The 40,895-nt window shown below is 40.1% G+C and carries 33 protein-coding genes and 1 tRNA gene (1 of these 34 running past the window's edge); 16 read left to right on the forward strand and 18 right to left on the reverse strand.

Annotated features, from left to right (window positions below):
* A protein-coding gene (locus EZL74_RS04450) for an START-like domain-containing protein (protein ID WP_131475390.1) crosses the window boundary here: on the reverse strand, positions 1 to 152 show its start. It extends 241 nt beyond the left edge of the window; the window shows 152 of its 393 coding nt (coding positions 1–152); the start codon lies at positions 150 to 152; the stop codon falls past the left edge of the window.
* Positions 153 to 296: 144 nt separating this feature from the next.
* On the opposite strand from EZL74_RS04450, the gene EZL74_RS04455 reads away from it, so the two are divergent.
* The 3 genes from EZL74_RS04455 (at position 297) to EZL74_RS04465 (ending at position 10,195) form a co-directional block, all read left to right on the forward strand.
* Positions 297 to 370: transfer RNA gene (locus EZL74_RS04455), tRNA-Met, on the forward strand.
* 294 nt (positions 371 to 664) lie between these two features.
* Positions 665 to 4,261, forward strand: coding sequence for a LamG-like jellyroll fold domain-containing protein (locus EZL74_RS04460; RefSeq protein ID WP_131475391.1), 3,597 nt, complete (start codon positions 665 to 667; stop codon positions 4,259 to 4,261).
* A gap of 246 nt (positions 4,262 to 4,507) precedes the next feature.
* The gene (locus tag EZL74_RS04465) at positions 4,508 to 10,195 is read left to right on the forward strand and encodes a choice-of-anchor D domain-containing protein (RefSeq protein WP_131475392.1); all 5,688 of its coding nucleotides are present in this window, start codon (positions 4,508 to 4,510) and stop codon (positions 10,193 to 10,195) included.
* A 44-nt stretch (positions 10,196 to 10,239) separates the two neighbouring features.
* Here EZL74_RS04465 and EZL74_RS04470 read toward each other — a convergent pair whose 3' ends face one another.
* Together EZL74_RS04470 and hisS are read right to left on the reverse strand one after the other, a co-directional pair.
* Positions 10,240 to 10,578 (reverse strand): helix-turn-helix domain-containing protein, encoded by a 339-nt coding sequence (locus EZL74_RS04470; RefSeq protein ID WP_131475393.1) that lies wholly within the window; start codon positions 10,576 to 10,578, stop codon positions 10,240 to 10,242.
* Between the two features lie 264 nt (positions 10,579 to 10,842).
* A complete protein-coding gene (gene hisS, locus EZL74_RS04475; protein ID WP_131475394.1) occupies positions 10,843 to 12,201 on the reverse strand; it encodes a histidine--tRNA ligase in 1,359 nt (452 codons plus the stop codon).
* 142 nt (positions 12,202 to 12,343) lie between these two features.
* Here hisS and EZL74_RS04480 point away from each other — a divergent pair, with 142 nt between their 5' ends.
* A complete protein-coding gene (locus EZL74_RS04480; RefSeq protein ID WP_131475395.1) occupies positions 12,344 to 13,588 on the forward strand; it encodes an ABC transporter permease in 1,245 nt (414 codons plus the stop codon).
* On the opposite strand, the gene prmC is transcribed toward EZL74_RS04480, so the two are convergent.
* On the reverse strand, positions 13,579 to 14,451 hold the full coding sequence (gene prmC, locus EZL74_RS04485; RefSeq protein WP_131475396.1) for a peptide chain release factor N(5)-glutamine methyltransferase: 873 nt from the start codon (positions 14,449 to 14,451) through the stop codon (positions 13,579 to 13,581). The two genes, EZL74_RS04480 and prmC, sit on opposite strands and share 10 nt — an antisense overlap.
* Positions 14,452 to 14,461: 10 nt before the next feature.
* Positions 14,462 to 14,959, reverse strand: a complete 498-nt coding sequence (locus EZL74_RS04490; protein WP_131475397.1) for a GNAT family N-acetyltransferase — start codon at positions 14,957 to 14,959, stop codon at positions 14,462 to 14,464.
* Between the two features lie 98 nt (positions 14,960 to 15,057).
* Here EZL74_RS04490 and ribD point away from each other — a divergent pair, with 98 nt between their 5' ends.
* Genes ribD through EZL74_RS04505 form a run of 3 tightly spaced genes read left to right on the forward strand, consistent with a single transcriptional unit; the run spans position 15,058 to position 17,314 of the window.
* Positions 15,058 to 16,101 carry a bifunctional diaminohydroxyphosphoribosylaminopyrimidine deaminase/5-amino-6-(5-phosphoribosylamino)uracil reductase RibD gene (gene ribD, locus EZL74_RS04495; RefSeq protein ID WP_131475398.1) on the forward strand — a complete coding sequence of 348 codons (1,044 nt, stop codon included), beginning with the start codon at positions 15,058 to 15,060 and terminating at the stop codon, positions 16,099 to 16,101.
* Entirely contained in the window at positions 16,094 to 16,702 is a 609-nt protein-coding gene (locus EZL74_RS04500) for an HAD family hydrolase (RefSeq protein WP_131475399.1), read from the forward strand. Before ribD ends, EZL74_RS04500 begins: the two co-directional genes overlap by 8 nt.
* A 3-nt stretch (positions 16,703 to 16,705) precedes the next feature.
* Positions 16,706 to 17,314 (forward strand): IMPACT family protein, encoded by a 609-nt coding sequence (locus EZL74_RS04505; RefSeq protein WP_131475400.1) that lies wholly within the window; start codon positions 16,706 to 16,708, stop codon positions 17,312 to 17,314.
* Positions 17,315 to 17,322: 8 nt separating this feature from the next.
* Here the strand turns inward: EZL74_RS04505 and EZL74_RS04510 are convergent, their stop codons facing one another.
* Positions 17,323 to 17,721 (reverse strand): acyl-CoA thioesterase, encoded by a 399-nt coding sequence (locus tag EZL74_RS04510; RefSeq protein ID WP_131475401.1) that lies wholly within the window; start codon positions 17,719 to 17,721, stop codon positions 17,323 to 17,325.
* A gap of 188 nt (positions 17,722 to 17,909) precedes the next feature.
* On the opposite strand from EZL74_RS04510, the gene dnaA reads away from it, so the two are divergent.
* The 3 genes from dnaA to EZL74_RS04525 are packed head-to-tail and all read left to right on the forward strand — an operon-like array spanning position 17,910 to position 20,604.
* The gene (dnaA, locus tag EZL74_RS04515) at positions 17,910 to 19,337 is read left to right on the forward strand and encodes a chromosomal replication initiator protein DnaA (RefSeq protein ID WP_131475402.1); all 1,428 of its coding nucleotides are present in this window, start codon (positions 17,910 to 17,912) and stop codon (positions 19,335 to 19,337) included.
* Between the two features lie 40 nt (positions 19,338 to 19,377).
* Positions 19,378 to 19,845: a low molecular weight protein-tyrosine-phosphatase gene (locus EZL74_RS04520; protein ID WP_131475403.1), complete on the forward strand. Its 468-nt coding sequence runs from the start codon at positions 19,378 to 19,380 to the stop codon at positions 19,843 to 19,845.
* 36 nt (positions 19,846 to 19,881) lie between these two features.
* Complete coding sequence (locus EZL74_RS04525; protein ID WP_131475404.1) at positions 19,882 to 20,604, forward strand: SAM-dependent methyltransferase; 723 nt, start codon at positions 19,882 to 19,884, stop codon at positions 20,602 to 20,604.
* Here EZL74_RS04525 and EZL74_RS04530 read toward each other — a convergent pair whose 3' ends face one another.
* The 5 genes from EZL74_RS04530 to dapF form a co-directional block, all read right to left on the reverse strand.
* Positions 20,605 to 21,240 (reverse strand): peptidoglycan-binding protein LysM, encoded by a 636-nt coding sequence (locus EZL74_RS04530; RefSeq protein ID WP_131475405.1) that lies wholly within the window; start codon positions 21,238 to 21,240, stop codon positions 20,605 to 20,607.
* A gap of 97 nt (positions 21,241 to 21,337) precedes the next feature.
* A complete protein-coding gene (locus tag EZL74_RS04535; protein WP_240034552.1) occupies positions 21,338 to 22,252 on the reverse strand; it encodes a DUF2279 domain-containing protein in 915 nt (304 codons plus the stop codon).
* 3 nt (positions 22,253 to 22,255) lie between these two features.
* A complete protein-coding gene (mltG, locus tag EZL74_RS04540) occupies positions 22,256 to 23,290 on the reverse strand; it encodes an endolytic transglycosylase MltG (RefSeq protein WP_131475406.1) in 1,035 nt (344 codons plus the stop codon).
* An 18-nt stretch (positions 23,291 to 23,308) separates the two neighbouring features.
* Positions 23,309 to 23,836, reverse strand: coding sequence for a GNAT family N-acetyltransferase (locus tag EZL74_RS04545; protein WP_131475407.1), 528 nt, complete (start codon positions 23,834 to 23,836; stop codon positions 23,309 to 23,311).
* Positions 23,830 to 24,612 carry a diaminopimelate epimerase gene (gene dapF, locus EZL74_RS04550; RefSeq protein WP_131475408.1) on the reverse strand — a complete coding sequence of 261 codons (783 nt, stop codon included), beginning with the start codon at positions 24,610 to 24,612 and terminating at the stop codon, positions 23,830 to 23,832. The genes EZL74_RS04545 and dapF overlap by 7 nt, the downstream gene beginning before the upstream one ends.
* Positions 24,613 to 24,746: 134 nt before the next feature.
* Between dapF and EZL74_RS04555 the strand changes: the two genes are divergently transcribed.
* The 3 genes from EZL74_RS04555 to EZL74_RS04565 all read left to right on the forward strand — a co-directional run bounded on the left by EZL74_RS04555 (position 24,747) and on the right by EZL74_RS04565 (position 28,279).
* Positions 24,747 to 26,135: a Do family serine endopeptidase gene (locus EZL74_RS04555; protein WP_131475409.1), complete on the forward strand. Its 1,389-nt coding sequence runs from the start codon at positions 24,747 to 24,749 to the stop codon at positions 26,133 to 26,135.
* Positions 26,136 to 26,310: 175 nt separating this feature from the next.
* Complete coding sequence (locus EZL74_RS04560; protein WP_131475410.1) at positions 26,311 to 27,759, forward strand: glyceraldehyde-3-phosphate dehydrogenase; 1,449 nt, start codon at positions 26,311 to 26,313, stop codon at positions 27,757 to 27,759.
* A gap of 151 nt (positions 27,760 to 27,910) precedes the next feature.
* A complete protein-coding gene (locus tag EZL74_RS04565) occupies positions 27,911 to 28,279 on the forward strand; it encodes a hypothetical protein (protein WP_131475411.1) in 369 nt (122 codons plus the stop codon).
* Between the two features lie 63 nt (positions 28,280 to 28,342).
* Here EZL74_RS04565 and EZL74_RS04570 read toward each other — a convergent pair whose 3' ends face one another.
* Both EZL74_RS04570 and EZL74_RS04575 read right to left on the reverse strand, forming a co-directional pair.
* A complete protein-coding gene (locus EZL74_RS04570) occupies positions 28,343 to 30,607 on the reverse strand; it encodes an aconitate hydratase (protein WP_131475412.1) in 2,265 nt (754 codons plus the stop codon).
* Between the two features lie 165 nt (positions 30,608 to 30,772).
* Positions 30,773 to 31,888: an acyltransferase family protein gene (locus EZL74_RS04575; protein WP_131475413.1), complete on the reverse strand. Its 1,116-nt coding sequence runs from the start codon at positions 31,886 to 31,888 to the stop codon at positions 30,773 to 30,775.
* 21 nt (positions 31,889 to 31,909) lie between these two features.
* Between EZL74_RS04575 and EZL74_RS04580 the strand changes: the two genes are divergently transcribed.
* On the forward strand, positions 31,910 to 33,043 hold the full coding sequence (locus EZL74_RS04580; RefSeq protein WP_131475414.1) for a hypothetical protein: 1,134 nt from the start codon (positions 31,910 to 31,912) through the stop codon (positions 33,041 to 33,043).
* Here EZL74_RS04580 and EZL74_RS04585 read toward each other — a convergent pair.
* From EZL74_RS04585 to EZL74_RS04600, 4 genes are read right to left on the reverse strand one after another with little or no spacing between them, the layout of a single operon-like run.
* A complete protein-coding gene (locus EZL74_RS04585; protein WP_131475415.1) occupies positions 33,040 to 33,993 on the reverse strand; it encodes an AAA family ATPase in 954 nt (317 codons plus the stop codon). The genes EZL74_RS04580 and EZL74_RS04585 overlap by 4 nt on opposite strands.
* A 53-nt stretch (positions 33,994 to 34,046) precedes the next feature.
* On the reverse strand, positions 34,047 to 35,474 hold the full coding sequence (locus tag EZL74_RS04590; protein WP_131475429.1) for a peptidylprolyl isomerase: 1,428 nt from the start codon (positions 35,472 to 35,474) through the stop codon (positions 34,047 to 34,049).
* Positions 35,437 to 36,285 (reverse strand): hypothetical protein, encoded by an 849-nt coding sequence (locus EZL74_RS04595; protein ID WP_131475416.1) that lies wholly within the window; start codon positions 36,283 to 36,285, stop codon positions 35,437 to 35,439. Before EZL74_RS04595 ends, EZL74_RS04590 begins: the two co-directional genes overlap by 38 nt.
* A gap of 1 nt (position 36,286) precedes the next feature.
* On the reverse strand, positions 36,287 to 38,254 hold the full coding sequence (locus tag EZL74_RS04600) for a peptidylprolyl isomerase (protein WP_131475417.1): 1,968 nt from the start codon (positions 38,252 to 38,254) through the stop codon (positions 36,287 to 36,289).
* A gap of 242 nt (positions 38,255 to 38,496) precedes the next feature.
* On the opposite strand from EZL74_RS04600, the gene EZL74_RS04605 reads away from it, so the two are divergent.
* A complete protein-coding gene (locus EZL74_RS04605) occupies positions 38,497 to 40,086 on the forward strand; it encodes a peptide chain release factor 3 (protein ID WP_131475418.1) in 1,590 nt (529 codons plus the stop codon).
* Between the two features lie 78 nt (positions 40,087 to 40,164).
* A complete protein-coding gene (locus tag EZL74_RS04610) occupies positions 40,165 to 40,383 on the forward strand; it encodes a hypothetical protein (protein WP_131475419.1) in 219 nt (72 codons plus the stop codon).
* A 247-nt stretch (positions 40,384 to 40,630) separates the two neighbouring features.
* Here the strand turns inward: EZL74_RS04610 and EZL74_RS04615 are convergent.
* On the reverse strand, positions 40,631 to 40,895 hold a 265-nt coding region (locus EZL74_RS04615; protein WP_131475420.1), incomplete at its 5' end, for a T9SS type A sorting domain-containing protein.

Genomic DNA, 40,895 nt, shown 5'->3' on the forward strand with positions numbered 1-40,895 from the left:
TCATTCCAAATAAACGTAAAAAATTCACCTCTTGAATTCACATTATCAGCAAACCACTCCTGCAATCCGGAAGGCGTTGATATGTACTGATATAGCAATTGAGGGGATGAATTTAAAGGAAACTCAAGCTCATAACGAATTTTACTATCCATAGTCACAATAATTTTTTGGAAATATATAGAATATAAAATCAATATAAAAACGTTTTTTAAAAATAAAAAAAATAAGTGTTTTAAGTTTGCAACCCTAAATTTAAATTTTATATTTGCACCCGCATTCAGGGAATATTACTTATTGGCGAGGTAGCTCAGTCGGTTAGAGCGCAGGATTCATAACCCTGAGGTCGGGAGTTCAAATCTCCCTCTCGCTACAAATAGAAAGGTTTGGAGACTTCCAAACCTTTTTTCTTTTTCTGCAAACACACTTCTGCTTTTCTCTTTACATAAATTACTGATATTCAAACAACGACAAAAAACCATTAAGCAAAATAAATTTAATTTTTTTGTAAGATTTTTATATATTAAATTATTTATATAATGCATTTTGTCGATTATTTTATGCTTTTTATCGATTATTTGAAATGACTTTTTACTTTTGAAATGTCAAATAATCAAATGAAGCATTGTTTCTTCATTTAAATAATAAATCATAAACCCCCCGAGTTATGAAAAATTTATTACTTAATTTAAAGAAAAACTATGGGCTTGCTCTTATACTCCTACTAAGTGTAATAACAAATGGTCAAATCAGTTCACAAAACTGCACATCTACAGGAATCTTCACAAGATCTTTGTGGCACACCCAAATAAAAGAATCAAACACAACAGAAGCGGCTGCGGTTATTACTTCCATATCCAGCAACAGTGTTACTCACAACATCTATTTCAATCCGACAGTTAACTTTATCAACAACTATAACCTGTCTTGCCAGCCTTTTAATAACAATGCCCCTAATTGGGTATTCCGAAATGTAAACAACAGTAGATTTTGGATAGGAAGAAGTAAAAACTATAACTGCAACTCAAACGAAAAAGTTGTCAACAAAACTGATTTCAACAAAAGAAAAAGCGACGCAAAAGAAAGTTCTTTAGCTTTAAAGTACGGCGTTACTCTGGGTAAAAACGGCATCGCCCAAAATTATGTCGATTCAAACGGCACAGTCGTATGGAATGCAACTGTCAATTCGGGCTTCAATTATAATATTGCCGGAATCGGAAGAGATGATGTTTCAAATTTATATCAAAAACAATCCACCAGCTCCAATACAAATCCAGTAATAACTATCGGATTGGGAAGCATTGATTTGACAAACACTGCCAATACCAACACTTTTGGCAGTGACCGACAATACCTTGTTTGGGGAGATAATAACGGGACTATGAATGACTCGGGTAAGGATTTGATAATTACTTTTGGCGGTAGTTCAAATGTTACAACCACGACCGACTTGCCCAACAAAAAATGGAAAATTGTTGAAACCGGAGGTGATATCGGAACTGTTAAAATTGCTTTAGCTACTTCAGATTTAGCCCAACTTCCGGCTTTAGCAGGCAACGATGCTTATGTGATGATTGTTGCCGGCGATGAAGCTTTTACTACCAATGTAGGAACCGTTTTTTTAACCACAAACGGAACCAAACAGGAAGCAACTTATGACTTTGATGGGGTTCAATATTTCACTTTTGGTGTGGCTCACGAAACAGTTCTTTCCAGAAGCTTGGATTTTAACGGCACTGACAATGTAGTAAAAACAGATAACCACAACAATCTGTCCGCTTCATTTTCAATCATGTTCTGGATTAAACCGGAAGGAGCAAACAGTTTATCAAATGACAGAACCATTGCAGCCAAACACGACGGCACAACAGGTTTCAGAATGTACTTATCCTCAGACAATAAAATCAACGCATCATGGTCGGGCGGAACCGGCATTACCTCAAGTGTTGCTTTGCCCAATTCGGAATGGCACAACATAGCTGTTACTTATAATGGTTCAAACATCAAATTGTATATCGACGGGGTTTTAGACACTACCGTAACATCGGCAGCGCCAACAACCAATACAGCTAGTTTTTCTATAGGCGCTGAATACCGGAGTAAATCCGTTACCACCAACCACTTTAAGGGTGGCATCGATGAATTCAGACTTTGGAATAAAGCCTTATCACAAGCGCAAATCCGATTCATCATGAACCAGGAAATCCAACAAAACGGCACTAAAACAATCGGAAAAATACTACCGAACAACCTTACCAAAAACGATATCAGTACTTTAAATTGGACTTCATTGGACACTTACTATTCGATGAACTCCTTCATCGGTACTCATATAAATGATGATTCAAACAACAGTCATCGCGGCAATATTTTGAGTTTGGGAAATTTAACTGTAGAACCTCAAACCGCCCCTATGCCCTATCAAACTGCGGCAGATGGGCTTTGGTCAGACAATTCTACATGGGTAAATGGAAATTCTCAAGCCGTGCCATACAGTCTTTCTATTATTGACGGATCCACTCCTATAGATTGGAACATCGTCAGAACATCGCATAACATTACAACAACGGGAAATAAAGTTGTGATGGCATTGGATGTAGACAGCAATACTTTATCGGTTAACAATGACTCCAAAATCCAAGTATCTCATTACTTGAAAATAGACGGGAAAATCGACTTAACAGGCAAATCACAATTGATTCAAACCAACAACAGCGATTTAGACCCTGCAAGTTCCGGTTCATTAGAACGAGACCAGGAAGGGCAATCCAACAGATTCAATTACAATTACTGGTCTTCACCTGTGAGTTCAATCAACTCTTCTACCATTAATCATGGGTTTACTATAGCGGGAGTAATGAAAGACGGCACAAACCCTAACAACATTCAAAACATTAACTGGACTAGCGGAATCGATAGCGCTCCAACCAGTCCCATTACATTGAGCAGTTATTGGATATTTAAATTTCAAAACCAAAACAACAGCGCTGCCAACTGGATTCAAGTAGGACAAAACGGAACGTTGCTTCCGGGTCAGGGATTTACCTTAAAAGGGAGCAATACCGATGCAATACATCAAAATTACACCTTCATCGGAAAACCGAATAACGGAACCATTACCTCATACGTTGGTCCAAACAATCTGAATCTTTGCGGAAACCCATATCCCTCTGCCATTGATGCCAATGATTTTATTAACGACAACATTAACACCATCACGGGAACACTGTATTTTTGGGAACACTATGCTACAAACTCATCCCATCTTACCATCCAATATCAGGGAGGTTACGCAACACGTACATTAGTTGGAGGCACACCTCCGGTTTCACCATCGGGAGTGAGTGGTTTGGGTTCAAGTTCAAAAATGCCAAACCGATACATCCCTGTCGGACAAGGATTCTTTGTAACCGGTTCGGCTACCGGAGGAAACATTGTATTCAATAACAATCAAAGAACCTTTATAAAAGAAAACAGCAGCAATTCGTATTCTTTATTTAAAGTTTCTAACGCGACAACCACTGATACTTTCAGCCATGAATTTGACAATCGCAACGATAGTTTTACTGAAGAACCATTCATGAAATTAAGATTAGGATTCAATTCTCCGGACGACTATCACCGACAAATCTTAATCGGTTTCATGAATCAATACGCCACATCCGGATTGGATAAAGGTTACGATGCCATCAGTATGGACAACCCGTCTATGGATATGTATTTCATAAACAACAATAATAAATTAAATATCCAAGGCGAAGGATATTTTAATGAAAATAACATTTATCCGTTAGGCATAAAAACAGCAACTGCCGGAGTCGTAAAGTTTGTTATTGACGACAAAGAAAACATTGAACCCAATCAGGAAATTTACATCCACGACAATGTAACCGGTATATACAACAGCATACAAAACCAAGCTTTTGAAATCAATCTGCCGGCAGGTACCATAGAAAACCGATTCTCCCTTCGTTTCAAAAGAACCGATGCATTAGGAGTAAATCAAAGTGAAATATCAAACGGAATTGCTATAACACATTTACAAACGACAAAAACAATCAGCATTCAAAACACAACTACCGATACCACTATAAAATCAGTGCAGTTGTATAATTTGCTTGGACAAAATATACTGACATGGAAATTAGATGACCGTAATCAAACCAACATTTTGTTACCAACCACTAATCTCAGCACCGGAGCTTACATTGTAAAAGTGTTATCAGACAAAGGCGAGGTTTCTAAAAAGATTTTGGTAAAATAACATCCTTTACACAACATAAAAATCTTCTTTTATGAGGAGTTTTTCAGTTGTAAAATTGGCATTGTACCATCATCAAAAATATGTAATCTTTTTACCTGTATAAAATAAAATTAAATGTATTTTATCGATTATATAAATCTGTTTATCGACAATTAAGTTTAAATACTTTAGATTTGAAATATTAAAAATTTGAAGCCGAATTTAAACTTCATTTAAATAATAAATCACTAATTAAAGCCCCAAGCTATGAAGAATTTATTACTTAAATTACAAACCTACTATGTCTTATTCGGGATACTATTGACCGGATCAATCGGGTACAGTCAAAACAAATCACAAACCTTTTCAGGTTCCGGTACGTTTACCGTTCCTGCCGGCGTGACGCAACTCACAGTTGAAGCTTGGGGAGGAGGCGGAAAAGGAAGTACTCTTACGACCAACATAGGCGGTGGCGGTGGCGGTGGTGGTGCCTACATGAAAGGAATCATTAACGTAACTCCTTCCACCACTTACACAGTAACAGTCGGAACAGGAAGTTCAACCACCGCCGCAGGTGGGGATTCCTGGTTTAACAACAGTACAACCATCATTGCAAAAGGAGGCTCAAGTGCTGCAGACAACTCTTCTATAGGGGCTATAGGAGGTATTGCCACGGCTGCTTGCATCCCATGTACTTCATTTGTTTCTTATAATGGAGGAAATGGCGCTAATGGTTCGGGCACTACTTATGGCGGAGGTGGAGGCTCTTCAGCAGGTAATACTCAGGCAGGAAACTCGGCTACATCAGCAACGGGAGCAACCGCTCCAACCAATGGCGGAAATGGTGCCAACGGAAGAAGTACAACCCAAGGAAACGGAACTGCAGCCACCGGACTTGGAGGCGGAGGCGGAGGTGCATTGCGCACCTCATCCAATACCAGAAATGGAGGAAATGGTGCAAACGGTCAGGTAGTCATCAGCTGGGATGAAGCCGAAATCAATATCACCGGAAACGCTGTCTCCATAGCAGACGGAGATATAACTCCATCTACCACTGACGCGACTGATTTTGGTTCGGTAGCAGTAGCTTCAGGAACCATTACTAAAACATATACCATTCAAAATACCGGAACGGTAACCCTTACCTTGGGAACCATCACTCTTAGCGGTGCTAATGCTGCTGATTTCAGCATCACAACTTATCCGGGTACTTCAATCGCTCCCGGCGGAAGTACTACTTTTACACTTTCGTTTGACCCAAGTGCCGGTGGAACCCGAAGTGCAGTTGTTTCTATAGTAAACAGTGACAGCGACGAAAACCCATACGACTTTGCCATACAGGGAACAGGGTTGGAACAGGAAATAGACATCAGAGGCAATGGTGTTTCTATAGTAGATGGCGATACCACACCTTCTACAACAGACTGGACTGATTTTGGTTCAACCAACCCAACAAGAACCTACATTATTTACAACACAGGAACAACCGATTTGACCATAGGAACACTATCGTTAAGCGGAACAAATCCGGGTGATTTTGCCATAACCACAGCACCAAACAGCATTGTGGCACCGGGCACCAGCACCATGTTTACAGTAACCTTTACACCAAGTGCGGCTGGTGTACGTTCGGCCACCATATCTATCATAAACAATGACAGTAATGAAAATCCGTATGATTTTAAAATACAAGGTACCGGAGTAGCGCCTAACATGACCGTAAAAGGAAACAATGTTGCTATTAGCGACGGCGATACTACTCCAACCATTACCGATTGGACCGATTTCAATTCAACCAACATCTACTCTCCGATTACCAGAGTATATACCATTGAAAACAGTGGGAATTTGGCTTTAAATTTAACAGGAACTCCAATTGTCAGCATATCGGGGAGTACTGATTTTACCATCAGTATGCAGCCGGCTTCAACTGTACAGCAGAACAATGCGGTAAGTTTTACCGTTAGTTTTTCACCAACAGTTGTCGGCATAAAAACGGCGGATATAAGCATAGCCAATAACGACAGTGGAGCCGGGAAAAACCCATATACGTTTAGAGTAACCGGAACTGCTGTACAAACATTCATTGACAGCGATGGTGACGGAGTGTTTAACAACGTAGACAATGACGATGACAATGATGGTATTCCCGATTATATTGAACAAAGCTACGCCTCTGGTTCGGTGTTGAGCGCACAAGTGCAAATCACCTTACTGAATGAAACTTTTGGTGCCGGCACCGGAAGATCTCGAATCAACTCTTTTGTTCCAACAGCGTCTACCACTTATTGTTATGAAGACGGAACAACGGCTCAGGCTACCGATGAATGCGATACTGTTCTGGATTTGAACGACGGACAATATACCGTAAACAGCATTGCAGGAACCACAGCTGTGGCTTCGTGGGCACCAAGCTATTGGTACCAAGGGCCTGACCATACACCTTCAGACACTAACGGCCGTATGGCTTTGTTCAATGCAACGAACAATATTACTGATGAATTTTACAGAACCATCATTCAGGGGGTAATTCCGAATGCTCCTCTAACCTATAGTTTTTATGTACTGAATTTGGACCGAACCGATGCCCCCGGAATTGCCACAAGAAACCGTCCGAATCTGACGGTAGAATTTCGCGATTTGAGCAACAATTTAATCAGTACGCTCAACACCGGTAATATCCCTCCAACCTCAGCTGCTAATCCAACGGGGGATTGGTATCAATTCTCGTCTTCCTTTACCCCTACGACCACCGGCTTTTCTATTGTTTTTAAAAACAACCAACCCGGCGGATTAGGAAACGACTTAGCCCTTGACGACATTAAAATCATTCAAACTATCACCGATACAGACCAAGACGGTATAGGCGATGTATACGATTTAGACTCCGATAACGACGGGATTGGCGGAATCATTGAAGATGGCTGGGCCGCATTAAGCAACGGTAAAGACCGCATGGACTTATCCCCTTCTGTTTGGATTGATGCTGACGGCGATGGTTGGCACGATACCGTTCAGGCATGGTATGCCGCCCATGGACCCGCTAATTTTGATGGCGATGCCGTACCCAATTATATCGACTTAGATTCGGATAACGATTCGCTTTTTGATGTAGATGAAGCCGGAATTTACAATGGAGACGGCGATGTGAACGGTGATGGCGAAGGCGAAGGTGCTGACCCCGATGCGGATGGAATTGTAGGCATCTTTGATACGCTTTCAGGTTATGGGAATTCGGGTAAAGCATTGCCGGTGAATTCATACGGAGCTGCAAATCCGGATTATTTGAACGTCATGTCTAAACCGGGTGTTTATGACATTTCAACAACATTATATGCCAGTTTAGATGCTAATAATGACGGAATAATTGACGGCACAACCGATGCTGACCGTGACGGAATTCTGGATGCTTTTGATACCAGTATAACCGTTTATGGTTCGCCGAGAGATTTAAACCGAAAACTCCTGCTGGACTTTGACGGAAGAAATGATTATGCCGAAAAAACAGCTGTTTTGGGAGGCCTGGCCAACGCTTCCATCATGGCTTGGATTGATTTAAACCCGGCGTTCAATGCTGAAGGTGTAGTAGTGGGCCAGGATAAATTTCACCTGAAAATCAACAGCAATAAAAAACTTGCGGCTACCGTTAACGGAACTACACTAACCTATAACACGGCCTTAAACACTGCACAATGGTACCACGTTGCTGCCGTATACGGAGGCGGTTCGTTAAAACTCTACCTCAACGGGAATTTAGTTGCCACACAGTCTCTATCCGGAAGCATTGCGGCCGATGCCACCAAACTAACATTGGGCAGAAATCCGAACGGAACCGATAAATACTTCAAAGGAAAAATGGATGAAGTAAGAATCTTTAATGTGGCGTTGTCTGACGCACAATTGCAAAGAATGGTGTATCAGGAAATTCAAAACAACAGCTCACAGGTAAGAGGTGCCATCATCCCGAAAGACATTGGTGCACTCCCATTTGCCAACTTGCTGGGGTATTTCAGAATGGATACGTACAAAGACGATATTGTTGACGACTTGACCACTCCGGCTATAGATATCGGAACCGGTATGAAAATGTACAACCATAAAAATATTTATGTGCAACAGGCCCCAATGCCTTTTGTAACCGAACGAGCCGGAACATTTGCCACCGCTGTCAACAGTCCGACCAAAGACATTCGCGGATTGGACATCATGGATCAGGACTGGTCAATCGTTCAGGTAAAACACGACATCACCGAAACGGCCAACAATACCGATTTGGGTATGTTTGTTGATTCGGGCGTAACCATCAACATGAATAATGACACCAAAATTCAAAACGATTGGTACTTACTCCTCAATGGTAAAATTGACTTAAAAGGAAAATCACAGTTGGTTCAGACGGCTGAGAGCGATTTAGAACCAACCAGTTCAGGATACATTGAACGCGACCAACAAGGACAAACCAATAAATTCAATTACAATTATTGGTCATCGCCGGTGAGCAGCATCAACAACAGCAGCATCAACAATGGTTATACTGTAGCAGGCGTAATGAAAGACGGCACCGATGTTGACAACATTCAGGATTTACTTTGGACAAGCGACTTAAACAGTATTGCCACCACCCCAATTACCTTGAGCAGCTATTGGATTTTTAAATACCAAAACCTCAATAACAACTATTACAATTGGGAGGCGGTTGGGCCAAATGGTTCTTTGCTTCCGGGACAAGGCTATACCTTGAAAGGCAGCAACGCTTTAACCCCGACTCAAAACTATACATTCGTCGGCAAACCCAATAATGGAACCATAACCTCGACTGTTTCGGCTAATAATTTAATTCTTTGCGGAAATCCTTATGCCTCTGCTATCGATGCTAATGCTTTTATAACAGACAATAGTACTGCCACTACCGGAACCCTTTATTTTTGGGAACACTACAGCACCAACAGTTCGCACGTAACCGTACAATACCAAGGAGGGTATGCCACACGCAGCCTCGTAGGAGGAACTCCGCCTGTAGCCCCTGCGGGCATCAGCGGTTTGGGTTCGAGCAGTAAAACTCCGGGCAGGTTCATACCGGTGGGCTCAGGCTTCTTCGTATCGGGTTCTGCTACCGGAGGAACAATCACGTTCAACAACAGTCAAAGACTTTTTGTAAAAGAAGAAGACTCACAATCCAATACCTTATTCAGAACGGCCAATCCTACGGTCAGCAAAAAGAGCAAAACTTTTGACAACAGTGAAGATGTATATGTAGAAGATGATTTCATGAAACTCCGATTGGGCTTTACTTCGAGCGATAATATGCACCGTCAGATTTTGATAGGTTTTATGAACGAAAAGGCCACTTCAGGAATTGATGTAGGATATGATGCCGTGAGTCTCGAAAATTTATCCAATGATATGTACTTCATCAACGGAACAGCCAAATTGAATATTCAGGGCGAAGGCTATTTTAACCATGCCAACATTTATCCGTTGGGCGTTAAAAATGCAACTGCCGGAAACGTGACTTTTGCTATTGACGGCAAAGAGAACTTTCCGCAGAGCCAAAAAGTATTCATTTATGACAATGTGACCAAAAAATACAACAATATCAAATCGGAACCTTTCACTATTGCACTACCGGCGGGAACGATAGAAGATCGTTTTTCGTTGCGCTTTAAAAACGGAAACGGCAATGGAAACGGCAATCAAAACCGAATGGAACATGCCATAACCGTGAGCAACATCAGTGACACCAAAACCATTACCATTACCAACGGAATGCCGGAAATTGAGGTCAAATCGGTACTGTTGTACAACATGATTGGTCAGCAGGTAGCCGCCTGGGATGTAGAACAGCAGGATCAAACCAATATTGAACTTTCTACGAGCGGACTGACGACCGGTGCTTACATTGTAAAAGCCATTACCGATGATGGTGAAATCAACAAAAAAATTCTAGTTAATTAATATAAAAATGCCTTACCGAAAAACTCCCACTGGCTGGGAGTTTTTTATTTTTTGCCCATAATGAGCTCTTTCAGCAGGGCGTTTTCGAGGGTAAGTTTATTGATTTCGGCGGCCTGTTGTGCCAGTAAAGCATCCTTATCCGAAACCAGTTGGGGGTTATACGTATACTCTCGCGGCAGGGCATTGGCAATATCCATAAAAAAATTGTGCTTCGTGGCCTTACAAAGACGCATCAGGGTTTGGCAATGAATATACTGCCGCTTTTCGTAGGCATAAATGGCCGTGTTGGGAGTTCCCATTTGCTTGGCGACCTCGGTTCTTACCAGGCGATGCGCATCAATATACTGCTTGATTAGGTTTCCGATGTGTACTGAAGTTTCCATAACAACTGATTCTTTGGAGTTTATCAGACTAAATTACGAAAAAAAGTACACCCATTACGTTAATACAGAATAATTTCTATCGGATTATATCTTCATTACATCAACATATAAATATTTCTGCCAGATTATACCCCTATGATGTCAGCACATAAATACTTCTGCCGGATTATACTTTTCTTATAGTCAGCACAAAAACAGTTCATCCTGATTATATGTTTACAGGAAATTTGCATAATTTTTTCCGACAGCTTATACGAATCGTCGCTATTGCAGCTTTTGCAACAAATCGGCAAGGGACAGTTGCGCTTGTTCGCCTGAATTTAGGTCTTTCAGGGTAAACCAATCGCCGGAGATTTCTTTAACCACAAAAGGAATGTTTCGGCGTTCGGCGTGTTTGAACTGCTTATCAATCTTCGCAGCATCCGGATAAAGTTCGGTTTTGATGTTGTGGCTTCGCAACACAGCTATGGCTTTCATGGCTTCAAATGCTTGGCCTTCGCCAAAATTCAAAAACAACACTTTAGTGGATGTAGTCACCGTTTCGGGGAAGAGGTTTAATTCTTCGAGCACCAAATAAATGCGGTCTAAGCCAAAAGAAATCCCCACACCGCTCATGTTTTTCAGCCCGAAAATTCCGGTCAAATCATCGTAGCGTCCGCCACCGCCTATAGAACCCATAGCCACACCCGCGGGAGCAGCCACTTCAAAAATGGCTCCGGTGTAGTAATTGAGCCCGCGCGCCAGGGTCACATCTAAATCGAGATAGGCTTTTTGCAAACCTAGTTTTGTTACGTTGTCACAAATGAAACGCAGTTCCTCTATTCCTTTCTTTCCTTCTTCGGAAGCCGAAAGCAGGCCGGAAAGTTTTTCCAGTTTTTCATTTATCGTTCCGGTGAAGTTGAATAACGGCTGTACTTTTTGCAAAGCATCTTCTGAGATGCCTTTTTCGAGCATTTCTTTCTTTACGCCGTCCTCTCCTATTTTGTCGAGCTTGTCTAAAGCCACGGTAAAATCAATCAGTTTATCCGAAGCACCAATCACCTCAGCAATGCCCGACAGTATTTTGCGGTTGTTGATTTTGATGGTTACGCCGTTCAGTCCCAATTGGGCAAAAACAGCATCATAAAGCTGCACCAATTCTACTTCCTGCCATAAAGAGGTTGAACCTACCACATCGGCATCGCATTGGTAAAACTCTCTGAATCGCCCTTTTTGCGGACGGTCAGCACGCCAAACCGGTTGGATTTGGTACCGCTTAAACGGAAACTCAATTTCTCCCTGGTGCTGCACTACATAACGGGCAAACGGCACGGTAAGGTCATAGCGCAGGGCTTTTTCGGAAATCTTTCCGGTAAGTTTTTTGTAGTTTATAGTTTGCAGTTCCTCAGCAGGTACTTTATCTAAATAATCACCTGAATTCAATATCTTAAAAATCAAACGGTCTCCTTCTTCGCCGTATTTCCCCATCAGAGTATCGGAGTTTTCAAACGAGGGTGTTTCTATGGGCTGGTAACCAAATCGCTCAAAATGCGAACGCATCACAGCAATGATGTAGTTGCGCTTGGAAACCTCTGCGGGTGAAAAATCTCGGGTGCCTTTGGGAATACTGGGTTTTTGTGCCATTTTATTATTACGAATTTAGGAATGAGGATTTAAGAGTTGATTCATTTTACCATAAAAATCACCCTGCAAATATCTAGTTTTTTATGGATTTAAAATAACTATTCTTGTAACAAAAACCGTAAATTCGTGTCAAATTGCCATCATGATTGGATTATTCAGAGAAAACATAAAAATAGCCACCGGTTCAATCAGAACCCAATTGCTGCGCACTATACTTACGATTTTGATTATTGCATTGGGAATTTGGGCCTTGGTCGGAATTCTGACCGTCGTATCGGCCTTGCAGAATACGCTTTCGTCCAATTTTGCCTCGATGGGTTCCAATACATTCAACATCAATCAATACGAAAACACCAACCGACGACATGGCGGGGGTGAAATCGAAAAAATAAATCCTATTATTTCGTACCCCGAAGCAAAAGCCTTTAAGGCTATGTACGACTACCCGATGACGCATACTTCGTTATCATTTACGGCCACTACCACCGCCGAAGTTAAGTATGAAAATCAAAAAACCGATCCGGAAATCACGGTAATGGGCGTAGATGATTACTTCCTGACCAACTCGGGTTTGGAGGTTACACAAGGCCGCAGCTTCAACACCTTTGACATTCAAAACAACACCTATTCCTGTATAGTGGGTTCTGATTTTGCCACCAAAGGATTGCTGAAAGACGTGAACCCCATCGGAAAAACCATTTCCGTGAGAGGCGCTAAGTTTAAAGTCATTGGCGTTTTAAAAGAAAAAGGATCCACATTTGGCAACCGCCAGGATTTAAGAATGCTGATTCCCATTCAGGTGGCGCGTTCCATGTTTTCGAAGCCCAACATCAATTACACCATCAGCTCTATGGTAGACAAGACCGAGTTGTTGGATGAAGCCGTTGACCATGCCGTTACCACCATGCGAAAGGTGAGAAAACTGAATCCGGTAGCCGAAAACAATTTCGGAGTTTCAAGAAGCGACGATTTGATTAACAGAATTGCCGAGATTACAGGGGTCTTAAACATATCTGCCTGGATTATTGGCATCATTACCATTTTTGGTTCTTCGATTGCTTTGATGAACATCATGCTGGTATCGGTAACCGAAAGAACCCGTGAAATAGGAGTCAGAAAAGCGTTGGGTGCCAAAAGAAGCACTATTGCTTTTCAGTTTTTTGTAGAAACTTTAATCATAGGACAATTGGGTGGTTTAGTCGGAATCATACTCGGTATCATTACCGGATACCTCATTGCTGTGGCTATTGATTTCAGTTTTGTAATTCCGTGGTTGGCCATCATGGCAGCTGTGATTACCACTTTTATCGTGGCCGTCGTTTCGGGATCATACCCTGCTATAAAAGCATCACAACTCGATCCGATTGAGGCGCTTCGTTATGAATAGAAGGCAGAAGGCAGAAGGCAAAAAACCATCCTGTCATTCCCATAAATGTCTTTCAGCAATTTCACCTCCGAAAAGCCCAAACTTTGCAGGAATTCAACCGTTTCGTTTCCTAAATACTGATTGATTTCAAAATACAATTGCCCTCCGGGTTTCAAATTAATCCGGGCCAGTTCAGCAATTTTTCGATAGAATAGCAACGCGTCATCATCTTCAACAAACAAGGCTAGATGCGGCTCATAATCGAGTACATTAGGATTGATTTCGTTTTTTTCCAAATGACGAACATAGGGCGGATTAGAAACAATAATGTCAAACTGCTGTCCCAAATCTTGGGTATCCAAAATATTTTGCAACATGAAATTAACCTCAACCTTATTGAGCGCTGCATTTTTTTGGGCCGTTGCCAAAGCTTCTTTCGAAACGTCAATGGCAAAAACCGCTGCATTGGGCAAATTCTTTTTCAAACTAATGGGAATGCAACCACTCCCGGTACCAATGTCAAGAATTGTTAGCATATCCGGCGATACCGGATTGGAGTTATTAGTCAAAATTAATGCAACCAACTCCTCAGTTTCCGGTCGGGGAATCAACACCTGTTCATTAACCACAAATGGCAAACCATAGAACTCTGTATTTCCTAAAATATATTGAATAGGCTTGTACTTTTTCAAATCAGCCAAAACACTTTCCCATTGCGAAAGTTGCGAGGCATCCATTTCCATTTCAGGATTGAGCGCCAAATCGATTCTCTTTTTGTGGTGAAAATGTTCCAGGGTGAGGTAAAAGAAACTCTCAATTTCCTTTTCATCATAAAGCGAGGCCAGCTCCCGAAGAAAAATGGCTTTGTACTGTTTAAAAAGCATCTGTCAATTATTAGTTATCCGTTTTCAGTTCTTTCAGCATCCAAATAGGACAAGTGGTATGACCTGTAGCTCCCAAGGGCTCACAAAGGTATTCAAATCCGGCTTTTCGGTATAAATGTTGGGCCGCCAACATTTCGGGTAACGTCTCGAGATAGCATTTTTCGTAACCGAACTCACGGGCTTTGGCCAAACATTTTTGTATGAGTTGAGCTCCAATTCCCTTGCCACGAGCTTCTTTGAGAAAATACATTTTTTGCAGTTCACAGATATTCTCAGTCGAATTTTCTAACGGCCCTACTCCTGCTCCGCCAATGATGCTGTTGTTTTCTTCCACAACAAAATAAACCGACCGTGGCCTGTTGTAAGTCTCGAACATGAAATTGAGTTGAGGATCGGCAAAAGCTGTTCCGGTCTTAGGGTATCCGTCAGCAATAAAAACTTCCCGAATAACAGCAGCCAACTGCTCATTATCGCTCTTTTGAATTTCTCTGATTCGTATGCCTTCCATTCTAAAAGTAATCGCTTATTTTTGTGGGGTGAAGATACAGGAAACGCAAATGACAAACAACAATTAGAACAATAACCTTAAAGCGTTTCAGGAAATAAATGACAACAACCGACCAAACATATATACGACGCTGCATACAATTGGCTAAAAATGGCTTAGGCACAACCTATCCAAACCCGTTGGTAGGCAGTGTCATTGTTCACCAAGGCAAAATCATAGGGGAAGGTTGGCACCGTAAAGCCGGGGAACCTCACGCCGAAGTGAATGCTATAAACTCTGTGAAGGATAAATCACTCTTAAAACAGTCAACCCTTTACGTTTCTTTAGAACCCTGTAGTCATTTTGGCAAAACACCACCCTGTTGCGACTTAATCATCAAACACCAAATTCCGAATGTGATCATTGGCACCGTTGACCCCAACAGTAAAGTAGCCGGAACCGGAATTGCACGACTGGCAGCAAACAACATCAAGGTTACTGTTGGCGTTTTAGAGGCCGAATGCAACGAACTCAACAAACGTTTTTTTACTTTTCACAACAAGCAACGGCCATACATCATACTAAAATGGGCTGAAAGTTCAGATGGTTTCATTGCCCCTCTAACCAAAGACAAACAGGAACCGGTATGGATTTCTAATGTCTATTCCAGACAACTGGTTCATAAATGGCGGAGCGAAGAACAGGCTATACTGGTAGGAACTCAAACCGTTTTAGACGATAATCCGAAACTGGACGTACGCGATTGGAAAGGCAACAATCCGATTCGCATTGTATTAGACCGAAGCGGAAAAATATCAAACGACTATCAGGTTATGGATGGAAAAACCAAAACAATCCTGATAACCGAGCAAGAAAATTTAACATTTAGTGAAAATCGTATTCCCGAAAGTGTTACCTTTGATACTAAGCTGACCCAAAAAATAGCGGATATACTGTACAAACACGGCATACAGTCTGTAATTATTGAAGGAGGAAAACAAACCCTGCAAAGTTTTATAGAAGCTGATCTTTGGGACGAAGCCCGGGTTTTTATCGGAGTGGCTTCCTTTAATAAAGGTGTGAAAGCTCCCACGCTCAATGGAATTCCGAAAAAGACACAGGTAAAAGAAGATCAACTTAAAATTTTCATCAACCATGATTAACACTATCATTTTCGATTTTGGAGATGTCTTTATCAATCTTGAAAAGGAAGCCTCGATACAAGCATTCAAAAAATTAGGGTTAAGTGGTCCGAATGAAGATTTATTAAAAATTAACGACTTATTCGAAAAAGGTAAAATTTCGGAAATGCAGTTTATTGAAACCTTCTTTAAATACATTCCCAACGCTACCGTTCACGATATTCGACATGCCTGGAATGCTTCTATTGGTGAATTTCCATTACACCGATTAGAATTTTTACAAATGCTCTGCACCCGATATCGCTTATTTTTACTGACCAATACTGATTCGATACACATCAGTCGTTTTGAACACAAAGTCGGCATGAGTTTTTACAGCGACTTTTACCGCTGTTTCGAAAAAGTATACTATTCTTATGAAATGGGCATGCGCAAACCGGATCCCGAAATTTTCAATACTTTGATTCGCAAACACGACCTATCACCCAAGCGCACCTTATTTGTTGACGACAAAAAAAGCAATACCGATGTAGCCGAAAGCTTAGGCTTACATGTATGGAACTTACAGGTAGGTACTGACGATGTGGTAAACTTGTTTGAACAAAAACACCTGCCCTTTTAAGTTTTGAATGCAACCGATACCTACAAAACCTTAGCCAACCCATCACCCGAAATATTGTTCAAAGAAAAAAACAGCAAATTTTTCGGGTATGCCTTTCCGGTTACCACCGAAACAGAAATAAAACTGCACTTAGAACAATTGAGGAAACAACATTATGGAGCGGTTCATTTTTGTTACGCTTTTCAGTTGGGCACCGAGCAAGTATATTTTCGCGCTAATGATGACGGCGAGCCCAGTAATACTGCCGGCATGCCCATCTATGGCCAAATTCAGTCATTTGGTCTGACCAATACATTAGTGGTGGTGGTTCGCTTTTTTGGCGGAGTCAAACTCGGTGTCGGCGGATTGATTTCAGCTTACCGAACCGCTGCGCAAATGGCCCTCGAAGAAGCCGAAATCATCGAAAAAACTATCGATATTCATTTTCAGATTCTGTTTGAGTATAAAAACATGAATAAAGTAATGCGGGTTATCAAAGAAAAAAACATTGAAATCATAGATCAACAGATGAATGAGAGTTGCGCAATTGAGATTGCTACCCGAAAAAAAAATGCCGAAATGATATTCGACATTTTTACTAATATTTTTGAAATTGAGATAAAAAAACTATGATGTTTTTCTTAATTTTCCAAAACATCCAAAATGTATTGGGGCGGAGCCATTGGTTTACCCGAATTCATATCTACAAACACCAATAAAAAATGAGCCGTTGTTAATAACTCATTATTTTCATTCCGAATTTCACAATCAAATTCTATCTTCACCGAGCTCTGACTTTTGAACTTGGTTATGACTGTAAGTAAGTCGTCATAACGTGCTGGCTTTTTGTAATTTATCGTCATCGAAACTATGGGAAGCGCAATACCGCTCTCTTCGAGCGATTTATATGAAACCCCTTTATTTCTAAGCCATTCCACGCGTCCCATCTCAAAATAAGGCACATAATTTCCGTGGTAAACCACACTCATTTGGTCGGTTTCCGAGTATCGGACTCTAACCTGAATCTGATGTTCTTTCATCTGTTTTTTTTGCTTTTAATCTATAATCAATACGTCTCTTTACGACAATATTTTTAAAAAATCAATACCCTTAAAATTTTTTTTACTGAATTTTATTCACATATTTGTTATCCCGAAAAACAGGAATATTTTTGACACCTTTTCTGTTGGAAAACCTATAGATAATTACAATAATTTTAAAACAATATATGAGCAAAACTGCGCAATCGGTATGGGAAAACTGTCTTCTGTTTATAAAAGACAATATTCAAGAGCAAGCTTTCAAAACTTGGTTTGAACCGATTAAATCAGTCGAACTTACTGACAATGCTTTGTATATTCAGGTTCCGAGTAAATTCTTTTACGAATGGCTGGAAGAGCATTATGTTAAATTATTGAAAGTGGCGTTAACTAAAGAACTTGGTAAAAACGCAAAGTTACTCTATAAAATTAAAATGGAAAACACTTATGGCAACAAACAACCGTTTACGGAACAATTGCCAAGTGCACACCGCAGCCCTATAAAATCTCAAGATGTTGATGCTCCGTTCAAAAACCTGAATCCGGAACTTAAAAATCCGTTTGTAATTCCGGGCATCAGAAATCTGAAAATCGAATCACAACTCAACCCAAACTACAGTTTTGACAATTTCCTTGAAGGAGATTCTAACCGTTTGGCAAGATCTGCCGGTATGGCGGTTGCCAACAAACCGGGAGGAACATCTTTCAACCCTTTGCTGATTTTCGGTGGGGTTGGATTGGGAAAAACCCACTTGGCTCATGCTATCGGAGTTGAGATTAAAGACAAGTACCCTGAAAAAACCGTGTTGTACATTTCCGCAGAAGTGTTCACACAACAATATATAGACTCCGTTAAGAAAAACAACCGAAATGATTTTATTCATTTCTACCAATTAATAGATGTGCTGATTATTGACGACGTTCAATTCCTTTCCGGAAAATCAGGAACACAGGACGTTTTCTTCCACATCTTTAACTACTTACACCAAAACGGAAAACAGGTTATCCTTACTTCAGACAAGGCTCCGGTTGATATGCAGGACATCGAACAACGTTTGCTGTCGCGTTTCAAATGGGGATTATCTGCCGAATTGCACCAACCGGATTACGAAACCCGCATTTCGATTCTGAAAAACATTTTGTACCGTGACGGTGTGGAAATGCCTGAAGAAATTGTAGAATATGTAGCCCGCAACATCAAATCGAATGTACGCGAATTAGAAGGAGCTATCATCTCTTTGATTGCGCAATCTTCTTTTAACAAAAAAGAGGTAACATTAGATTTGGCCAAAAGCGTAGTCGAAAAATTCGTGAAAAACGTAAAACGCGAAATTTCCATCGATTATATTCAAAAGGTAGTTTCCGACTACTTCCAGTTGGATGTTGACACACTGCAGTCTAAAACCCGTAAGCGCCATGTGGTACAAGCAAGACAATTGGCTATGTTTTTCGCAAAAAAATTCACCAAGTCGTCTTTAGCCAACATTGGTTCACAAATTGGCGACAGAGACCACGCGACGGTTTTACACGCTTGCAAAACAGTGGACAACCTGGTTTCAACCGATAAACAATTCAAAAAGTTTGTAGAAGATATTCATAAAAAACTATCGCTCTAATTTGCTTTTTAACTAAGTTTGTGGTTTATAAAATCACCATATGCCCGTTAAAATTTTAATGGTTTGTTTAGGAAACATCTGCCGGTCACCATTGGCGGAAGGCTTGTTAGCGTCTAAACTTCCGAAAGACAAATTCATGGTCGACTCAGCCGGAACCGGTGCGTATCATACAGGAAAACAACCCGACCAACGTTCTGTGCTTGTGGCAAAAAAACACGGACTCGACATCACCTATCAAAGAGCCCGACAATTTACCTCAAAAGATTTTGATGCTTTCGATTACATCTATGTCATGGACAGTTCCAATTATGACAATGTAATTGATTTGGCCAAAAATGAAGAGCACAAAGCTAAAGTGGATTTGATTTTAAATCACCTCTTTCCCGGCGAAAATGTTGACGTACCGGATCCCTACTACGGTCTGCAAAACGGCTTTGACATGGTCTATGAAATGCTGGATGAAACCTGCACTATATTGGCCAAAAAATTAATCGAAAAGCATCCGTAACCTTTTAATTATCTTATCCCTTTAAAAAACCAATCGATGAAACCAGTTGCACTCAAAGGAAAATTATACCTGATCCCAACCACTTTGGGTGAAATGAATCCGGAGGACGTGTTGCCGCAAACGGTTAAAAGAGCGATTGATTTCATGGACTGCTATATAGTAGAAAATGAAAAAACGGCCCGAAAATTCATCAAGTCTGTTCATCCTGAAAAAGTTCAGGCAAACTTGAAAATTTCAACACTCAACAAACACACCGACGTAGCTGATTACAACGCTATGATTGCACCTTGCCTGAATGGAATAAATGTTGGATTGATGAGTGAAGCCGGGTGCCCGGGTGTGGCTGATCCCGGTGCGGCGATTGTAAAAATAGCCCATGAAAAAGGGATACAAGTAGTACCTTTGGTGGGTCCTTCTTCTATTTTATTGGCCATGATGGGTTCGGGAATGAACGGACAGAGTTTTGCTTTTAACGGCTACCTGCCCATTGACAAAGCAGAGAAAAAATCGGCACTAAAAAATTATGAGAAACTCTCACAAGACAAAAATCAATCCCAGATTTTCATAGAAACGCCTTATCGAAACAACAAATTACTGGAAGATTTTTTGCAAGTATTACAACCCAATACGCAACTGTGTATAGCTACAGACCTGACACTGCCCACCGAATACATTAAGACGCTCCGCGTGGCAGACTGGAAAAAAACAAAGGTCGATTTACACAACCGACCTACTATCTTTATTCTTCACAAAATGTAATTACTTGACTTTGGCATTTTTAACCGCCTTGATGCCCTTTGTTTCAAAACCGCCAAAATCTCTCAAATACGTTCGTACCGAGGTCCCGTAATCATCCGTGCTTTGTTTTTCACCATTAGAATTCAAGAAGCGTTTTACCGAACCGGCGCCTCCTAAGTGCGCTGCAGCTAAAATTCCGGATTCTGTAATTTTGACTCCATCAACAACTTTACCTTCAAAATAATTGATATAGTTTCTCAGCTCGTATTTGTTTTTCGACAACAATGCCACAAAAGCCTTTTCCTGAAGTTTAGGGTTATTTATAAAATGAGTGCTATCATCAATACCAATTGACTTAAGGGTTTCTATACCAAACTGGTATTTACCCAAATACCCTAATGTATTTATTTTTCTGTACTTTCCTTGCGACTCCTTGTGAGCAATAGCCTCTTTATATCCAATGAAGTATTTGCCCATGTATGGGATTTTAAGAGTTACATAATCTATGTTGTTTTGAGAAGGAAAAACATAAAAAAGTCCTTCGTTTTCATCAACACTAAAACCGTTGTTGATTTGGGAATTGTAGGGTTTAAAACCCGAGCTTATAAAAGCTACTGTGAGTAGGATAGCGATGTAAAAAGTTCCTTTTTTTATCATTAAATGTTATTTCTCAAGCGCTGTCACCGACATGAAATTTACGGGTGCAAATATACAACTTTATTTATAAAATTGAATATCAAGCAGTTAAACTACTCTAAAAATAGATAAAATGCAATTTAGAATCGCCTAACCCATTGATTTCAAAGGCGGGTGCCGGGATTTTAATCGAATTGAAAACTGTTAAAATCGTCTTAAGAAAATGGGATTTAGTCTCGATTTTAGTCAAATCAACATCAAGACTGAGGTAAAATTGACGGTATCTTTTGCTTTCCGGAAACGAATTCGCTACAGCTAAATCATCTTTAGTCCCGGTAATCATTCCTTCGGCTCCATAACCAACTGCCACATTCAGCCATTTCGGAATTTTTGACTGCTTGGCAAAAGAGTGTAGGTTTGCCGACAACCAGTAGGTTTGTCCGTTATAATCTTTTAAAATTTGTTCCGATATCGAACTGCCTAAAACTTCGGGGCGCTCCTTAGCATACGATGTCGTATGAAAGGAAAATTTAGGAATGACACGCTGTTCATTCCAAAGCAATTCTTGTGAAACATACAAAGCAGTACCCGAGACATTTGCAATGACATCTCCGGGAGAAGCTCCCCAGTTAGCGGAATACCCATCAAACACTTCAACCGCGGTCAAAAAAACCAAACCGAGTGTGGAGCCGTAAATCAACTGCCTTTTCTTATCGGCACCCGACCATTTCAAAGCCTGTGCTCCTAAACTGCCCAAATGATAAGCCGAAAACAGATGCCCCATTTTATCCATCTGCAACCACTCATCATTATCGTTGATGAAATGAAATTTAGAACGGGGATAATCGGCATACCAAATTTGGTTCAAACCAATTAGAGTTGCGCCGCCTATGGCAATCTCAGATATAACGAGAGTTTGGAGTCTGTTTTTATTTAAAGTATCGGAAGGTTTTAAAAAACGCTCCAGGGAATTTTGCGCCCAAACAAACCCTGAAAAAAAGAGCAATACAATTATGTAAACACAGTTTTTCAAGAATTATCTTTTGGTTCCCTGTGTATTCAACCAATCGGCATATTTCTTGGCATTTATATCATGTTGTGTCATAGTAGCCGCAAACTCATGGTAACCAAATCGGTCAACACTGGCACAGAAATACAAATAGTTGTTTTTATCAGGGTTCAGTACTGCGTCAATGGCATCAACATCGGGCATGGCAATAGGTCCCGGAGGCAAACCTTCTTTTTGATAAGTGTTATAAGGAGAATTAATAAACAAATCGTTGTAGAGTACTCTCTTAATAATTTGATCAAAATTATGATCCTTCAACTTAAGAGCATAAATTACCGTTGGATCGGCCTGTAGTTTCATTCCTTGTTTTAAACGGTTGAGATAAACTCCGGCTACGATAGGTCTTTCACTCTTTTTCACGGTTTCTTTGTGCACTATCGAGGCAAGAGTGATAACTTGTACCGGTGTCAAATTTAAAGCAGCAGCTTTAGCTATTCGGTCTTTAGTCCAAAAGCGATTGTATTCTTTGAGCATTTTGTCCCTGAATTTTTCAGCAGTAATATTCCAGTAAAACTCATAAGTATTTGGCAAAAACATAGCAAAAACATTCTCTTTGGTAAATCCGTTTTTTTGAAGAAAAATCGAATCGCGGAAAGTGGCCAGCAATTTTGTGGTATCCGGCTCAATTTGCGAACTGATGCGCTCGCATAAATTTTCAAGTCGTTCCTGATTATTAAATGCCAATTTTACAGGCACATTTCTTCGCATAGCCGAAACCAATTGAAAAGCACTCATCCCTTTCTTCAACAAAAATCTTCCGGGTTTAACATGCTCGGCATACGAACGGCGTTTGGCCATGAAATCGAAACTTCCCATGCTTTGCACATAAGGAGTTAGGATTTTTTCAACATCCTGATAAGTAGATCCTGTTGGAACATGAACATATACCTCTTCTTGTTCAAAAAGGGTATTTGAAGTAAAAAATTTAACAAAAACAATCAGGACAACCAGCAAAAAAACAGCTGCCGCAGCTTTTAAAATTGTATTTCTCTTGGTATTCAAAACAGAATGTGTATTTAATTATTTTTTAATCAATTGAAACAAAGCCTCATCTTTAAAGGAATTATGAGTGAAATTCCAATCTTTTTTAACTCCTACTTTTTCAAATCCAAATGTAGTAAAAAGCGTTAAACTGGGCTGATTATCGGTGCCGATATTGGCAAATAACTGATGAAGTTGTAGTTGTTGAAAAGCGTAGTCTATGACCAAACCCAGAGCCTCACCACCAAACCCTTTGTTTCTGTCGGGTTCATTTTGAATGAGAATCCCCACCCCGGCGCGTCTGTTTTTAGGATCAAAATCAAACAAATCAATCAAACCTACTGCTTCATCGGTGTCTTTCTTACAAATTGCTAAACGCAACTGCTTCGCTTCATAAATGTCCTGATGAGCGTTTTCAAGATATTGCCGAATTAAAAATTTACTGTAAGGCGTTTGGGTGTTGCTGACCTCCCAAATCGTTTCGTCATTTTCCACTTGGTAAAGAAACTCCAAATCTTCAGGTTCTAATGCCCTTAGGTAAATTTGTTGGCCTTGTAATGTTACCATGTGATTTCGCCTTCAAATACAAAAGTTGCGGGTCCTTTAAGAAAGACATTTTGGTAAACAGACCCTTCTTTAACGAAACTCACCTCGAGTTTCCCCCCTTCAACATCCAACATAATGTGATGAGAATCTGTTTTTCCCAAAGCATGCATAGCTATAGCAACGGCTGTGGCACCGGTTCCGCAGGATAAGGTTTCATCTTCTACTCCTCGTTCATATGTTCTCAAAGCAAAATGATTATCTCCCAATTGTTTGACAAAATTAACATTGCTCCCTGCTTTTCCGTACAAATCCGAATAGCGAATTTGAGCCCCTTTAGTCTTAACGTCAAAATTTTTCAAATCGTCCACCAACATCACATGGTGAGGAGAGCCGGTATTCAAAAAAACATAATCGTTTGCAATGGTTACCATATCCACCGATTTCATTTGCAGAGAAATAGTACCGTCATTCAAAATAGAGGCATGATGCAATCCGTCTGTAGCTAAAAAATCGGTTTCATTTCCGATAAGGCGCAAACTTTTGGCGAAAGCCACCAAACAACGTCCTCCGTTACCACACATTGAACTTTCGTTTCCGTCAGAATTGTAATAAACCATCCTGAAATCGGTTTCAGGATCGTTTTCGAGCAAAATCAACCCATCAGCGCCAATACCAAATCTTCGGTCACATAGCTTTTCTATAAGTACAGTATCGTTTTTAGGAAAAATACCTTCCCGGTTGTCTATCATAACAAAGTCATTCCCGGTGCCCTGGTATTTGGTGAAATTAATTTTCATAGCAGTGTTTAGTAACACAAAGATAACAAATATTAAGATTAACTTAAAAATTGTTAAACAGGCGTTAAAGACTGTTGGATGAAAAATTCAAAGTTTCTAATTTTACTATACAAATAATTTAAATGTAAATGACTATGAAACGATTATCAGGTTTATTTTTGGTTTCTTTAATGAGCGGCGCCGTTACATTGGGGGCCTACAAACTATTCATAGAAGGGAAAAGTGGTCATAACTCAATCGTAACCACAGCTCCGAACAATTATAACAGAGCCGTTAGTTTTAACGGAGAAGCAGCAGATTTTACCGTGGCTGCCGAAAATGCGGTACACACAGTGGTTCACGTTAAAAATGTTTCGGTAAGAACAGTTTCAAATCCAATCATGGAATTTTTCTATGGGCAACGCGGCGGCCAACAACAAGAACAAATAGGCACGGGTTCGGGTGTGATTATTTCTGAAGACGGCTACATTGTGACCAACAACCACGTGATTAAAGACGCAACTGAATTAGAGGTTACGCTCAACAACAACAAATCATACAAAGCAAAACTCATCGGAACCGATTCTAAAATGGATATTGCCTTGCTGAAAATCAATGCCGATGAAAAACTACCTTATTCTACGTTTGCTGACTCCGATCAGGTCAAAGTCGGCGAATGGGTACTGGCAGTCGGAAATCCTTACAACCTGAATTCAACCGTTACAGCAGGAATCGTTTCGGCCAAAGCCAGAAATTTAAACACTAATGGGTTGCAGTCATTCATTCAAACCGATGCCGCGGTAAATCCCGGAAACAGTGGTGGAGCTTTAGTGAACACCCGTGGTGAATTAATCGGAATCAACACGATGATTTCATCACCTACCGGAAGTTATGCAGGATATTCTTTTGCCATTCCGTCAAACATCACGCGAAAAATCATTGAAGACATAATGGAGTTTGGAGGCGTACAAAGAGGAGTCTTAGGCATAGAAGGAAATGAACTAAACAGCAAAGCCTCAGAAGAACTGGGAGTTAAAGACACCGAAGGTTTCTATATCAGTAAAATAACTAAAAACTCAGGAGCTGAAAAAGCAGGATTACGCAAAGGCGACATCATTAAAAAAATTGATACTCAAAAAATAAATTCGTTCGCCGAATTAACCGGCTACATCAGCACCAAAAGACCAAACGACAAAGTACAGGTAACTTTCATCCGAAATGGCGAAACCAAAACAGTTCCGGTTACCCTTATCAAAAACGAGGTTGTCACTACCGAATTTAAAGGATTAGAATTGGAAAACATTGATGCTTCCGACAAAAAGAAATACCGAATTGACTACGGGGTTCGAATCAAAGACATCAACAATGAAAATTTGGCTCCTTATGCTGACCAACTTAAAGGAAGTATCATATTGTCAGTCGACAACGTAAAAGCTACAGACGTGGAAAGCATCTCCAGATTTTTAAACAAAAAAGATGAAAATCAGAGTGTCAACATCCAAATGATTAATCGAATCGGACAAATCATTCAGATTATATTATAATTCATACTTGCTTAATTATTTGCTAAGCCAATCTCTTTCAGGATTGGCTTTTTTTTAACAAAAAAAGTTACGAAAACGTTTTCGTTACACACATCAAATTACTATTTTTGCGCTCAAATTAATGAGCCTCTGAAACGAATTCAGAAATAACAACACAACTAAATTTTATTCTTTTATGAGCAGCAACACTTTATACGAAAAAGAATTGTCTTTTCAGGCCGACAGACGAAAGGCCGGCGTAGAATTCATTAAAATCATCAGTGATTTATGGTACGACAAATCCATAGAATTGGTTCTTTTCAGAAACCAACTGATTGATCGCAACGTAAGCGACATCATCAACCTGCATGAATATGCCGGTGAATTTGTGCAAAAACCAATCAATATTTTCGATTCGGTTGAAATCGCTAGGGCTATCGAAAGCTTAGACTTACCTCCTTCCCGTATCGATATCGGAAAACTAACTTACGAATACCATCTGGAAGACAACAAATACCACGATTGCAAAGCATTTGTCATCGACAAACTAAAAGACGCCAAAGATTTTAAAAACATCAAACCAAAAGATGTAGTCTTGTACGGTTTTGGTCGAATTGGTCGTTTGTTAGCTCGTGAAATGATGAGCAAAATAGGAAAAGGGCAACAATTACGTCTTCGTGCCATAGTAACACGCGACCGAAACGATGCTTCTTCTTTGGAAAAAAGAGCCTCTTTGTTGCGTTACGACTCTGTTCACGGTGACTTTGAAGGTTCTGTTCAGGCAGATATTGACAACAACTCCTTAATCATAAACGGAACTACCGTTCACGTCATTACAGCTAACGCTCCCGAAGAGATTGATTACACTCAATTCGGAATTGAAGATGCACTGGTAATTGACAACACGGGTGCATTTACTACAGAAGAAGCTTTAAAACGTCATTTAACCTCAAAAGGAGTAGACAAAGTTTTATTAACTGCTCCCGGAAAAGGCGTACCTAACATTGTGTACGGTGTAAATCACAACGAATACAATCCGGATGAAGTACATATTTTTTCAGCTGCTTCTTGTACTACCAATGCCATTACTCCTATTTTAAAAGCTATCGAAGATACTTTGGGAGTTGTAAAAGGTCATTTAGAAACCATACATGCCTACACCAATGACCAAAATCTGGTAGACAACATGCATAAAAAATACCGTCGTGGTCGTGCAGCTGCCTTGAATATGGTAATTACAGAAACCGGTGCCGGTACAGCCGTTGCCAAAGCCTTACCAAGTTTGGCCGGAAAACTAACCTCTAATGCCATTCGTGTTCCCGTACCAAACGGCTCATTGGTGGTCTTAAATCTTGAAGTAAACAAAGAAACGACCATAGAGGAAGTAAATGCCATTATGAAAAAGTACGCTCTGGAAGGCGAATTAGTAGAACAAATCAGATACTCACTGAATAATGAGCTGGTTTCTTCCGATATTGTCGGCACGGCACAACCATCTATTTACGACAGTAATGCCACTATCGTTTCAAACGATGGGAAAAATATAGTACTATACGTTTGGTATGACAACGAATACGGCTACAGCCACCAAGTAATTCGACTGTCTAAGTACATTGCCAAAGTAAGACGTTATACATACTACTAATAAATCGGTTACTCCGACTCAGAAAAATCCGTCCAAACAGAGCATTTGGACGGATTTTTTGTTGTTATCAACAATTTTATGTTAATAAAGCATTGTTGTATACAATAAATTAGTATTTTCGATTCCCAATTAAGTCCTCAAATCTTGATGTATGAAAAAAGTATTTTTTTGTTTAATACTGATGACCTCTTTTGCTTTTTCTAATGAAGAGCCGAAGACACAAACCTACAACTTTGGTCAAAGCGGAATGGAATTAGTTGCCCGTTCTAAGAAAGGAACAGTAATCATCAGCACTTACAATTCCAAAATGACCATTCGTAAAGATATTGCGAATAAAATTTACGGTTTGTACTTGGAAAACAAATTAGAAACCGACAAGAAGATTACCGTTAATGGTCTTGAAGCTAATGTCACCGGAAAATGTGTCATCAGAAAAAAGAAAGATTTAACCGCGGTAGATTTTTATTACGAAACGGTAGAATGGAACAACGGACTCAAGGAAATTTATAAAAGGATTTAATTCAAAAGAAAAACGCTCCACATCAAGATGTGGAGCGTTTTTTTTATGGAGGCCAAAAAAGCATTACGCTTTTCCGGCAGCAATCAAATTCAAAGCAGAACCGGCAACAAACCAACCAATCTGACTTTCGTTGTACGTGTGATTGGCCAAGATAATATCTTTAGAACCATCAGCATGCACAAACTCTAATGTTAGTGGTTTACCCGGTGCAAATTCGGTTAAGTCTAAGAAGTTGATGGTATCATCTTCCTGAATTTTATCGTAATCCGCTTCGTTAGCAAAAGTCAAGGCTAACATCCCTTGTTTTTTCAGATTTGTTTCGTGGATACGGGCAAATGATTTCACCAATACCGCTTTCACACCAAGAAAACGAGGTTCCATAGCCGCGTGCTCACGCGAAGAACCCTCGCCGTAATTTTGATCCCCCACTACTATCGAAGGAACCCCGGCGGCTTTGTAAGCTCTTTGTACGGCAGGAACGGCATCATACGCTCCGGTTAATTGATTTTTTACTTTATTGGCTTCCTGATTGAAGGCATTAATTGCCCCAATCAACATATTGTTGGAAATGTTATCCAAATGCCCACGAAAACGCAACCATGGACCCGCCATCGAAATGTGGTCGGTGGTACATTTACCGAAAGCTTTGATCAGCAACTTGGCGCCGGTAATGTTTTTACCGTCCCAAGCTTCGAAAGGGGCTAATAACTGTAAGCGGTCAGACGTTGGCGAAACCACCACCTCTACCGACGAACCGTCAGCGGCTGGTGCCTGGAATCCGGCATCTTCTACATCAAAGCCTCTTTTCGGCAGTTCGTCTCCTACCGGTGGCAATAATTTCACTTCCTCACCCTTATCATTCAACAAGGTATCGGTAATCGGATTGAAAGACAAGTCTCCGGAGATGGCCAAAGCAGCCACCATTTCAGGCGAGGTTACGAAAGCGTGCGTATTCGGGTTACCGTCAGCGCGTTTCGAGAAGTTTCGGTTGAACGAGTGCACAATGGTATTCTTTTCGCCTTTGTCGGCTCCTTCCCTGTCCCATTGCCCGATACACGGACCACAGGCATTGGTAAATACTTTAGTTCCCATTTTTTCGAAGGTAGCAATGATACCGTCTCTTTCAATGGTATAACGAATTTGTTCCGAACCCGGGTTGATTCCGAATTCAGCTTTAGGAGTAATCCCATGGGCAACGGCCTGCTCCACAATAGAAGCCGCGCGCGCCATATCTTCGTAAGACGAGTTGGTACACGAACCGATTAATCCCCATTCTACTTTTAACGGCCAACCGTTGGCAACAGCCTCTTCTTTCATTTTTGAAACCGGTGTTCCTCTGTCCGGCGTGAAAGGCCCGTTAATGTGCGGCTCCAATTCGGATAGGTTAATTTCGATTACTTGATCAAAATACTGTTCCGGATTGGCATACACTTCCGCATCGGCAGTTAAATAAGACGCTACCTTATCGGCAGCATTTACTACATCCTGACGGCCTGTAGCCGCTAAATATCGTCTCATGGAATCATCGTACCCAAAGGTTGACGTGGTGGCTCCTATTTCGGCCCCCATATTACAAATAGTTCCTTTTCCGGTACACGACATAGAGATAGCTCCTTCGCCAAAATATTCAACAATGGCTCCGGTTCCGCCTTTTACGGTAAGAATATCGGCCACTTTAAGAATAACATCCTTAGGAGCGGTCCAACCGTTTAATTTTCCGGTCAATTTTACGCCGATCAATTTCGGAAATTTTAACTCCCAAGACATGCCCGACATGACATCGACCGCATCTGCTCCACCAACACCAATGGCCAACATTCCCAATCCGCCGGCATTTACCGTGTGTGAATCGGTACCAATCATCATTCCGCCAGGGAAGGCATAATTTTCTAAAACGATTTGGTGAATAATTCCCGAACCCGGTTTCCAAAACCCGATACCGTATTTATTGGAAACAGAAGAAAGAAAATCAAAAACTTCTTTTGATTGCGAATTGGCCACCGCTAAATCAGTCGTAGCGCCAACTTTTGCCTGGATTAAGTGGTCGCAGTGCACCGTAGTCGGAACGGCAACTTTACTTTTTCCGGCATGCATAAATTGTAATAAAGCCATCTGTGCCGTAGCATCTTGACAAGCCACTCGGTCCGGTGCAAAATCAACATAATCTTTACCTCGAACAAAAGATTGAGAAGGCATGCCTTCCCATAAATGAGAATATAAAATCTTTTCAGATAACGTAAGCGGACGACCTACCAATGCTCGTGCTTTGTCAACTCGAGCAGCCATGTTGGCGTACACTTTTTCAATCATTTCAATATCAAAAGCCATATATATTGGGTTTTATTTGTTTACCCGCAAATTTACGAAAACGTTATACTTTTTAAAAAGTTTTGATTAGAATAAGTTATTCGATAAGAATGATTTATGAAAAGCGAACTTTTGATGCGTTATTTTTGCCAATTCGATATTTAAATTAACAAAAAATGAAAAATATTAATTTTTATCCCGCAAATCCATTATCGGCTTTTCGTAAAAACGGTGCAGCAAATAACTCAGTCCAAAAGTGATTCCGACATAAGCAGCAACAAAACCATACAACTCAAGAGGTTTTTGAGCATCATACGAAATAAAATACTTTAAAAGTTGCAACACCACACTGTAATGCAGTAGGTAAACCGAATAGGAAATAAGGCTGACAAATACTATAGGTTTACTCCAAACCGCACGCTCTTCCTTCCAATCAGACAAAAACGGCAAAAAACAGGCTACTGCAATTGAACCCAAAGGAAGATAAAAAACATTCCAAAATACCGGATGGCTTTCAATTAACAGTCTGAAATAACCGATACCTACAAACTGAAACAAAAAAATAAGGGTTCCTAAAACAAAAAAAACAAACTTGTTCTTTTGCCAAAAAGAGGTAAAATTGAGGTAAATCCAACTACACAAAACACCAATAAAAATACTGTCCAAGCGGTAAATCACCACCGCCTTTAGAGACGTATTCCATTGTGTAAGGCTTGTATTGGCTGTGGTATACTGATAGTAAATTTTGGTACAGAAAAAAAACAACAATAAAACCGAAACCGAAAACACAAAAAAACGGGATTTATTTTTAGGTTTAATGATTAAAGACAGCAATAACAAAAACACCGGCAAAATTACATAAGCAAACTCCTCCACGGAAAGGCTCCAGGACTCCGGAAAAAAAGCAAGCATGGTAGTATTCAGGTTTTGCAGAAAGAAAAAATACTTCCACAAAGCATACAACGGATAACCCACGATAGTGCCCACTCCTATATTAATCAGCAAAATCAAATAGTAATTAGGTAAGGTCCTGAACCACCTCCTTTTAAGAAAATAAGAAACCGTTTTGATTGAATAAGGTTCTTTGAGATACAGTTGGTATAAGATTTTTCCAATCAGGAAACCACTCAGCACAAAAAAGACTTCCACTCCCAAAAATCCCGACAAGACCATCAACTGATGAAAAAGACCGTTACTTTCGGGAAAAATCCAAACACAATGTCCAAAAACCACTAACGAAATAGCCATCGCCCTCATCAAATCTAAACCAAATACCCGGGACTCCTTTTGATTTCCTGTCATAGAAAATGTACATTTGTTACTATGTTAAAATCAAAGATATATAAAATTTCAGCAGCACTTGTGTTGATTGCGTTATTGACAGGAGGAATTTGGTACAGACAACTGACTAACCGACACAAAGCAATCGTAAAATCATTTGTATTCGAAAAACTGGGTATAGTCGACAAAGGCTGGAAAGTAGCCAACCTATCGGAAACCTACAAAATGATTTCTCCCGAATTTTATATTGATGGAATTTACAAATCGATGGAGGGACCGAAAGCTTCCAACTATGTACAACTCTCTCAAGACTCAACGGTACTTTGGCTGACCGCGTTTCGGGTAAAAGCACTGACCGCCAAGTCGCTCCAACCGGTCTCCAACGATTTCATTTGTCATACCAACATTGATTTTAACGATGTGAAATATTACAGCTCATTTCATCTCGAAAAAAGAATCGGCTCTCAATATCCGCGATTGACCTCGCTTTCACACGGCATGGAAAATTTCAGTTTCCCGAAAGGATACGGCGTACCCATGAAAGGAAATGAATTACTTTACGTAACAACCGAATCCTTGAATCACAACCTGCCGGATGCCAATTTTTGGATTCGACATGAAGTAGATATACAGTACACTAAAGCGAAAAACATAAAACCATTGATGAGTCGAACCGCCTTTGTCATGTTGCCCTACGACAAATCAAACCCGTACAAACAACCTACAGATCCGGGCACTAATCAGTGTATTCCGGTAGAAACCAAAAATCACAGTTACGATGACGGCAAGGACAATAAATTATCCGGACATTGGGTGATTCCAATTGGAAAAAACACCTACAGAAGCAGTATTAATCAACAGTTACAAATTCAGGACAGCTTGCGACTGCACGCAGCGGCTATACATGTGCACCCGTTTGCAACAGCCATTTCATTGGTTGACAAAACAACTGATAAAGCTATTTTTACCAGCAAAGTGAAAAATCATATAGGAAAAACAGGGATCAGCAGTATCGAACCCTTCTCCTCAGAAACAGGGGTTTGGCTCTACCAAAATCACGATTACGAAATAGTATTAGACGTTAACAATACCACAACAGAACAACAAGACATGATGGGAAGCATGTTCCTGTTTTTTTACGATAAAGAATTGGAAGCAATATTGCAAAAAAACTAAAGCAGCTTGGCAATAATCATTTCTTCCGAAATACCTTCGGCGTCTGCCTTGTAGTTTTTAATAATTCTGTGGCGCAATATCCCCACGGCAACAGCTTTTACATCTTCTATGTCCGGAGAAAATTTACCGTTAAAAGCCGCATGTGCTTTAGCCGCCAAAATCAGGTTTTGCGAAGCTCTGGGACCCGCACCCCAATCGAGGTAATTATTTACATACTCAGAAGCTAACGGACTCTTAGGCCGGGTTTTTCCAACCAAAGTCACGGCATATTCTACCACATTATCAGCCACGGGAATGCGACGAATTAAGTGTTGAAAATCAATAATTTCCTGCGCCTGAAACAACGGATTGATTACCGGTTTTTCATCAGAAGTAGTGCTTTTTACCACCTGAACTTCTTCGGCAAAAGTTGGGTATTCCAATTTGATAGCAAACATAAAACGGTCCAATTGTGCTTCAGGCAACGGGTATGTTCCCTCCTGTTCAATAGGATTTTGCGTGGCCAAAACAAAATAAGGCAATGCCAGTTTGTAATTTTGTCCGGCTATGGTAACGGCTCGCTCCTGCATGGCTTCCAAAAGAGCCGCTTGCGTTTTAGGAGGCGTACGGTTAATCTCATCCGCCAAAATGATATTGGAAAAAATGGGACCTTTGATGAATTTAAACTGACGGTTTTCATCCAAGATTTCACTTCCCAAAATGTCCGACGGCATCAAATCGGGGGTAAACTGAATGCGCTTAAAATCCAATCCCAAAGCCTGAGAAATAGTATTCACCATCAGCGTTTTGGCCAAACCGGGAACTCCGACAAGCAAAGCGTGACCTCCCGAAAAGATGCTGAGTAAAATTTGATCAACAACTTCTTCTTGACCAACGATAATCTTCGAAATCTCTTTCTTGAGTTCAACTCTCTTTTGAACTAAATTTTGAATGGCAGCAACATCAGACATTGTACTGGAATTTTAGGATTAAGCAAGTAACATTTAAAAGCTCTAAACTACAATTATTTTTTCAACCAATTATTAGTAAATACGCAATCTCTGTATTCACCGTTAATTTTGATATAGGTTTCTTTGATTTTTTCATCACTCCACTTACCAATGGCTTTGATTTGCTTTTCTTTCAGTGCTAAATCTTTGATTTTAGTGTAATCTTTAGCATAATCTGCCACGTGTTCATCAATTCTGTTGGTTACGGTGATGATTTTGTATTTTTTTCCGGTTCTCGGATCGTCATCTAAAATAGGAGGTGTAACCGCACCGTTTTTCAGATTGGATACTTCGCTGTACAAACTGGGATCCATCTTGGTCAACTCAAAATGGGTATCTTGTGTTTTGGGGTTAATCAACGTTCCTCCGTTAGCGCGGGTCTCCTTTTCATCCGACATAGTACGGGCAGCTTCAGCAAAAGATATTTCGCCGTTTTCGATGCGTTTTTTAATCAAAGTAATTTTTTCTTTCGCCTCTTTCAAAGCCTGATCAGAAACTTTAGGCATCATCAGTATGTGACGCAACTCTACTTCCTGACCCAATATTTTTTCGACCATAATAATGTGATAGCCGTATTCGGTTTCAAAAGGTTCGGAAATTTCACCTTCAGACAAACTGAACGCCACATCTTTGAATTCTTTCACAAACTGCGTTTTTCGGTTTATTTTATAAAAACCGCCGTTGGCAGCCGATCCGCGATCATCAGAATAAATAACTGCACGGGTTTTAAAACTGGCTCCGGCCAATACTTCGGCCTTGATTTCTTTTAATCTTCGGATAACTCTTTGCTTTTCTTCCTCGCTGATTTTAGGGATAACCACTATTTGGGCTACTTCCATTTCAGCACCGAAAACCGGTAATTCATTGGTCGGAATCGATTTGAAAAAGGTACGGGTTTCTTCGGGTGTAATCTGTACTGATTCGATGATTTTCTTTTGCATCTCGGCACCAAGCTTGTTCATTTTGATGATGTCAAACAATTCGGTTCTGAATTCATCTTCATTATTCTTCTTAAAATACTGCACCACCTTATCCATCGATCCCAATTGGTCAACCATATAGTTGATTTGGTCGTTCATTTTTTCTTTAATCTCTTCGTCTCTGACCACAATACTGTCTTGCACCGCTTGGTGGGCATACAACTTATCTTCCAGCAATTTGCCCAACATCTGACAACGGGTAATGTCTTTTACAGAGTTCCCCTGGCTTGACAATTCTAAAAAAGTTTTATCGATATCCGATTCCAGAATAATATAATCGCCGACAGTGGCAATAACCCCGTCTGCCTTTTGTCTGCTGAGTTTTTTAACCGGTGCTTTGGTCTTCACCGTGTCTTTAATAATTTCCTGAGCATTGGCAAAAAATACAGTACATACTGTGGTGAGTACGACAACTGTAATTTGGCTATTTATAAATTTCATAATCCTTGTTTTTAATGGCATCATCGGTGATTTCTTTTTCAAATTTCTTTATCAATTCTAATTTTCTCTTGTTTAAAATAACTTCCTTCAGCGTCGGCTTGATGTATTCAAACGGAGAAATTTGGTTCTTGTCAATTACGTTGGTAACTTTTATCAAATACACATCATTGTTGTCCTGAATCTGTATTTTTTTGCCGGCACGAATGTATTCATCTCGGTTTCCGGGATTGATAACCGGAAGCTTAACATACACTTGGCTCATATCTATCCAAACGCTGTCATTCAGAGCAAAACTCTTGAACTGCAAAGCGTAAGTTTCCCAGAACTTCTTGTCTTTTTTATTATAATCAAAAAACTTGTTGCTGATGGTTGTAAAACGGGGATTATCTTTTGCCAAATTGATGAATCGCATTCGGACTAAAGTTCCGGTGGTTTTAAAATTCTCCTTATTTTCGTTATAATACTTTTTTAATTCATCCTGACTTACTACGGTATCTACCGTGTTTTTGACCACTTCGTCTATGTAAGCCTTGGTATATAAATCAACTTTATACTGCCTAATCAGGGCGTTGAATTCCGTTTTTTTGGTTTCACTCAGATTCCGCTCGGCGGCATCAATCAGTAACTTTTGGCTGGCCCAACGGTCGATAAAATCCCGAACCATCAAAATACTGTCTTGTTTCGAAGTGCCGGCAGGAACCAATTTGGCAATATCACTCTTGTATAAATAACTTTTTCCGACTCGGGCAATGGATTCCGGTTTTTGTTCTGGCTTAAAATAGTTACAGGAACACGCCATCAAAAGCAAAAAGAGAAAACCGGCTCTTACCATGTTACGGATTTAATTGTTTTTTTACACGCTCAAAAATGTCTTTATTCACTTTCACCGTGAATTCCTGTTTCAAATCATCAACCCAACGTTGTTCAAGGTATTGCTGATAATCGTTCACCACTTTACCCCTGCACTCATCCAGTGTTTTAACCGAGGCCGGAATAACTTTATCTACTTTGGTCACAAAATAATACTCGCCTTCTTTGAAAATATCCGAAATTCCGACTTGGTATTTCATGCTTTTAGGCAATGCATCATTCCCCTCTTCAAAAACACCGCTATTAGTCATGATATTAACGGTATTCCCAACATTCAGTTTGGCTTTGATTTCCTGCGGTTCTGTCTTTTTCTTCAATAAAGCCAGTGCTTTTTTGATTTCATCCATCTTGGTAGAAGAAATAATCGTAACCTCTACTCTATTCTTCCACATGTGCTCCATTTTATGATCATCATAAAACTTTTGCAGCCCGATAGTGTCGTTTTTAGAACGCTCCCAAATTTCCTTTTCCATCAAATCAAACAACAACAATCCGTCGCGGTATTCCTCCATCACATTAGCAAAATCAGGGAATTCATTTTCCAAATTGTCATCGTAATAGGCATTTAGCTGTTGGTCTAAAAACTTCTCGTACAACACATCAACCAGTTTAGAAACCGGCTTCACAGCAATACCCGATTTTTGTTGTTTATCTACATATTCTAAAAAGGTTTTCCCGTCAATCTTCTTCGTATTGATAGTCAATATCGGAGCCGTAAAGTCGTTTACATTAGCCGGAACCGACCATTTCGAATCGTAAAAGGCATCGGTGATTTGTTTGGCAACCAAAGCAAACTGCTTGGCATCTTTTTTATACGAATATTTTTTTCTGAGTTTTTCGTTAAGCGAAGCCGTAATTTTTTTTGAGCGGTCGTCTTTTCCTATTTTGGCTTCCAACTCTCCTTTCATTTCATCCAGTGTTTTTACCGGATGCTTTTCGATGAGTTTGATGATGTGCCAGCCAAATTGAGATTGGAATGGCTTCGAAACTTCATTAGGCTGTTGCAGCGCAAAGGCAGCATTTTCAAATTCTTCCGAACTCAACTGACCCGAACCGAAACGGTTCAGCAATCCGCCTTTAGACGATGACGATTTATCTTCCGAGAATTGTCGGGCCAAATCTTCAAACTTCTCCCCTTGTTGAATTTTTTTATAAATATCGTTAATGGTATTTTTAGCCTTATCCTGATCGGCATCTTCCGGTTTCGGATTCAAAATCATGATATGCGCCACCGTAACTTCGCCGCGGTTGGTTCTGATATCATCCACTTTGATGATGTGGTAACCAAATCGGGTTCTGATAATTTTCGAAATTTTTCCTTTCGGAGTGTTGAATGCGGCACTTTCAAAAGGATATACCATTCGGAATGCGGTAAAATACCCAAGATTTCCTTTGTTTTCTTTAGCCGAAGGATCTTCGGAATACTGAGCAGCCAAAGCACCGAAATCTTCACCGGCAGCTGCTCTTTTGCTTAAATCTTCTATTTTTTTATACGCTTTTAAGGTATCAGCCGGGGTAGCATTTTCATCCACCATAATCAAAATATGAGAAGCTTTGATTTCTTTTTGTAAGCGGTTATACCCTTCTTCAATCAGCTCTTGCGTAATTTTAGTATCGTTAAAATAGTTTTTGGCTAATTGGGCTCGGTAAGATTTTAATTCACTTTGGTACTGCGGATTATTTTGCAGCCCCAATTTGTAGGCTTTGTTTACTTTTAATTTGTACCCGATGAAAAGCTCAAGGTATTGATTTAAATCTTTTTGGGATTCGTCTTTAACCAAGTCGAGGTTCTTTTTGTAAACTCTCGAAAACTCATCGGTGTAATAGGGTTTTTCGTTGATGGTGAATAAAACTTCTTTAGTCTTGTTTTGAGCAAAACCGGTAAAAGTTACGGCTGCTAACATTCCGAAAAACAAATGTTTTATATTCATTGCTGACAATTTTCTTCTTTAAAATGAAACGCTTAAAATTTAATGATAATCTATAAATAAAAGGGTTGTTACAATCAACAAAAGTAACAATTCAATCACATTATACAAGCATAGGCCATAGTATTAACAAAATTTTATTAACACTTCTGTACTAGCCTTAAAGGGCTAAAAATTTAGTTGTCGTATTCCTGTCAAAATAATGAGTAAATAATAGTATTTTTGCAACCTATTTATTGAAAATTATGAGTTTTTTAAAAGAAATACAACGCCGCAGAACCTTTGGAATCATCTCGCATCCCGATGCCGGAAAAACAACACTAACCGAAAAGCTGTTGCTCTTCGGAGGAGCCATTCAGGAAGCCGGCGCGGTTAAAAACAACAAAATCAAGAAAGGAGCTACTTCCGACTTCATGGAAATTGAGCGACAAAGAGGAATCTCGGTAGCCACTTCGGTCTTGGCATTCAACTACAAAGACATCAAAATAAACATCCTGGATACTCCGGGACACAAAGATTTTGCCGAAGACACCTTTCGAACTTTAACCGCTGTAGATAGTGTTATTGTGGTAATTGACGTAGCAAAGGGGGTTGAGGAACAAACCGAAAAACTGGTAGAAGTGTGCCGCATGCGCAACATTCCGATGATTGTGTTTATCAATAAATTGGATCGTGAAGGGAAAGACGCTTTCGACTTGATGGATGAAGTGGAACAAAAGCTGGGCCTGAGCGTTACCCCCTTAAGCTTTCCTATCGGTATGGGATATGACTTTCAGGGCATTTACAATATTTGGGAACAAAACATCAATCTTTTCAGTGGCGACAGCCGTAAAAACATTGAAGATACTATAGCCTTTTCCGATATCAACAGTCCGGAATTGGAAAAAATAATCGGCGAAAAACCGGCAATAAAACTACGGGAAGAGCTGGAACTGATTAGTGAAGTATACCCAAGCTTTGACCGCGAACAATACCTGAACGGTCATTTACAACCGGTTTTCTTCGGTTCCGCCCTAAACAACTTCGGAGTAAGAGAATTGTTGGATTGTTTCATCCAAATAGCTCCTTCTCCAAGACCTAAAGAATCTGAAACCCGCTTGGTAAGACCCGAAGAAGAAAAAATGAGCGGCTTTGTATTTAAGATACACGCCAATATGGATCCCAAACATCGCGACAGGTTGGCCTTCGTTAAAATTGTTTCCGGCACTTTTGAAAGAAACAAACCCTACACTCATGTGCGACTGAATAAAAGTTTGAAATTCTCGAGTCCCAATGCGTTCTTTGCGGAAAAAAAAGAAATTGTTGACGTTTCCTACCCCGGAGACATTGTGGGTTTACACGATACCGGGAATTTCAAAATAGGCGACACCCTAACAGAAGGAGAAATGATGAACTTCAAAGGGATTCCGAGTTTTTCTCCGGAACATTTCCGATACATCAACAATGCCGACCCGCTCAAAGCTAAACAACTCGACAAGGGCATTGATCAATTAATGGACGAAGGGGTAGCGCAGTTATTTACACTGGAAATGAACAACCGCAAAGTAATTGGAACCGTAGGAGCATTACAGTATGAAGTAATTCAATACCGTTTGGAACACGAATACGGCGCCAAATGCAGTTATGAAAACTTCCCGGTTCACAAAGCCTGTTGGGTAAAACCCGATGATGCCAAAAGTGAAGAATTCAAAGAATTCAAAAGAATCAAACAAAAATTTCTGGCCCATGACAAATACGGACAATTGGTATTTTTAGCCGATTCAGAATTCACTATCCAGATGACACAAAGTAAATTCCCTACGGTAAAACTCTTTTTCACTTCTGAATTCGATTAATATATTTAAAATAAATAGTACAATAAGATAATTTTTAAAAATGATTGCTATATTTGCGATACGAATTGATTTTCAACTATGAAGAAGTTTTTTATATTTTTCCTACTGGCATTTGTCTTAATGGCTGATTTTGCCTCATACGCGCAAACATTACCCGGAGATGAATCCGGAGGAGGCGGTGGACTTCAGGATGGCGATCCGCCACCTGCACCAATAAACACGCAATTGATTATTTTAGTCATTTTAGGTATCGCGTTTGTTTTTAACATGTACAGACTGGAAAACAAAAAAGCATAAAAAAACCTCCAACTGAGTTGGAGGTTTTTTTATTGGGTAAGCTGATCATCGCAATTATTATTGTTGACTGACAATATTTTAATCAACTAAAGAACTGGAGTATCTTATGTAACAGTATTAAAAAAAAGCTGACTAAGATTGTTATAACTAATACAACAAAACAGTAATCTGTTCATTTTCTTATTACACCAATAAAAAAGCCTCTCCGTTTCTGAAGAGGCTTTCTGTTTAGTATTGAGATCTACAATTATCGTTTTACCACACGAAGTGTTTTAACTTCATTTCCTTGGGTTACCACTACATTGTATACTCCTGACGCGTAACGATCACCGATAGAAAGTTCTGAAGCCTCTGTAGCTCCTACTTCCAGTTTATCCAGTAATTTTCCGGTCATGTCATAAATAGATACTCCTACTCGCTCCTCGCTTGAGGTAGTCAGGTTCAAGTGGAAGTTATCACTGTATGGGTTCGGATAAGCCACAACCGCAAATGGTACTGCTGTTGAAACTTTA

This window comes from Flavobacterium silvisoli (assembly GCF_004329815.1).
GTDB lineage: Bacteria > Bacteroidota > Bacteroidia > Flavobacteriales > Flavobacteriaceae > Flavobacterium > Flavobacterium silvisoli.

Bases quoted from the DNA above. Each gene is read 5' to 3' on its own strand.
- EZL74_RS04565 (WP_131475411.1), top strand. From the start codon at position 27,911: ATGAAAAAAGTATTTTTTTGTTTAATACTGATGACCTCTTTTGCTTTT.
- EZL74_RS04520 (WP_131475403.1), top strand. From the start codon at position 19,378: ATGCCCGTTAAAATTTTAATGGTTTGTTTAGGAAACATCTGCCGGTCA.
- prmC (WP_131475396.1), bottom strand. From the start codon at position 14,451: ATGCTTTTTAAACAGTACAAAGCCATTTTTCTTCGGGAGCTGGCCTCG.
- EZL74_RS04585 (WP_131475415.1), bottom strand. From the start codon at position 33,993: ATGTCTGATGTTGCTGCCATTCAAAATTTAGTTCAAAAGAGAGTTGAA.
- EZL74_RS04595 (WP_131475416.1), bottom strand. From the start codon at position 36,285: ATGGTAAGAGCCGGTTTTCTCTTTTTGCTTTTGATGGCGTGTTCCTGT.
- EZL74_RS04500 (WP_131475399.1), top strand. From the start codon at position 16,094: ATGATTAACACTATCATTTTCGATTTTGGAGATGTCTTTATCAATCTT.
- EZL74_RS04575 (WP_131475413.1), bottom strand. From the start codon at position 31,888: ATGACAGGAAATCAAAAGGAGTCCCGGGTATTTGGTTTAGATTTGATG.
- EZL74_RS04460 (WP_131475391.1), top strand. From the start codon at position 665: ATGAAAAATTTATTACTTAATTTAAAGAAAAACTATGGGCTTGCTCTT.
- EZL74_RS04570 (WP_131475412.1), bottom strand. From the start codon at position 30,607: ATGGCTTTTGATATTGAAATGATTGAAAAAGTGTACGCCAACATGGCT.
- EZL74_RS04580 (WP_131475414.1), top strand. From the start codon at position 31,910: ATGTTAAAATCAAAGATATATAAAATTTCAGCAGCACTTGTGTTGATT.
- EZL74_RS04525 (WP_131475404.1), top strand. From the start codon at position 19,882: ATGAAACCAGTTGCACTCAAAGGAAAATTATACCTGATCCCAACCACT.
- EZL74_RS04590 (WP_131475429.1), bottom strand. From the start codon at position 35,474: ATGCCATTAAAAACAAGGATTATGAAATTTATAAATAGCCAAATTACA.
- EZL74_RS04490 (WP_131475397.1), bottom strand. From the start codon at position 14,959: ATGGAAGGCATACGAATCAGAGAAATTCAAAAGAGCGATAATGAGCAG.
- dnaA (WP_131475402.1), top strand. From the start codon at position 17,910: ATGAGCAAAACTGCGCAATCGGTATGGGAAAACTGTCTTCTGTTTATA.
- EZL74_RS04465 (WP_131475392.1), top strand. From the start codon at position 4,508: ATGAAGAATTTATTACTTAAATTACAAACCTACTATGTCTTATTCGGG.
- EZL74_RS04605 (WP_131475418.1), top strand. From the start codon at position 38,497: ATGAGTTTTTTAAAAGAAATACAACGCCGCAGAACCTTTGGAATCATC.
- EZL74_RS04470 (WP_131475393.1), bottom strand. From the start codon at position 10,578: ATGGAAACTTCAGTACACATCGGAAACCTAATCAAGCAGTATATTGAT.
- dapF (WP_131475408.1), bottom strand. From the start codon at position 24,612: ATGAAAATTAATTTCACCAAATACCAGGGCACCGGGAATGACTTTGTT.
- EZL74_RS04510 (WP_131475401.1), bottom strand. From the start codon at position 17,721: ATGAAAGAACATCAGATTCAGGTTAGAGTCCGATACTCGGAAACCGAC.
- EZL74_RS04560 (WP_131475410.1), top strand. From the start codon at position 26,311: ATGAGCAGCAACACTTTATACGAAAAAGAATTGTCTTTTCAGGCCGAC.
- hisS (WP_131475394.1), bottom strand. From the start codon at position 12,201: ATGGCACAAAAACCCAGTATTCCCAAAGGCACCCGAGATTTTTCACCC.
- EZL74_RS04480 (WP_131475395.1), top strand. From the start codon at position 12,344: ATGATTGGATTATTCAGAGAAAACATAAAAATAGCCACCGGTTCAATC.
- EZL74_RS04610 (WP_131475419.1), top strand. From the start codon at position 40,165: ATGAAGAAGTTTTTTATATTTTTCCTACTGGCATTTGTCTTAATGGCT.
- ribD (WP_131475398.1), top strand. From the start codon at position 15,058: ATGACAACAACCGACCAAACATATATACGACGCTGCATACAATTGGCT.
- EZL74_RS04545 (WP_131475407.1), bottom strand. From the start codon at position 23,836: ATGGTAACATTACAAGGCCAACAAATTTACCTAAGGGCATTAGAACCT.
- EZL74_RS04555 (WP_131475409.1), top strand. From the start codon at position 24,747: ATGAAACGATTATCAGGTTTATTTTTGGTTTCTTTAATGAGCGGCGCC.
- EZL74_RS04530 (WP_131475405.1), bottom strand. From the start codon at position 21,240: ATGATAAAAAAAGGAACTTTTTACATCGCTATCCTACTCACAGTAGCT.
- EZL74_RS04600 (WP_131475417.1), bottom strand. From the start codon at position 38,254: ATGAATATAAAACATTTGTTTTTCGGAATGTTAGCAGCCGTAACTTTT.